The organism is Bradyrhizobium acaciae (assembly GCF_020889785.1).
GTDB lineage: Bacteria > Pseudomonadota > Alphaproteobacteria > Rhizobiales > Xanthobacteraceae > Bradyrhizobium > Bradyrhizobium acaciae.
Map to the genome: position 1 here is coordinate 1 of NZ_JACMYK010000010.1, position 55,474 is coordinate 55,474.

The 55,474-nt window shown below is 64.9% G+C and carries 56 protein-coding genes, 1 tRNA gene and 1 pseudogene (1 of these 58 cut by a window edge); 30 read left to right on the forward strand and 28 right to left on the reverse strand.

From position 1 onward, the window contains the following. From H8A92_RS06990 to panE, 4 genes are all read left to right on the forward strand, one after another. Positions 1 to 330: DUF2239 family protein (locus tag H8A92_RS06990; RefSeq protein ID WP_229195099.1), on the forward strand; the 330-nt coding region annotated here is incomplete at its 5' end. A gap of 216 nt (positions 331 to 546) precedes the next feature. Beyond that, entirely contained in the window at positions 547 to 1,902 is a 1,356-nt protein-coding gene (locus H8A92_RS06995) for an MATE family efflux transporter (RefSeq protein WP_420831296.1), read from the forward strand. 66 nt (positions 1,903 to 1,968) lie between these two features. Continuing rightward, a complete protein-coding gene (locus H8A92_RS07000; RefSeq protein WP_229195100.1) occupies positions 1,969 to 2,619 on the forward strand; it encodes a 2-hydroxychromene-2-carboxylate isomerase in 651 nt (216 codons plus the stop codon). Positions 2,620 to 2,737: 118 nt separating this feature from the next. Further along, entirely contained in the window at positions 2,738 to 3,658 is a 921-nt protein-coding gene (gene panE / locus H8A92_RS07005; RefSeq protein ID WP_229195101.1) for a 2-dehydropantoate 2-reductase, read from the forward strand. A 165-nt stretch (positions 3,659 to 3,823) separates the two neighbouring features. On the opposite strand, the gene H8A92_RS07010 is transcribed toward panE, so the two are convergent. From H8A92_RS07010 to H8A92_RS07030, 5 genes are all read right to left on the reverse strand, one after another. Then, entirely contained in the window at positions 3,824 to 4,402 is a 579-nt protein-coding gene (locus H8A92_RS07010) for a c-type cytochrome (protein WP_229195102.1), read from the reverse strand. Positions 4,403 to 4,592: 190 nt separating this feature from the next. Then, on the reverse strand, positions 4,593 to 5,870 hold the full coding sequence (locus H8A92_RS07015) for a PQQ-dependent sugar dehydrogenase (RefSeq protein WP_229195103.1): 1,278 nt from the start codon (positions 5,868 to 5,870) through the stop codon (positions 4,593 to 4,595). Positions 5,871 to 6,248: 378 nt separating this feature from the next. Then, positions 6,249 to 6,929: a DUF2865 domain-containing protein gene (locus H8A92_RS07020; RefSeq protein WP_229195104.1), complete on the reverse strand. Its 681-nt coding sequence runs from the start codon at positions 6,927 to 6,929 to the stop codon at positions 6,249 to 6,251. A gap of 230 nt (positions 6,930 to 7,159) precedes the next feature. Beyond that, a tRNA-Gly gene (locus H8A92_RS07025) sits at positions 7,160 to 7,234 on the reverse strand. A 160-nt stretch (positions 7,235 to 7,394) separates the two neighbouring features. Next, the gene (locus tag H8A92_RS07030; RefSeq protein WP_229195105.1) at positions 7,395 to 8,021 is read right to left on the reverse strand and encodes an SRPBCC family protein; all 627 of its coding nucleotides are present in this window, start codon (positions 8,019 to 8,021) and stop codon (positions 7,395 to 7,397) included. A gap of 92 nt (positions 8,022 to 8,113) precedes the next feature. On the opposite strand from H8A92_RS07030, the gene trxA reads away from it, so the two are divergent. Then, positions 8,114 to 9,034 (forward strand): thioredoxin, encoded by a 921-nt coding sequence (gene trxA / locus H8A92_RS07035; RefSeq protein ID WP_229195106.1) that lies wholly within the window; start codon positions 8,114 to 8,116, stop codon positions 9,032 to 9,034. Between the two features lie 30 nt (positions 9,035 to 9,064). Beyond that, complete coding sequence (locus tag H8A92_RS07040; protein ID WP_229195107.1) at positions 9,065 to 9,739, forward strand: LON peptidase substrate-binding domain-containing protein; 675 nt, start codon at positions 9,065 to 9,067, stop codon at positions 9,737 to 9,739. Between the two features lie 6 nt (positions 9,740 to 9,745). Here H8A92_RS07040 and H8A92_RS07045 read toward each other — a convergent pair whose 3' ends face one another. The 10 genes from H8A92_RS07045 to H8A92_RS07090 form a co-directional block, all read right to left on the reverse strand. Then, positions 9,746 to 10,111 carry a hypothetical protein gene (locus H8A92_RS07045; protein WP_229195108.1) on the reverse strand — a complete coding sequence of 122 codons (366 nt, stop codon included), beginning with the start codon at positions 10,109 to 10,111 and terminating at the stop codon, positions 9,746 to 9,748. A 43-nt stretch (positions 10,112 to 10,154) separates the two neighbouring features. Then, on the reverse strand, positions 10,155 to 11,063 hold the full coding sequence (locus H8A92_RS07050; protein ID WP_229195109.1) for an FAD:protein FMN transferase: 909 nt from the start codon (positions 11,061 to 11,063) through the stop codon (positions 10,155 to 10,157). Next, positions 11,044 to 11,514, reverse strand: a complete 471-nt coding sequence (locus H8A92_RS07055) for an FMN-binding protein (RefSeq protein ID WP_229195110.1) — start codon at positions 11,512 to 11,514, stop codon at positions 11,044 to 11,046. Before H8A92_RS07055 ends, H8A92_RS07050 begins: the two co-directional genes overlap by 20 nt. A gap of 64 nt (positions 11,515 to 11,578) precedes the next feature. Then, entirely contained in the window at positions 11,579 to 13,225 is a 1,647-nt protein-coding gene (locus H8A92_RS07060; protein ID WP_229195111.1) for a hypothetical protein, read from the reverse strand. Positions 13,226 to 13,435: 210 nt separating this feature from the next. Beyond that, a complete protein-coding gene (locus H8A92_RS07065) occupies positions 13,436 to 13,993 on the reverse strand; it encodes a cytochrome b/b6 domain-containing protein (protein WP_229195112.1) in 558 nt (185 codons plus the stop codon). 34 nt (positions 13,994 to 14,027) lie between these two features. Beyond that, a complete protein-coding gene (locus tag H8A92_RS07070) occupies positions 14,028 to 14,306 on the reverse strand; it encodes a PepSY domain-containing protein (RefSeq protein WP_229186757.1) in 279 nt (92 codons plus the stop codon). A 226-nt stretch (positions 14,307 to 14,532) separates the two neighbouring features. Beyond that, positions 14,533 to 17,067, reverse strand: a complete 2,535-nt coding sequence (locus H8A92_RS07075) for a bifunctional diguanylate cyclase/phosphodiesterase (protein ID WP_229195113.1) — start codon at positions 17,065 to 17,067, stop codon at positions 14,533 to 14,535. Positions 17,068 to 17,231: 164 nt separating this feature from the next. Continuing rightward, entirely contained in the window at positions 17,232 to 17,654 is a 423-nt protein-coding gene (locus H8A92_RS07080) for a PaaI family thioesterase (RefSeq protein ID WP_229195114.1), read from the reverse strand. Next, positions 17,651 to 18,457 carry a crotonase/enoyl-CoA hydratase family protein gene (locus H8A92_RS07085; RefSeq protein WP_229195115.1) on the reverse strand — a complete coding sequence of 269 codons (807 nt, stop codon included), beginning with the start codon at positions 18,455 to 18,457 and terminating at the stop codon, positions 17,651 to 17,653. Before H8A92_RS07085 ends, H8A92_RS07080 begins: the two co-directional genes overlap by 4 nt. 11 nt (positions 18,458 to 18,468) lie before the next feature. Then, positions 18,469 to 18,819: a hypothetical protein gene (locus H8A92_RS07090; protein WP_229195116.1), complete on the reverse strand. Its 351-nt coding sequence runs from the start codon at positions 18,817 to 18,819 to the stop codon at positions 18,469 to 18,471. Between the two features lie 96 nt (positions 18,820 to 18,915). Here H8A92_RS07090 and H8A92_RS07095 point away from each other — a divergent pair, with 96 nt between their 5' ends. The 3 genes from H8A92_RS07095 (at position 18,916) to H8A92_RS07105 (ending at position 20,674) form a co-directional block, all read left to right on the forward strand. Then, positions 18,916 to 19,452, forward strand: coding sequence for a TetR/AcrR family transcriptional regulator (locus H8A92_RS07095; protein WP_229195117.1), 537 nt, complete (start codon positions 18,916 to 18,918; stop codon positions 19,450 to 19,452). 46 nt (positions 19,453 to 19,498) lie between these two features. Beyond that, on the forward strand, positions 19,499 to 19,696 hold the full coding sequence (locus H8A92_RS07100) for a Trm112 family protein (RefSeq protein ID WP_163162999.1): 198 nt from the start codon (positions 19,499 to 19,501) through the stop codon (positions 19,694 to 19,696). Between the two features lie 63 nt (positions 19,697 to 19,759). Further along, positions 19,760 to 20,674 (forward strand): alpha/beta hydrolase family protein, encoded by a 915-nt coding sequence (locus H8A92_RS07105; protein WP_229195118.1) that lies wholly within the window; start codon positions 19,760 to 19,762, stop codon positions 20,672 to 20,674. Between the two features lie 23 nt (positions 20,675 to 20,697). Here the strand turns inward: H8A92_RS07105 and H8A92_RS07110 are convergent, their stop codons facing one another. Then, entirely contained in the window at positions 20,698 to 21,918 is a 1,221-nt protein-coding gene (locus H8A92_RS07110; protein ID WP_229195119.1) for a ubiquinone biosynthesis hydroxylase, read from the reverse strand. A 154-nt stretch (positions 21,919 to 22,072) separates the two neighbouring features. Between H8A92_RS07110 and tesB the strand changes: the two genes are divergently transcribed. Continuing rightward, positions 22,073 to 22,933: an acyl-CoA thioesterase II gene (tesB, locus tag H8A92_RS07115; protein ID WP_229195120.1), complete on the forward strand. Its 861-nt coding sequence runs from the start codon at positions 22,073 to 22,075 to the stop codon at positions 22,931 to 22,933. Positions 22,934 to 22,935: 2 nt separating this feature from the next. Here the strand turns inward: tesB and H8A92_RS07120 are convergent, their stop codons facing one another. Further along, positions 22,936 to 23,826, reverse strand: a complete 891-nt coding sequence (locus tag H8A92_RS07120; RefSeq protein ID WP_229195121.1) for a DUF4339 domain-containing protein — start codon at positions 23,824 to 23,826, stop codon at positions 22,936 to 22,938. 279 nt (positions 23,827 to 24,105) lie between these two features. Here H8A92_RS07120 and H8A92_RS07125 point away from each other — a divergent pair, with 279 nt between their 5' ends. The 8 genes from H8A92_RS07125 (at position 24,106) to H8A92_RS07160 (ending at position 30,059) form a co-directional block, all read left to right on the forward strand. Continuing rightward, positions 24,106 to 24,444 carry a P-II family nitrogen regulator gene (locus tag H8A92_RS07125; protein WP_229195122.1) on the forward strand — a complete coding sequence of 113 codons (339 nt, stop codon included), beginning with the start codon at positions 24,106 to 24,108 and terminating at the stop codon, positions 24,442 to 24,444. Positions 24,445 to 24,535: 91 nt separating this feature from the next. After that, complete coding sequence (locus H8A92_RS07130; RefSeq protein WP_229195123.1) at positions 24,536 to 25,855, forward strand: ammonium transporter; 1,320 nt, start codon at positions 24,536 to 24,538, stop codon at positions 25,853 to 25,855. A gap of 121 nt (positions 25,856 to 25,976) precedes the next feature. After that, positions 25,977 to 26,291: an ArsR/SmtB family transcription factor gene (locus tag H8A92_RS07135; RefSeq protein ID WP_229195195.1), complete on the forward strand. Its 315-nt coding sequence runs from the start codon at positions 25,977 to 25,979 to the stop codon at positions 26,289 to 26,291. Beyond that, entirely contained in the window at positions 26,288 to 26,641 is a 354-nt protein-coding gene (locus H8A92_RS07140) for an SRPBCC family protein (protein ID WP_229195124.1), read from the forward strand. Before H8A92_RS07135 ends, H8A92_RS07140 begins: the two co-directional genes overlap by 4 nt. Positions 26,642 to 26,696: 55 nt before the next feature. After that, a complete protein-coding gene (locus tag H8A92_RS07145) occupies positions 26,697 to 27,299 on the forward strand; it encodes an ATP-dependent Clp protease proteolytic subunit (protein WP_229195125.1) in 603 nt (200 codons plus the stop codon). A gap of 316 nt (positions 27,300 to 27,615) precedes the next feature. Continuing rightward, positions 27,616 to 27,954: a P-II family nitrogen regulator gene (locus H8A92_RS07150; RefSeq protein ID WP_024583097.1), complete on the forward strand. Its 339-nt coding sequence runs from the start codon at positions 27,616 to 27,618 to the stop codon at positions 27,952 to 27,954. Positions 27,955 to 27,993: 39 nt separating this feature from the next. After that, positions 27,994 to 29,442: an ammonium transporter gene (locus H8A92_RS07155; protein WP_163159910.1), complete on the forward strand. Its 1,449-nt coding sequence runs from the start codon at positions 27,994 to 27,996 to the stop codon at positions 29,440 to 29,442. A gap of 212 nt (positions 29,443 to 29,654) precedes the next feature. Further along, complete coding sequence (locus H8A92_RS07160) at positions 29,655 to 30,059, forward strand: GFA family protein (RefSeq protein WP_163159909.1); 405 nt, start codon at positions 29,655 to 29,657, stop codon at positions 30,057 to 30,059. 171 nt (positions 30,060 to 30,230) lie between these two features. Here the strand turns inward: H8A92_RS07160 and H8A92_RS07165 are convergent, their stop codons facing one another. Together H8A92_RS07165 and H8A92_RS07170 are read right to left on the reverse strand one after the other, a co-directional pair. Further along, positions 30,231 to 31,001, reverse strand: coding sequence for a GGDEF domain-containing protein (locus H8A92_RS07165; protein ID WP_229195126.1), 771 nt, complete (start codon positions 30,999 to 31,001; stop codon positions 30,231 to 30,233). A gap of 145 nt (positions 31,002 to 31,146) precedes the next feature. After that, positions 31,147 to 31,620 carry an NUDIX domain-containing protein gene (locus tag H8A92_RS07170; RefSeq protein WP_233285343.1) on the reverse strand — a complete coding sequence of 158 codons (474 nt, stop codon included), beginning with the start codon at positions 31,618 to 31,620 and terminating at the stop codon, positions 31,147 to 31,149. A gap of 187 nt (positions 31,621 to 31,807) precedes the next feature. Between H8A92_RS07170 and H8A92_RS07175 the strand changes: the two genes are divergently transcribed. From H8A92_RS07175 to H8A92_RS07190, 4 genes are all read left to right on the forward strand, one after another. Next, complete coding sequence (locus tag H8A92_RS07175) at positions 31,808 to 33,034, forward strand: aminotransferase class I/II-fold pyridoxal phosphate-dependent enzyme (RefSeq protein ID WP_229195128.1); 1,227 nt, start codon at positions 31,808 to 31,810, stop codon at positions 33,032 to 33,034. A gap of 16 nt (positions 33,035 to 33,050) precedes the next feature. Continuing rightward, the gene (locus H8A92_RS07180) at positions 33,051 to 35,528 is read left to right on the forward strand and encodes a DNA translocase FtsK (RefSeq protein ID WP_229195129.1); all 2,478 of its coding nucleotides are present in this window, start codon (positions 33,051 to 33,053) and stop codon (positions 35,526 to 35,528) included. A gap of 99 nt (positions 35,529 to 35,627) precedes the next feature. Further along, complete coding sequence (locus tag H8A92_RS07185; RefSeq protein ID WP_229195130.1) at positions 35,628 to 36,452, forward strand: outer membrane lipoprotein carrier protein LolA; 825 nt, start codon at positions 35,628 to 35,630, stop codon at positions 36,450 to 36,452. Between the two features lie 153 nt (positions 36,453 to 36,605). Beyond that, positions 36,606 to 37,421 (forward strand): exodeoxyribonuclease III, encoded by an 816-nt coding sequence (locus H8A92_RS07190; protein WP_229195131.1) that lies wholly within the window; start codon positions 36,606 to 36,608, stop codon positions 37,419 to 37,421. 153 nt (positions 37,422 to 37,574) lie between these two features. Here the strand turns inward: H8A92_RS07190 and H8A92_RS07195 are convergent, their stop codons facing one another. Continuing rightward, entirely contained in the window at positions 37,575 to 38,015 is a 441-nt protein-coding gene (locus tag H8A92_RS07195) for a Crp/Fnr family transcriptional regulator (protein ID WP_229187670.1), read from the reverse strand. A 57-nt stretch (positions 38,016 to 38,072) separates the two neighbouring features. Then, complete coding sequence (locus H8A92_RS07200; RefSeq protein WP_016841446.1) at positions 38,073 to 38,759, reverse strand: response regulator transcription factor; 687 nt, start codon at positions 38,757 to 38,759, stop codon at positions 38,073 to 38,075. A 242-nt stretch (positions 38,760 to 39,001) separates the two neighbouring features. On the opposite strand from H8A92_RS07200, the gene H8A92_RS07205 reads away from it, so the two are divergent. Then, entirely contained in the window at positions 39,002 to 39,541 is a 540-nt protein-coding gene (locus tag H8A92_RS07205; protein ID WP_229195132.1) for a L,D-transpeptidase family protein, read from the forward strand. A 94-nt stretch (positions 39,542 to 39,635) separates the two neighbouring features. Continuing rightward, a pseudogene (locus H8A92_RS07210) lies at positions 39,636 to 40,420 on the forward strand (2-keto-4-pentenoate hydratase). Positions 40,421 to 40,571: 151 nt separating this feature from the next. Here H8A92_RS07210 and H8A92_RS07215 read toward each other — a convergent pair. Beyond that, positions 40,572 to 41,288: a YggS family pyridoxal phosphate-dependent enzyme gene (locus H8A92_RS07215; RefSeq protein WP_229195134.1), complete on the reverse strand. Its 717-nt coding sequence runs from the start codon at positions 41,286 to 41,288 to the stop codon at positions 40,572 to 40,574. A gap of 108 nt (positions 41,289 to 41,396) precedes the next feature. Between H8A92_RS07215 and H8A92_RS07220 the strand changes: the two genes are divergently transcribed. Continuing rightward, the gene (locus H8A92_RS07220; protein WP_229195135.1) at positions 41,397 to 43,088 is read left to right on the forward strand and encodes a sensor domain-containing diguanylate cyclase; all 1,692 of its coding nucleotides are present in this window, start codon (positions 41,397 to 41,399) and stop codon (positions 43,086 to 43,088) included. A gap of 187 nt (positions 43,089 to 43,275) precedes the next feature. Here H8A92_RS07220 and H8A92_RS07225 read toward each other — a convergent pair whose 3' ends face one another. Next, the gene (locus H8A92_RS07225; protein ID WP_229195136.1) at positions 43,276 to 44,673 is read right to left on the reverse strand and encodes a flavin monoamine oxidase family protein; all 1,398 of its coding nucleotides are present in this window, start codon (positions 44,671 to 44,673) and stop codon (positions 43,276 to 43,278) included. A gap of 198 nt (positions 44,674 to 44,871) precedes the next feature. Between H8A92_RS07225 and H8A92_RS07230 the strand changes: the two genes are divergently transcribed. Beyond that, positions 44,872 to 45,747 (forward strand): YiiX/YebB-like N1pC/P60 family cysteine hydrolase, encoded by an 876-nt coding sequence (locus tag H8A92_RS07230; protein ID WP_229195137.1) that lies wholly within the window; start codon positions 44,872 to 44,874, stop codon positions 45,745 to 45,747. Between the two features lie 175 nt (positions 45,748 to 45,922). Continuing rightward, complete coding sequence (locus H8A92_RS07235; RefSeq protein ID WP_229195196.1) at positions 45,923 to 47,521, forward strand: glycosyltransferase family 39 protein; 1,599 nt, start codon at positions 45,923 to 45,925, stop codon at positions 47,519 to 47,521. Between the two features lie 40 nt (positions 47,522 to 47,561). Here H8A92_RS07235 and H8A92_RS07240 read toward each other — a convergent pair whose 3' ends face one another. Together H8A92_RS07240 and H8A92_RS07245 are read right to left on the reverse strand one after the other, a co-directional pair. Beyond that, positions 47,562 to 48,509: a beta/alpha barrel domain-containing protein gene (locus tag H8A92_RS07240; RefSeq protein ID WP_229195138.1), complete on the reverse strand. Its 948-nt coding sequence runs from the start codon at positions 48,507 to 48,509 to the stop codon at positions 47,562 to 47,564. Positions 48,510 to 48,516: 7 nt separating this feature from the next. After that, positions 48,517 to 49,689, reverse strand: coding sequence for a CaiB/BaiF CoA transferase family protein (locus H8A92_RS07245; protein WP_229195139.1), 1,173 nt, complete (start codon positions 49,687 to 49,689; stop codon positions 48,517 to 48,519). Positions 49,690 to 49,859: 170 nt separating this feature from the next. Here H8A92_RS07245 and H8A92_RS07250 point away from each other — a divergent pair, with 170 nt between their 5' ends. The 3 genes from H8A92_RS07250 to H8A92_RS07260 all read left to right on the forward strand — a co-directional run bounded on the left by H8A92_RS07250 (position 49,860) and on the right by H8A92_RS07260 (position 53,177). Next, entirely contained in the window at positions 49,860 to 50,783 is a 924-nt protein-coding gene (locus H8A92_RS07250; RefSeq protein WP_229195140.1) for a LysR family transcriptional regulator, read from the forward strand. A 125-nt stretch (positions 50,784 to 50,908) separates the two neighbouring features. Then, positions 50,909 to 52,321 (forward strand): MFS transporter, encoded by a 1,413-nt coding sequence (locus H8A92_RS07255; protein WP_229195141.1) that lies wholly within the window; start codon positions 50,909 to 50,911, stop codon positions 52,319 to 52,321. A 103-nt stretch (positions 52,322 to 52,424) separates the two neighbouring features. Next, positions 52,425 to 53,177 (forward strand): sulfate transporter family protein, encoded by a 753-nt coding sequence (locus H8A92_RS07260; RefSeq protein ID WP_229195142.1) that lies wholly within the window; start codon positions 52,425 to 52,427, stop codon positions 53,175 to 53,177. Here the strand turns inward: H8A92_RS07260 and H8A92_RS07265 are convergent. The 3 genes in view from H8A92_RS07265 to H8A92_RS07275 are tightly spaced (each overlapping or abutting the next) and all read right to left on the reverse strand, a layout consistent with a single transcriptional unit that may run on beyond the window. Further along, on the reverse strand, positions 53,169 to 54,743 hold the full coding sequence (locus tag H8A92_RS07265) for a DHA2 family efflux MFS transporter permease subunit (protein WP_229195143.1): 1,575 nt from the start codon (positions 54,741 to 54,743) through the stop codon (positions 53,169 to 53,171). The two genes, H8A92_RS07260 and H8A92_RS07265, sit on opposite strands and share 9 nt — an antisense overlap. Continuing rightward, positions 54,740 to 55,252, reverse strand: a complete 513-nt coding sequence (locus H8A92_RS07270; RefSeq protein ID WP_229195144.1) for an isoprenylcysteine carboxyl methyltransferase family protein — start codon at positions 55,250 to 55,252, stop codon at positions 54,740 to 54,742. The genes H8A92_RS07265 and H8A92_RS07270 overlap by 4 nt, the downstream gene beginning before the upstream one ends. Then, positions 55,249 to 55,474 carry the final stretch of a type III polyketide synthase gene (locus H8A92_RS07275; protein ID WP_229195145.1) on the reverse strand. Its footprint extends 836 nt past the window's final position, so only the last 226 of its 1,062 coding nucleotides appear in the window; its start codon lies off the right edge, out of view; it ends in the stop codon at positions 55,249 to 55,251. Before H8A92_RS07275 ends, H8A92_RS07270 begins: the two co-directional genes overlap by 4 nt.

Consider the following 55,474-nt stretch of genomic DNA (forward strand, 5'->3'; position numbering starts at 1 on the left):
CCGAAGCTCGGCGTCGTCGCGCGCGAGATCACGCTGTTGCCGCGACACTGGGACTGGCTCGCACAGCAAAAGGGCGGTGCATCGGTTGCGCTCCGCAAGCTGGTCGACGAGGCGCGGCGCTCCAGCGGCGACAAGGATCGGACGCGCGCTGCGCAGGATGCCGCCTATCGCTTCATGACCACGATGGCCGGCAACCGGCCGAACTACGAGGACGCGATCCGCGCGCTGTTCGCGCACGACCGGCGGCGCTTCGCGACGCTGATCGCAGACTGGCCGGCCGATATCCGCGATCACGCGATCGCGCTCGCCCATAGCGATCAAGCGGACTGATTCATTTTGAATAGTCTGGGTGAGTAACCTCAAACGGGATGTCGTCCCTGCGAAAGCAGGGACCCATAACCACTGAAGAGCATTGCAGCGCGTCGAACTAGCCGCGTGCCCTTAGCAAGGCCGCGGAGTATGGGTCCCTGCTTTCGCAGGGACGACAGCGGTACATGCTGCCTGACCTACTCACCAAACCGCACAAGCTCGGTACCACTTTGGAATTTGAACGTGTCCAAGCCCACGTCCCTACGCAAAGCCTTCCTGTTCTTCCTCGCGCCGATGTTGCTGAGCAACGTGCTGCAATCGCTGTTCGGCACCATCAACGGCGTCTATCTCGGCCAGATGATCGGAGTCGACGCGCTTGCCGCCGCGTCGGTGTTCTTCCCGGTGATGTTCTTCTTCATCTCCTTCGTGATCGGGCTGAGCGCCGGCGCCTCGGTCATGATCGGCCAAGCCTGGGGCGCCGGCGAGCCCGACCGGGTGAAGGCAGTTGCCGGCACGACCATGACCGTGACATTGCTGCTTGCTCTCGCGATCGCAATCCTTGGCGGCCTGTTCGCTCGGCCGCTGTTGATCGCGCTCGCCACGCCGCCTGACGTGCTCGACGCCGCGGTGTCCTATGCGCGGATCATGATGATCACGATGCCCGTCACGTTCGGCTTCCTGCTGCTCGCGGCGATGATGCGCGGCGTCGGCGACACCGTGACGCCGCTGCTGGCGCTGACGGTCTCGACCGTCGTCGGCCTCGTGGTGACGCCGGCGCTGATCCGCGGCTGGCTCGGGCTGCCGATGATGGGCGTCGCCAGTGCCGCAATCGCTTCCGCCGTCTCGGGCGTGGTCACGCTGCTCTGGCTGCATGTCCACATGCTCAGGCACAAGCATCCGCTCGCCTTCGACGCCGCGTTCCTGCGCGCGATGCGGCCGAACGGCGCCCTGCTGCGCATCGTATTGCGGCTCGGTATTCCCACAGCGATCGGCATGGTGGTCGTCTCGCTCGCCGAGCTGGTGCTGCTCGGCCTCGTCAACGGCTTCGGCTCGGACGCCACCGCCGCCTATGGCGCGGTCAACCAGGTGATCGGCTATGTGCAGTTTCCGGCGATCTCGATTGCCATCACCACCTCGATCTTCGGCGCGCAGGCGATCGGCCGCGGCGATTCCGGCCGGGTCGGCGCCATCGTGCGGACCGGGCTCGAGATGAACCTCGCACTGACCGGCGGACTGGTCGTGCTCGGCTATCTCTTCGCGCGGCCGCTGATGGGCTTCTTCATCGTCGACGGCGCGGTGCTCGCGCTGGCGCAGCAGCTTCTGTACATCGTGCTCTGGAGCATGGTGCTGTTCGGCATGGCGACGGTGTTTTCCGGCGCGATGCGCGCCGGCGGCACGGTGTGGATGCCATTGTTCATCTCGATCCTGGCGATGGCGCTGGTCGAGGTGCCGGTCGCGATCCTGCTCAGCCGCGCCATCGGCATCAGCGGCATCTGGATCGCCTATCCCGCCACCTTCGCCACCATGTTCGTGCTGCAGATGGCCTATTACACCCTGGTATGGCGCAAGCAGACTATCAAGCGACTGATTTGACATCGCGCGCCGCGGCTCACATGATGATTATCATATTCTATGGATGGCGCCTGCGGCAGCAGGCCCATGCTACAACGAGCCCAGACTAAACAAGCCGAGGGAGAGACCGCCGTGAGCCAAAATCCGCAATTCCTGTTCGATTTCGGCAGCCCCAACGCTTTCCTCAGCCACGAGGCGATCCCGGCGATCGAAAAGCGCACCGGCGTCAAATTCGAATATGTCCCGGTCCTGCTCGGCGGCATCTTCAAGGCCACCAACAATAAATCGCCGGCCGAGACGCTGGCGGGCGTCAAGAACAAGCCGGAGTTCATGAAGATCGAGACCGAGCGCTTCCTCAAGCGCTTCAACGTCAAGCCCTACACCTGGAACCCGTTCTTCCCGGTCAACACGCTGAACCTGATGCGCGCGGCGGTCGCCGCCCAGCTCGAAGGCGTGTTCGAGAAATATATCGATGCGGCCTTCCACCACATGTGGGTCGAGCCGAAGAAGATGGACGACCCGGAGGTCGCCGGCAAAGCCCTCGCCTCCTCCGGCCTCGATGCCGCAAAACTGTTCGCGCGGGCACAGGATGCCGACGTCAAGGGCAAGCTGATCGAATACACCCAGTCCGCCGTCGAGCGCGGCGCGTTCGGCTCGCCGACCTTCTTCGTCGGCAAGGAGATTTTCTTCGGCAAGGAGCAGCTGCGCGAAGTCGAGGAACTGGTGTCGGGAAAGTGAGATGAGCGGGCGGTAAATTGCGAGTAGCGAAGGCCGCACTGACATCCCACTCTATTCGTTACCCGCATTCGTTATTCCGCCCCGCCCTCCGGGCAACAACAAAGAAGGACAAATTCCCATGCGCGTTCTCGTGGTCGGCGCCGGTGCGATCGGCGGTTATTTCGGTGGCCGGATGCTTCAGGGCGGCCGCGACGTCACTTTCCTGGTGCGCCCTCGCCGCGCCTCCGAGCTCGCCTCGGCCGGGCTCGTGATCAAGAGCCCGAACGGCGATGTCACGCTGAACAACCCGCCGACCGTGCAGGCGGACAAGCTCTCGGACAAGTTCGACGTGGTGCTGCTGAGCTGCAAGGCATTCGATCTCGACGACGCGATCAAGTCCTTTGCGCCCGCGGTCGGCGACAAGACCGCGATCATCCCGCTGCTCAACGGCATGCTGCATCTCGATGCGCTGGACAAGAGGTTCGGCGCCCAGCATGTGCTCGGCGGCCTCTGCGCGATCGCAGCGACCCTGAACGAGAAGCGCGAGGTGGTGCAGCTGCAGCCGATGCAGTCGCTCAATTTCGGCGAGCGCGCCGGCGGCATGTCGGATCGGGTGCGCGCGATCGCCGACACGTTCTCCGTCGTCAACGGCGCGACCGCCAGCGATCACATCATGCAGGACATGTGGGAGAAGTGGGTGTTTTTGGCATCGCTCGCCGCTTCCACCAGCCTGATGCGGACCTCGGTCGGCAACATCCTGGCCGCGCCCGGCGGCAAGGATTTCCTGCTCGGCATTCTCGACGAATGCACCGCGATCGCCGCCGACGCCGGCCATGCGCCGGGCGGCCCGTTCTTCCAGCGCACGCGCGGGCTGCTGACCGCCGAGGGCTCGCCGATGACCGCATCGATGTTCCGCGACATCAAGGCGGGGCTGCCGGTCGAGGCCGATCACGTGATCGGCGACCTGATCGTGCGCGCCGACGCCGCCAAGATCCCGGTGCCGAAGCTGCGCACGGCGTACACGCATCTGAAGGCGTATGAGAAGCAGCGGGTTGGCTAACACACTATTGGCGTCGTCCCTGCGAAAGCAGGGACCCACAACCACCGGCTCCAATTGGGTGACGAGATAGCAACCGCATCTGCCTCAAATTGAGAGGTTGCGGCGTATGGGTCCCCGCTCCCGTGCGCAATTGCGCACTAGGCAGGGACGACGCCATCTTTGCGGCTACAAATGCGACAGATAATGCGCGAGCGCGGTGATCTCCTCGTCGCTCAGCGGGTAGGCCACATCGGCCATCGCGGCCTGCGCGCCGCCGGAGCGTTGCCCGGACTTGTAGTCGTGCAACGCCTTGACGAGATATTCCTCGCGCTGGCCGGCAATGCGGGCGACGGCCTTGGTGCCGGCAAAGCCATCGCCATGGCATGAGGCGCAGCGGCGGCCGGCGGCGGCCTGCTTGCCCTTTTCGGACAAGTCCGGATTGTCGTCCTTGCCGCCCTTGAACGGCGGAAGCTGCGCGAAATAGGCGCCGAGATTGCGGATGTCCTCGTTGCTGAGCTGCTCGACGATCGGCTGCATCTGCTCGTTCTTGCGCGCGCCGGCGCGGAAGAACACCAGCTGCCATTGGATGTACTGGTCGAGCTGACCGGCCAGCGAGGGAATGTTCTCGGTCTGCGAGATGCCGTTGTCGCCATGGCAACCGGCGCAGACCTCGGCCTTCTCCTTGACGGCGGCATTGTCGGCAGCCTGCGCGGACGACGCCAGCAGGATGGCCGCTGACAGGATTCCAAGCGACGCATGACGCATTGTCAGTTTCTCCGGCTGTCATTGCCGGGCTCGACCCGGCAATCCATCTGCTTGAAAGGGGTTTTTGTTTGGATGGATGCCCGGATCAAGTCCGGGCATGACTGATCTGTTCCGTGGACGGCTTGCCGTTCCACGTAAACGGGGCTGCGACTGCCTGATCGGCCCCCGCAGCCCCGCATTGGCTCAACCGTTACTTCTTGCTGTAGCTGATGCGATAGATCGCACCGGCCCAATCGTCGGCGACGAGGATGGAGCCATCCTTGTCGAGAAGGATGTCGGCGGGACGGCCGAGATAGCCCTGGTCACCCTCGATCCAGCCGGACGCGAAGACTTCCTGCTTGGCGTCCTTGCCGTCGGGGCTCGCGGTGATCTTCACGATGCGGCCGCCCTGGTACTTGTGCCGGTTCCAGGAGCCGTGCTCGGCGATCAGGATCGCGTTCTTGTAGTCGGCCGGGAATTGGCTGCCGGTATAGAACTTCATGCCGAGCGGAGCCACGTGCGCACCCAGATTGTACACCGGCGGGGTGAACTCCGAGCAATTGTGACCCATCGCGAACTTGGTGTCCGGCAGGTTGCCCTGGTGGCAATAGGGATAACCGAAATGCTCGCCGATCTTCGAGATCATGTTGAGCTTGTCGCTCGGCAGATCGTCGCTGATCCAGTCGCGGGCGTTTTCGGTGAACCAGTACTTGCCGGTGCGCGGATCGACGTCGCCACCGACCGAGTTGCGCACGCCGAGCGCCCAGATCTCCGCATTGCCGGTCTTCGGATCGACGCGGCGGATCTGCGAAACCGAGGTCGGCGGGATGCCGATGTTGAAGGGAGGTCCGAACGGAATGTAGAACCAGCCATCCTTGTCGACGGCGATGTATTTCCAGCCATGCGCCGCGTAGGACGGCATGTCGTCATACACCACCTTGCCTTGGCCGAGATTGTCGAGATTGGCTTCGGCATTGTCGTACTTGATCAGCTTGTCGACCGCGATCACGTAGAGCGCGCCGTCGCGGAAGGCGAGGCCGGTCGGCATGTTGAGGCCCTTGAGGATGGTCTTGACCTCCTTCTTGCCGTTGTTGTCCTTGATCGCATAGACGTTGCCGAGGCCGAACGAGCCGACGAACAGCGTGCCCTTGTCGCCCCAGGCCATCTGCCGCGCCGCGAGCACGTTCGAGGCATAGACCTCGATCTTGAAGCCCGGCGGCAGCTTGATCTTCTTCATCATCGCCGCGAGCTCGGAATCCGACGCGCCGGTCGGCGGACCGGACGGCGGGGCAAGGCCCTTCTGCGCCTCGGTCTCGTCGCCGAGGAACCAGTCATCCGGCGGATGGGTCCAGAATTCCTTCGTGCCCGATTCGTACTTCTTCAGCGCCCGGCTCTTGTCCGTTTGTTGCTGCGCATTGGCAAAGCTTGTCCCCGCCAGCAGCGCTATCGCCGCGAACGCAAGTATTGATCGATTGAAAGCGGACTTCATCGCGTCACTCCCCTACGCAAGCCGTTGCAGCTTGCCTGTTATTGATTTTGAACGCCGTGAGAGATGATGGTGGCGGTCTGTGAGGTAGGTCAGACGGCAAAATGGTAGCACATCCATCGACGCTGAAAAGCGCATGCAGCGGTGTGCGCTGCGTCAAAACAAGTTGAGGCGAAATTTGAGACGAAATTTGAGATCAAATTTTCCTGCACGAGCCTGCCTGATAACAAGGCATTCTGCACCGCAGCGTGATATTCGAATGAAGCTAACGCCGATGATCGCGCCAACTAAAGCGCGATGAGATCAGGTTGAAGCGTCATCGCGCTTTAGCTCCTTGTTTGAGCATGATCTTTTCGGAAAACCGCTTCGCACTTTTCCGGATCATGCTTTAGCGCGATGAGAGGCGGGCGAGGCCGAGCGCCTGCACTTTTGCTTTCGACAACGGCCTAACAACACGCTGCGCCGCTGCCCGCTGGAGATCGCCGCGATCTTGAAGCCGTCATCGGCGGCGATGATGTCACCGGTGCGAAGCGTCATGTCGTCCTCGATCGCAATCGGCGACAGGCCGGTGGAGGCGCCGGCGCTGCACGAGCATCGCGGCACGATCTCGCGCTGGAAGCGGAATGCATTGGCGAGCGTCTTGTAGGTCTCGCCGTCGTCGGTTCGGGCGCTGTCGATATCGGAGCCGGAATACAGCTTCACCTCGGCGGCGGGACAGGCCGCCTCGCATGTCCTGATATCCGCCGCCTCGCTCACACGCGACAGCGGGAAGAAGCGGCCATCGCAGGTTGTGACGCAGAAGTTCTGCCGGCCGCCCAGTTGCGATCGCGTCGTGATGTAGACCCGCGGCCGCAGCCGCTCCGCGGGATCAAGGCCGGGCGCCGGAACAAAGCCAGGTACGGGAAAGGAACCGGGCGCCGGCGCATACGCCGAGTCGCTCGGCAATTGCTGCGCTGAAGCCGGCGGATATGTCGAGATGCCGACGAGCACGACCAGCGCTGCAACGCATGCATGCGCCAAGCGCCGGTTCAACCCGGGATCTGGCTTCCAGCTGATCGACATCATTCACTTGCTTGCCGCGTCGAGGCGCGAGCGGCAGCCACTTCAACGCCGACACAGCACAGATATCTGTCAGTTTTGAGAAAGCACCGTTCTGGCGGCCAACCGGACCCGAAACGGCTATCGCCGGCCGCGGCATCCTGACCGCGCGATCGTGGTGCCGTCCGAACACCAAAAAGCCCGCACCAATGGGCGGGCCTTCATCAGACTGTCAGCTCGGTCAGCGAGATATTTGGAGCGGGCGAAGGGGCTCGAACCCTCGACCCCGACCTTGGCAAGGTCGTGCTCTACCACTGAGCTACACCCGCATCCGAAATGGCGGCGATCGCTCGCCGGCAACGGCAGACCTATGCCAAATGCTGTCTGTGAATGCAACACAAGAGCGCGGTCCGAGCCTCACGAAATCGCGCGGTTTCCTTAAAAATCGACCTCGAATCGGCCGAAATCGACCACGCCGCCGATTTCTTTTCACCTTTCCGCCGGAACGGGCCTCAAAGCCATCTCGTCCCGGAGCGATTCGAGCCAGGTCTCGAACCAGCCGGTCAGCGTCTGCGCCAGTTCGACGCGGCTGCCGGCGTCGCAATCGAACACCGCCCACCATTCGATAAAGGCCCGGTCGCCGTCGACCACCGGGGTCACCCGCAGGGTCGCGCTGAAATCCGTCACCGGCAGGGTCGGGCTGTCGGCAAATTCATAGGTCTGGAAGCGCTCCACATCGGATTGCGCAAGCAGCCGCTGCCGGATCCGACGCTCCCGGTACAGCACGTTGCGCACGGCACCGACGGTGTCACCGGATCTGCCGCCCTCGATCTCGCTCGTGGCAGCACCGTGGACCCAGACCGGGTAATTATTGAAATCGCGGATGATTTTCCAGACCTCGCCGGCCGGCTGCTCGAACACGGTGCTGTAATAGGCCTTTGCCATCGGCGATCCCCTGGGGCCATGAAGGACCGCCATCATCAGCCGTTCCGGGGCGCCGACCCACCCGATCTCCGATGGAACGGGACGGCCGGCAAGCGATTGAATTTTTCTGGCCGACCGCCATTTACTGGGCATGATCCCTCGGAAAACCGGTTCCCACTTTTCCGGGATCATGCTCTAGCCTGACAGAACGGCTGAACCGGCCGCGCGGAGCGTGCTAGAACGCCCCCATATTTATTGACCTCAGAAGACCAGGCGAGGACAACGTGACGATAATGGAGCAAGGCGGCCCCACGCCCCAGGCAGCGCCCGATCTGATCAAGGAGACGACGACCCAGACCTTCGTCAAGGACGTCATCGAGGAATCGCGCCGGCAGCCGGTGATGATCGACTTCTGGGCGCCGTGGTGCGGTCCCTGCCGCCAGCTCACGCCGATGCTGGAAAAGGCGGTCAACAACGCCAAGGGCCGGGTCAAGCTGGTCAAGATGAACATCGACGAGCATCCGCAGATCCCGGGCCAGATGGGCATCCAGTCGATCCCGGCCGTGATCGCCTTCGTCAACGGCCAGCCCGCTGACGGCTTCATGGGCGCGGTGCCGGAGAGCCAGGTCAACGCCTTCATCGAGAAGATCACCAAGGGCGTGCCCGCCGCCGGCGAGCCCAATCTGGCGGAGATCCTGGCCGAGGCCGACGCCGTGCTGGCCGAGGGCGACGCCGCCCAGGCCGCACAGATCTATGCCGAGGTGCTGGCCCACGATGCCACCAACATCGGGGCGCTCGCCGGCCTTGCCAAATGCTACGTCACTTCGGGTGCGGTCGAGCAGGCCAAGCAGACGCTGGCGATGGTTCCGGAATCGAAGCGCAACGACGCCGCGGTGAAGGCGGTGCAGGCGGCGATTGATCTCGCCGAACAGGCGCAGTCGGTCGGTCCGATCGCGGAGCTGGAACAGAAAGTCGCCGCAAACCCGCTCGATCATCAGGCGCGATTCGATCTCGCGACCGCGCTCAATGCCATGAACAAGCGCGCGGAGGCGACCGAGCAATTGCTCGCCATCGTCAAGCGCGACCGCAAGTGGAACGACGACGGCGCGCGCAAACAGCTGGTGCAGTTCTTCGAGGCGTGGGGCGGCACCGATGAGGCAACCGTCGAGGGGCGCCGGCGGTTGTCGACGATCCTGTTCTCGTAAAGCACGCCCGTCACAGCAGCGGGACCGTAGATGCCGATCAATGCCGAATATCGCGGGCCCGGCGAGCTCCCGGAGATCATCCCGGTGTTCCCGCTGCCGGGCGCGCTGCTGCTGCCGCGCGGCCAGATGCCGCTCAACATCTTCGAGCCGCGCTATCTCGCGATGATCGACGACGCGCTGCGCGACGGTCACCGCCTGATCGGCATGATCCAGCCCGATGCGGCGCATTCCCAGAAAGAGGCGAAGCCGGTGCTGTTCCGCATCGGCTGCGTCGGCCGCATCACCCAGCTCGCCGAATCCGGCGACGGCCGCTACATCCTCGAGCTGACCGGCGTCGCGCGCTTCAAGATCGTCGAGGAGCTGACGGTGCAGACGCCGTACCGGCAATGCAAGGTCGACTTCTTCTCGTTCACCGGCGACTTCACCGCACGCAAGGGCGAGGACGCCGTCGACCGCAAGGCGCTGCTCGAGGTGCTCGCCGATTTCCTGGAAGCCAACAATCTGAAGGTCGACTGGGAAGGAATCGAGTCCGCGCCCAACGAGGCGCTGGTCAATGCGCTGGCGATGATGTCGCCCTATGGTTCCGCCGAGAAGCAGGCGATGCTCGAAGCGCCCGACCTGAAGACCCGCGCCGAGATCCTGATCGCGGTCACCGAGATGGACCTCGCCAAGAAACGCACCAGCGGCGACCCGCCGGTGCAATAAGGGCCGTCACCGCAACTCTCGCCGACCAAACCAGATATGAAGCGGAAACATCAGCGACAGGGCAAACCCCACGCTGAGATGGATCCAGCTCATCCAGGGCCTGACCACCTCCGAACCGAGGTAGTAGAGCCCGAAGGCGGTCACGATCAGCGCGGCATTGAACGTCGCCATGATCGATCCCGAAATGCGATTCTTGCGGCTCCGCCACGCGCGCAGCAGATGCACGGGAACGAGCGCGCCGAGCAACAGCAGCGCCAGCATGGCGACACCGCCATGAATCATCAGCAGGTTGGCGGCAACCTGCTGCCATATCTCGGCACCGTCGGCGTTCTTTTGCCAATCGGCCACCAACCAGCCGGCGCCGGTCAGCAACAGCGCCGCAAACGCGGCGTACATCGCATAGCGAAATGAACGTTTAAGCCGCAAGGTGCACCGCCTCTGACCAGTCGGACGTGATCTGAATGTCCCCGTCTGCCGCGATCAGCAGGGCGCTGGCTCCGTAATGCTCGAGCAGGTCGCCGGCACCGGTCCCCGAGATCATCACGACCTTGGTCAGCGCATCGGCAATCATGCATGACGACGTACGGATCGTGGCGCCGATCATCGCAGCGGCCGGCTCCCCGGTTGCGGGATTGATGATCGCGGAAACGCCCAGAGACGAGCCCTCCATCAGATCAAATCGGCGCGCCGTCGACGCCAGCGCCTCTCCAGCCATCTCGATACGCGCAAGCAGGCGTAGCGGGTCGCGCGGATCGCGCAGATCGACCGCGTGCGGCGCTACTCCGAACACCCGAAGATCGCCGCCGGCATTCACCAGCCCTGCCGGAACGTCGAACTCGCGCAACACCTCGATGGCGCGGTCGACCGCAAAGCCCTTGGCGATTCCTCCGAGATCGATCCTGGTACCGGGCGCCTGAAGGCGCACGATGCGTTCGGGCAGCAACTCGATCGCATCGCCGACGCACGGTCCGGGCACGACGGCCCGCTCGTCGTCCGCTCCCGGCAGCAGGCCGACGGCTTGCAATGCCGGTGCAACGGTCGCATCGAAGATCCCCCCGGAGCGCCAGTGCATCTCGACCGCCGCCTCCAGCACCTCGAACGTCCAGGCGTGAACCCGCATCGGCCGAACGCCGGCCTCTCGATTGAGCCGGCTGACATCGCTGTCGCGCTCATGAAAGCTCATCAGCCGATGAACCTGCGCGACCGCATCGAATGCGGCGTCGATGGCGGCATTCGTTCTGGAGCCGGCGGCGGCGACCTCGATCTCGACAAAGGTGCCGAGCAGCGGGCGCGCGCGGCGAGTCCTATCGGAGGCGATTGGCATAGGCGGTCAGGATCCTCTTCACGCCCTCCGTGACATGCGTCGACGACAGCGTCGCGCCGGAGATGTTTCTGATGTCGCCATTGACCTTGAGCGCACTGGCGCTGGTCTTGCCGACAAATTGCGCAAGCCAGCTTGGGCTCCTGACCTCACCGCCGTAGGATTCCCTGTATTGCAGGATCTCGACGCTGTGCACCGCGCCGCCCGGCGTCAGCGCCACCGCATAGTCGATGAACAGGTGCTTGCCGATCACCCGGTCGAAGATGAGAAATCCCGCGACCTTGCCGCCGGCCTCGGCCTTCCAGACCCGGCCGGCCTGGACCTCGGTGAAATGCGTCGCCGACGGAAACGCCTGCTTCTGCGCCTCCTCGATCGACATATACTGAACCGCATAGGCCGGCGAAGCAGCCGACACGATCGCCGCAGCCGGCAGCGTATATCGAACCCAACTCATCTTACACTTCGCTCCTATCGTTTTCATCACGCTGCAGCGGCCTGTCCTGCGCGCCGTACCGATCTCAGAAGAAGAAGCCGACGCCACCGAGGAACGAATCCGACATCGCACTGGTGATGCTCTTGTCGATGACGTGCTGGTAGGTCGCCTTCAGCACGACCTTCGGCGACGGGAACAACGCGAAGCCGGCGGTGTGGTATTGTCGCTGGCCCGCACCGGTCGGCATGTTCGCATCCGTGCCGGCAAAGCCGCCGGTCTGGAGGTTCTGGTAGGTGTAGCGATAGAACGGCACCGCCTCCCACTCGCTGTTCAGGACGGTGCCGAGCTGCACGTGGTAGGCGATCTCGCCGGAATAGCCGTACATCGACTTGCCGACATTGTTGGTGGGATCCGAATCGTTGTTCGCGCGTAGATTCTCCGGATGGCTGAAATCCGCACGGACATACTCGCCGCGAAGCTCGAGGCCGGTCTGAGGCACGCGATAGCGGAACTCGGCGTCGAACATCGACAGACTCGAGTGACCGAGGAAATTGCCGAGATCGTCGTGAGCTCCGCGCGGCGTCGTGTTCGGCGAGAAATAGGCGCTGACGCTGCCGGCGAAGCCCTGGAGGAACGTCGGCGTGAAGTCCAGCCGGCCGGCGACCGCGACCGCGTTGTTGAGCTGCTGGAAATCACCGAGCGGGGGCCGCGAGAAAGCGAGCCCGTTCAGGCCGTCGATCCCCGCCGCGTACGCCGTACCCGGAAGCGGCACGGTCTTGGCCGCGGTGCGATTATCAAAGGAATCGCCGAAGTCCTCGTTACTGGTCGCAACCATCACCTGATACTTCAGATCTTCGGTGATCGTCCCGTAGACGCTGCTGGCCGGCACCTTCCAGGTCGACGGAATGAGCCCGAGATACAGCTCGGGCCGGTTCACGCTGTAGAACTGCGTCGGCTCGTGGTGCTGGTTGTAGTAGCCGATCGGCACAAGATCGATACCCGGCGCACGCCAGTTGAACTGATCGATGATCTTGAAGTCGATCCAGAGCTGCTCGATTTCGGCGGTACCGTGGAGCTTGTCGTCGTTGTCGAATCCGGAGCCGGCGTGCTCGAATTCGATCTCGGCGTTGAAGATGATGTTTGGCGTAATCGCGTAGGTCGGCAACAGGACGAAGCGCTGAGCATCGAAGCCCTTTTGCCACTGGCCGTTGGCAGCCGGATTTTGCGCGCTGCCAAACTTGATTTCGCCATAGGCGCCGATGCTGAGGCCAGGCACGGGTGAATCGACCAGTCCGAGAATGGGCTTGTCGCCTGCCGCAGGCAGCGGCGGGAGATTCAGCATCGGCTTGGCCGGCGCCTCTGCCGATTGGGCTTCGGGCTTGCCCTTGCTCTCCTTCGCTTCCTGCTTGGTATCCGTCGCCTCCTTCGCATCGGGGGGTGACGCCGTCGCGTTGACGCTGCGAATCGAGGCCGGCCGCGGCGAGGACTTGGCATCGACGCCAGCCGGAGGGCGACTTTCCTTTTCCTTCAGCTCGGCTTCGAGCGCTGCGATGCGCCGCTCCATCTTGTCGAGCTTTTTCAGCAATGCCTCGTTCGCGCTATCGTCTGCCGCGAGGGCGCCGCTGCCGGTGAAGACCGACAGCGCGGTCGCCGCGAGCAGCGCCGCGCGCCTCGATCTGGAGCCAAGCTCGAATTTCGAAGCACCGAAGCCCGTGCTGTGATGCGATGACATGCAGCTCCCCTGGATCGGCGGAAATGGAAAACCCGCGACATAAGGGCGCACCTAGCACTGTCTCGAATTGTTTCGAAATGCTTGGGAAGCCTCTCGAAGCGATTCGAGGTTAGAATCACTCCATTCTAGAATAGGACTAAAACTCAGCTGCGAGGGGTTTCCGGCGTCACGGGATTTGCTCGCTGGCCGGGCTGACGAATTCGACGTGGCTTACGGCCGACCGCGAATGGATTTCCGTCCGGTGAACATCGCTTGCACGAGATTCTGACGCTGCAGCAATCCCACCACGATGACGCCGAGCACGTGCAGGGCGACCAGGATGATGACCGCGTCGGAGGCATAGGCGTGGGTATCTTCGACCCACCAGACGCCGAAGAAGGTGACGGTGACCTCCATTGCACCTGTGATCGCCGAGACCGCGAGCGACAGCAGCAGTGCGACCAGCATCACGGTGCCCGCCGGGTTGAGCCCGATATAGCGCCCGGTGATGCCGCGGCGGAGATTCCAGATGTAGCGCGGCGCGGCGCGCAGGCGGACGCCGAGCTTGCCGAAACGCGCGTAGCGCGTGCCGGCAAAGCCCCAGATCAGCCGGAACGCCAGCAGGGCGATCACGGCATAGCCGGCCAGCCGGTGCAGCCGGTCGAAGACGTTCGGCGTCACCCAGGCCACCAGGACGAGGATGGCGAGCGCCCAGTGCCAGAGCCGCAGCGGCAGGTCCCAGACCTGCACGTTGGTCGCGCCGCGGGCGCCGGGCGCCGCCTCCTTCATCGCGCCTGCTTCACTTGGAGCTTCACTTAGTGCTTCACTTGGCGATCGTGTGCTTCAGGCTGAGATCCTCGGGGCTGTAGAACAGCTCGTAGAGCTTGCCTTCCTTGACGCCGTAGACTTCGTAGCACGAGCCTTCGACCTTCGAGCGGCGCACCTCGTAGCCGGCGGCCTTGGCCTTGGCTTCGGCATCGCTCGCCGGCTTCCACGACGCCTTGTCGAGCTTGGTGCAGGTCTTGTAGCCGTCGGCGAACGCCGCCGATCCAGTTAGCGCCAGAACACTCGCTGCCAGCACAGCGCTCAAAATCACTCTCACGCGTATCTCCCCTCCATTGACGATCCTGCCCACAACGCTGTCGCGCAGGGCACATTCGTGAACAATGCTGAGGTGATCGCCAAGTCAAGGAAGCGTGGCGGCGGCAGGCTTTAGAGAAATTCTAACGGCCGTGAAAACCGCTTTGCGCTCCGCGCGCAATTTGGTTTTGACCAGCCGCTGCGGCCTTACGCCTCATGCGCATCCATCCGTTGAGACAGGCCTTCGATCAGGACGCGGCACCGGCCATCGCGCGACGAACCGCCGGGCGTTCGGCCACCGCCGGGGTCCGCCCACCGATCATCTGCGCGACCTTCTCGCTATGAACCGGCGGGCTGAAGTGGAAGCCCTGCACTTCCACGCAGGCGTCGGCACGGAGGATGTCGAGCTGCTCCCTGGTTTCGACGCCTTCGGCCGTCGTTGTCTTGCCCAGGCTGACCGCAAAGCGAACGATCGCGCGCGCGATCCGGCGCGACTCGTCGGTTGCGCTTGAGAGCTCGGACACGAAGCTGCGGTCGATCTTGACCTTGTCGAACGGAAACTTCTGCAGGAAGCTCAGTGACGAGTAGCCGGTGCCGAAGTCGTCGAGCGCAATCCGCACGCCGAGATCGTGCAGCTGGCTGAGCGCCGCGAACACCGCTTCGCTGTCCTGAATGATGGCCGTTTCGGTCACTTCGAGCTCGAGCCTGTCGGGCGAAATTCCCGCGCTTGCCAGCGCGTGCACGATCACCGGGACCAGTTCCGGGCTCCTGAACTGCACCGGCGACAGGTTGATCGCGATCTTGAGGTCGTCGGGCCATTTTGCGGCCTCCGCGCACGCGGTACGCAGCACCCATTCGCCGAGCGGCACGATCAGGCCGGTCTCTTCCGCCAGTGGAATGAACTGCACCGGCGACACCATGCCGCGCTGCGGGTGATGCCACCGCAACAGCGCTTCGAAGCCGCAGGTCTCCCCGCTCGCGACGTTGATGAACGGCTGATAGTGCAACTCGAACTCGCCGTTGGCGAGCGCGTTGCGCATGTCGCGCTCGAGGCCGCGCCGGGCCTGCAGCAGCCGGTCGAGCTCCGGCTCGAAGAAGCGGAACGAGCCGCGCCCGCCGCTCTTGGCCGAGTAGAGCGCAAGATCGGCGCTTCTCAGAACCTCGTCCGAATCGGTACCGTCGCGCGGAGCGATCGCGATGCCGATGCTGGCCGTGGTGGTCACCCGGTGATGGCCAAGATCGATCGGCTCGCTGAGCGCCTTTCTGATCTTCTCGGCGAGCAAGCCCGCTTCCGGGACCGGATCGCGGACGTAGTCGATCACCGCGAACTCGTCGCCGCCGAGCCGCGCGACCAGCGTGGTTTCGCTGACGCACCTGCGCAACCGCGCGGCCACCGACTTCAGCAGCGCATCGCCTGCCGGATGCCCGAGCGTGTCGTTGACGTCCTTGAAGCGATCGAGATCGAGCATCAGTACCGCAAGGCTCGGCCCGCCGCACCTCGCGCCGGAGAGCGCCTGCTCCATCCACTCCCTGAGCAGCACGCGATTCGGCAGATCGGTCAGCGCGTCGTGTTGCGCCATGTAGGTGATCTTGGCCTCGGAGCGCCGCTGCTCGGTGACGTCGCGATGCGTCGCCACCCAGCCGCCGCCGGGCATCGGCTGCCGCGTCACGCAGATCAGCCGGCCGTCGGCGAGCTCGTCGACCCGGCTGCTGATCTCATCGGCCGGCAACGCATTCAATGTCGCGAGCACCTGCGTCGCGGCGCTGTCGCTGGTCTCGCCCTTGAGAATGCCGTTGGCGATCCGATGCGTGATGATCGCGCGATGCGCCGCGCCGGGCAGCAGCAGCTCGGGCGGCAGCCGGTACATCTTGGCATAGCGGTCATTGCACACGACGAGGCGTTTCTCCGCATCGAACATGCAGAGGCCCTCACCCATGTGGTTCATCGCCGTATCCAGCCGCAACCTCTGCTCTTCCAGCTCCTTCTGCGACGCCTCGACCTGCTGCTGCGCCAGCGAAAGCTGGCTGATGATTTCCTCGAAGCGGCGCGTGCGCAGCGCGAGGCGGCGGTCCGCGAGCACGCCGACCAGGCTCATGCCGAGCACCGAAAGCGCGACGCCCGCAATCACGATGGCGAGGAACGCGGGAGAGAGCGACAAAGCCGCCGGCGTCAGCAACGGATCCGGAACGATCTCGACCGCACCCATCGCGGTGAAATGGTGCGACACGATCGCCAGCGTCAGCAACAGCGCCGCAACGAGCGTCATCCAGCGATCCTGATGGCGGACCGCGATTGCCAGCGCGGCGTAGCCGAACAGCATGCCGAGCACGATGGAGGCAGCCACGAGGTCGAGCGACCAGACCACGTGGCCCGGCACTTCCAGCGCCCACATGCCGAGATAGTGCATGCTGGCAATGCCGGCTCCGATCACTGCGCCGCCGACCGGCGCGCGCCAGCTACCGGAGTCGCTGGCAGCAAGGCCGAGTCCGCCGGACGTCAACATCATCGCCACGGCGAGCGACAGCGCCGTTAGCACGATGCCGTAGCCGGTCGGCACGCCGGGCTCGTAGGCGAGCATGGCGATGAAATGCGTTGCCCAGATTCCGTAGCCGATCGCAGCGCCCGCGATCGCAATCCAGATCATCCGCGTCCTCGCTTGCGAGGCGATCGCGCGATGGAAGATGTTGACGGCGACAATGCTGGCGACAAAGCAGACCAGTCCGGCCAGCAAAACGAGCCGCCAGTCATGCTCACCTGAGAGACACGTCAAAACACGAAACATGCACCGGTCCATGGTTGTCCGCGAGGGCAAGCTAGGCCGATTGAATTGTCTTCTCGATAATTTTCTGCAACTTTCGGTGGCATGGTTATCCGCGCGTAAGCCGATTCAGCACGGAAATTGATGGCCCCATAAATTTTGCAAAGGCTCGGCAATCGGTCGCGTCTTCAACCCGCGAGCGGGACCAGAATGGTTTCCCCGGTTGCGACCAGCGACGCCTCGCCGTGCTCGTTCTCCGCGAATAATTCGGCGCGCGCAAAAATCTGTCTCCGCCCGACGCGCAGCGTGGTGCCTCTGGCGATGAAGCAGCGGCCCATCGCGGGCTTCAGGCAACTCATCGAGAAATGCGATGCGGTGACGGACCCCGCGATCGATGCCGCGGCAAAGCCACAGGCGGTGTCGAGCAGCGCCGCAATCATGCCCGCGTGCAGATGTCCCGCATATTGGGTGAAATCGTCACGCCACGGCATGCGCAGCTCCACTTCGCCCGCACCGGCGGAGACGATTTCGAAGCCGGCAAGCCGGTTGAAGGCCGCCGACGCATTGGTTGCAACGAGTCGTTCGAGATTGAAACCCTGGCCGGCACTCATGCAAAGCTCCATTGCGGAGGTCGTCGCTCGAGATTCGCCCTGACGGCCTCGATGTGATTGGGCGTGCCGAGCAGGCTCTTTTGTTCGGCGGTTTCGGCCGCGAGTCCGGTCGCCGCATCGCAATCGGCGGCAAGATTGATCAGCCGCTTGGCGGCGCGGATCGCATCTGGGCTGCGGTCGGCGATCGCGCGTGCCGTCTCCAGTGCGGCGGCGCGCGGGTCTTCGACGATCCGGGTGGCGAAGCCGTAACCGAGCGCCTCGTCGGCGGAGAAGACGCGGGCGGTGTAGGTCAGTTCGCGGACCACGTCTTCCCGCGCCAGATGGCGCATCAGCTGCGTGCCGGTCATGTCGGGCACCAATCCCCATTTGGCTTCGATGATGGCAAGGCGCGTGGCAGGCGCGAGATATCTGATGTCGGCACCGAGCATCAGTTGAAAGCCGCCGCCGAAGGCGATGCCGTGGACGGCGGCAATCACCGGCACCGGCAGCTCGCGCCAGAGCCACACCAGGTGCTGCGCGAGATTGGCAATGCCATGGGTGCGCTGACCAAGGTCGGCAAAGGGCAGGATGGATTCGCCTTCGGTCGTTGCGATCAGCCGCTCCATGTCGAGGCCGGCGCAGAAGGCCTGGCCTTCGCCCGACAACACCACGGCGCGGACCCTTCGGTCGTCCTTGAGCCGCGCGCCGACGTCGGCGATCGCCGTGAACATCGCCGGATCGAGCGCATTGAGCTTGTCCGGTCGATTGAGCCTGACGTCCGCCACGCCGTTGGGGATGCTCAAGCTGACACGATCATTCGTCATGGCAGTGCTCGCTAATAGCCGGCGGCCGCAAGCGCCACGACTGCGCTCATCGCCATCCAGCCGACATGGCGGAAGCGGGTCGCGATTGCATTCGCGAGCGCAGCGCAGCCGAACACGACCGCGAGCGTCGCCACGATCCAGTGCCGCGCCGCATCCGAGGCCATCGCCGGCGCGGCAACGAGCAGCACGCCGCCGCCGATCCAGGCGACGGTGCCGGCCTGATAGACCAGACGCAGCAAGAGGCGCAGCCGCGGCGGCTCGACGGTGGCGCGCGCGAAGATTTTGGTCTCGCCGAGAACGCCATGGATCAGGCTGACCAGGATGGCGATGAGCCCGGCGCCTTGCAGCAGAAGATCACGCATCGCGATGCCTCCATACAGTACTGTATTGATATGATCCCGACCGCTGGCGCCTGTCAATACACTTGTGTATGGTCGGGGGCGCGGGACGGGGGAACCATGACGGAACCGCTTTCGGTCAAGGATTGGCTCGATCAGGGCCTCAAGACGCTGGCGCGACGCGGCTTCACCGCGCTCAAGGCCGAGCCGCTGGCCAAGGCCATGGGCGTCTCGCGCGGCAGTTTCTACTGGCATTTCGCCGACATCGGCGCCTACCGAACCGCGATCCTCACCCATTGGCGTGAGGTCGCCGCCGAGCAGGTAATCGCCGAGCTGGAGACCATTCCGGAAGGCGGCGACGCGCTGGCGCTGCTGCTGCGCCGGACTTTCTCGGCGCGGCTGGCGCTGGAACGCGCGGTCCGCAGCTGGGCCACCGCCGATGCAGCGGCGCGCGCGGCCGTGCTCGAGGTCGACCAGCGCCGGATCGGCTACATCGAAACCCTGCTGCGGCAGGCCGGATTCCCGGACGACGTGGCGCGCGGCCGGGCGCAGATCTTCTATTGGGCGTTCATCGGCTACGCGCTGTCCGAGCAGACGCTGCCGAAGGCGCGGCAGCAGGCCGCAATCGATGAGCTGTTGCGCATCGCCAAGCGCTGACAGCTCACGCCGGGATGTGCTACAGGACAGCGAGCCGGAGATCACAATGAATTCCACGACGGATCATCTCGAAAGCACCGCCGACCCGAAGTTACTCGAAATCCTGGTGTGCCCGATCACCAAGGGGCCGCTGGAATTCGACGCCGCGCGGCAGGAGCTGATCTCGCGCTCCGCAAGGCTCGCTTATCCGATACGGGACGGCATCCCGATCATGCTGCCCGAAGAGGCCCGCAAGATCGACTAGAGCATGATCCGGAAAAGTGTGAAGCGGTTTTCCGAAACGATCATGCTCCAATAAGAGGACTCCATGCGCGCCCTCGTCACATGGCTGCTGCTGTTCGTCTCGCTGGCGAGTGCGGCAGCCGACGAGAGCAGACTGCGCATCGGCGCCATCGACGCGGTGCTGACGGTCCCGCCCGACATCGCAAGGCCGCCGGTGGCGCTGCTGATCGCCGGCTCCGGCTCGACCGATCATGACGGCAACGGGCCGCAGCTCAAGCCGGCGACGCTCAGGAAACTTTCCGAGCAGCTGGCCGCACGCGGCATCGCGACGTTGCGTTACGACAAGCGTGGCGCGGGCGAATGGAAGAAGGAGTTCGGCCGTCCCGAGGACTTTCGCTTCAAGGACTTCGTCGGCGACGCCGCGGCGTTGATCGGCTATCTGCGCGGCAGCGGCAGGTTTTCTCATGTCGCGGTGGTCGGCCACAGCGAAGGCGGCCTGGTCGCGATCCTCGCCGCGCAGCGCGTGCCGGTCGACCGGCTGGTGCTGCTCGCAACAGCGGCGCGCAAGCAGGGCGACCTGTTGAAGGCGCAGCTTGCAAAGCAGCTGCCGCCGGACAAATTCGCGCCGATCGGCAAAGCCATCGACGACATCATGGCCGGACAGATCGTCGATCCGCCGCCGGCCGGGCTTGCGATCGCGCCTGCGCTCCAGCCCGCCATCACATCCGCTTTCACCGAGGATCCGATCGAGCCGATGCGCAAGATCACCGGGCCGACCCTGATCATCGCAGGCGGCCGCGATCATCAACTGGCGCGGCTCGACTTCCTCGCGCTCACCACCGCCGACATCGCCGCCAAATCCTTGTGGCTGCCGGACATGAATCACGTGCTGGTCGACGTCACCGACGCGGCGGACGACGTGGCGAGCTACGATGAGCCGGAGCGGCCGCTCGACCCAGACCTGATCGATGCCGTCGCGGCTTTCATTGCACCGAAGTGAGGGGTTACGGCACCACGCGGGTCTTACAGCGCCTCGCCCTTCAACAGCCGCGGCACTTCGCCTGACAGTCCGGCGGCCTGGCGGATGAACATGCTCTTCAGCGGCGGCGCGCGATCGACGAGGCCCAGGCCGATGTCACGCACGGTGCGCAGCAGCGTCGATTCGTTGGAGAACAGGAAGTTCAGCGAGTTGGTGGCAACGCCCATCGCCATGGTGTCGAAGCGCCGCCAGCGCTGATAGCGCTCGAGCACGTCGGCCTGCCCGAGATCCATGCCGAGCCGGGCCGCATCGACCACGACCTCGGCCAATGCCGCGACATCCTTCAGGCCCATGTTGAGTCCCTGCCCCGCGATCGGATGGATCACATGCGCGGCGTCGCCGATCAGCGCCAGCCGTTCGGCGATGAAGGAACGCGCAACGAAATAGCCGAGCGGAAACGCGCGCGGCTTGTCGAGCGCCTTGATCTCGCCGAGATGCAAACCAAAGCGCTGCTCCAGCTCGGCGTGGAATTCCGCCTCGCTCAGCGCCGTGATGCGCGCGGCGTCCTTGCGCGTCTCGGTCCACACCAGCGAGGAGCGGTTGCCGGTCAGCGGCAGGATCGCGAACGGACCTGCGGGCAGGAAATGTTCCTCGGCGCGGCCCTGATGCTCGCGCTCATGCCCGACCGTGACAACGATGCCGGATTGATCGTAGTCCCAGCCATGGGTCGCAATCCCGGCGCGCTCGCGCAGCTTCGAGCGTGCGCCGTCGGCGGCGACCAAGAGACTCGCATCGATATCGGTGCCGTCAGCCAAGGTGACGGCGACGTCATCGGGGCGCGAGGCGAAGCTCGACACCGCAGTGGCGCGCAGCTCGACGCCCTCGGCTTCGGCGCGCGCGGCCAGCGCATCGATCAGATAGCGGTTCTCCACCATATGGGCGAACGGCTCGCCGGGTTCGACATTGCCGGCGAAGGTCAGGAACACCGGACGCGTGGCGTCTTCCAGCTTGGAGTCGGTCACGACCATGTCTGATATCGCCTGCGCGCTCGGCGCCACCTGCCCCCAGACGCCGAGGGTCTCGAACAGCCGCCGGCAGGCCGCCACGATGGCGGTGGCGCGGGGATCGCGGCTCGGGCGCTGGCTCAGCGCCGGATCGGCCACGACGACAGGGATGTCCGGCCCAAGCCCCTGGCGCAATGCGACGGCCAGCGCCAGACCCGCAAACGCGCCCCCGCATATCACGATACTTCGTTGTGCCGGCATGCCTTTTCCTTACGCGCCTGACGCCATGAGACTGTGCTTGCTACCTGATAATAGCTGGGCGAAACAGGGGCAGAAACAAGAGCGGCCAGCCCCATTCGTCATTCCGGGGCGCGCGCAGCGCGAGCCCCGGAATGATGAAAGAGAGCACTTTGCGATGTCCAAGAGCCTGATCGACCTGCTGTCCATCCTCGACCTCGAGCAGCTCGAGGTGAATCTATTCCGCGGCAACAGCCCGAAGACGAGCTGGCAGCGCGTGTTCGGCGGCCAGGTGATCGGTCAGGCGATGGTCGCGGCCTGCCGCACCGTCGACGGCCGCCTGCCGCACTCGATCCATTGCTATTTCATCCTGCCCGGCGATCCGCAGATCCCGATCATCTACCAGGTCGAGCGGCTGCGCGACGGCAAGAGCTATTCGACCCGCCGGGTCACCGCGATCCAGCACGGCAATGCGATCTTCTCCATCATGGTCTCGTTCCACGCCGATGAAGAGAGCAACTTCAATCACCAGGAGAAGATGCCCGACGTGCCGCCGCCGGAGAAGCTGACCGCGGAGGAAGTGTCGAAGCAGCCGATGTTCAAGGAGATGCCGGAGTTCATCCGCCGCTACTACGAGAGCGACCGGCCGATCGAGCTGCGTCCGGTCGAGCTCGGCCGCTATTTCGGCCAGAAGATCGACGACGGCCGCATCCATGTCTGGATCCGCACCGCGGCGAAATTGCCCGACGATCCGGCGCTGCATCTGTGCGCGCTGGCCTATGCGTCGGATTTCTCGCTGCTCGATGCCGTGATGGCGCGCTACGGCCGCACCCTGTTCGACAAGCGCATGATGCCGGCGAGCCTCGATCACGCGATGTGGTTTCACCGCCCGTTCCGCGCCGACGAGTGGCTGCTCTACGCGCAGGATTCGCCGAGCGCGCAGTCAGGCCGTGGCCTGACCCGCGGCCTGATCTTCAAGCCCGACGGCACGCTGGTGGCGTCCGTCGCGCAAGAAGGCTCGGTGCGCCAGCGCAAATAGGCTCAGCTATTCGCGTACGCGCCGCGCTCGGTCAGCGCGAATTGCGAGACGATCCAGTTGCCGTACCAGCGCAGCACCCACGGGATCGGGATCAGGAAGGCGCAGCCGACCGAGAACACGATGGTTCGCCACAGCACCTCGAGCCCGGATGCGTTGAAGGTGACCTCGCGGCGCGTGCCTTCGACGTTGCGGCAGATCCAGCGCATCCACGCGGTCAGCACCCAGGCCCAGCCGATGATGGTGATCGCCGAAATCACCATCGCCAGGTACCAGCCGATATAGGCGAGCGGGCTGCCCTTGAACTCGATCGGCAGATCCTGGCCGCTCGAGCTGAGATGGCTGAAGATCCAGCGCACGATCATCCAGCTCAGGAAGCCTTGCAACACCAGCGAGAGCAGGGTCACGATGTTGCTGTTGGCCGCGCCGGCATAGGTCAGCAGACCGAGCACGATGAAGACGTACCAGATGTCGAGCGGCTGCCCGGTGAAGGCGAGATGCGGTCGGCCCGGCACGCGGATATAGGGAATCGCAAAGCGATACAGGGCGGTCGCGGTCCACGGCGCGGGGATGACGAAGATCTCGCCGATGAACATCAGCAGGCTGCGTCCGAACAGGCCCCAGATCGGGAAGTCGGCCGACAGTGCGCCCCCGCTGTAGCTTCCGGATGCCGCCACCGGCGGCGGTCCGCCGGCCTGCGGGAACGCCGGCGGCGCGCCCGCGCTCGGTACCAGGCCGGGAATCTCCCCGGCCTTCTGCCAGCCGGCCATGCCCTCGGTCCACACCAGGGTATCGGCCCCCACCATGCCTCGGGTGATCAGGTCGCGGAGCTGGGCTTCAGGCAGGGGGCCCTTTTGCTGCCCTTCGGATGCATAAAACCAGTTTCGGTTCGACATTTCTTGGTTTCCTCGGGGCGCGGGTGCACGCGCTGTGGCGAGAACGAGCCAGCAGGGCGCTGGCCGGGGCGGGAAAGCCATATTCTGGCGGAGGGTTGTCGTCTCGTACAGTGACGGAGTTCACGCGCTGCGTACGTTTTCCCCTTCAACCTGCAAGTTTTTTGTGCCATTTGCCCAGAAAGCTGCCAGATTTGGCGGGCGCGAAATGCCGGGGACGGCAAATTGCCGCGCCGGGGGCAGGCGCACTCGGAAAACCTCAACGGAATGAAGGCCTGAACCATGAAACTCGTCGTCGCGATCATCAAACCGTTCAAGCTCGATGAGGTGCGCCAGGCCCTGACCGCGATCGGCGTCCACGGCATGACGGTGACCGAGGTGAAGGGCTATGGCCGCCAGAAGGGCCATACCGAGATTTATCGCGGCGCCGAATATGTCGTGAACTTCCTGCCCAAGCTCAGGATCGAGATCGCCGTCGATTCCAGCCTCGCCGAGCAGGCGGTCAGCGTCATCACCCAGCACGCCCGCACCGGCCAGATCGGCGACGGCAAGATCTTCGTGACGCCGATCGACCACGCCCGGCGCATCCGCACCGGCGAGACCGACAACGACGCGCTCTGAGATCTATCGAGGTCGCACCGGCAACGACGCCGGCGCACGTCAAATCCACTCCAAATCCACGCCAAGAAACCACGACCGCCGGGGAATGATGATGGGGGCACGAGCTCTTCGTGCAGCGATATTAGCTGCGCCGATCACTGCTGCAATCCTGCTCGCGTGGGCCACGCCGGCCTTCGCGCAGGATTCGGCGGCCAATCCCGGCATCAATCCGGCCGACACCGCCTGGATGATCGTCGCCACCGCGCTGGTGCTGATGATGACGATCCCGGGGCTCGCGCTGTTCTACTCGGGCATGGTGCGCAAGAAGAACGTGCTGGCGACGATGGCGCAGAGCCTCACCGCCGTTGCGATCATTTCGATTCTCTGGGTCATCTTCGGCTATTCGCTGACCTTCGTCGGCAACGGTCCCTGGCTCGGCTCGCTCGACAGCTGGTTCCTGGCCGGGATCACGATGGACAGCGTCAATCCGGCGGCAAAGACCATCCCCGAAGCGCTGTTCATGCTGTACCAGATGACGTTTGCGATCATCACGGTGGCGCTGGTCGCAGGCTCGGTCGCCGACCGCATGCGGTTCTCCGCCTATGTGCTGTTCTCGATCGGCTGGTTCATCTTCGCCTATGTGCCGCTGGCGCATTGGGTGTGGGGCGGCGGCTTCCTCGCCTCGATGGGCGTGATGGATTTCGCCGGCGGCCTCGTCGTGCATCTCTCCGCCGGCATCAGCGGCCTCGTCGCGGCCAAGGTGATGGGCAACCGGCACGGCTACGGCCATGACAATCTTTCGCCGTTCGATCTGTCGCTCGCCGTGGTCGGCACCGGCCTGCTCTGGGTCGGCTGGTTCGGCTTCAACGGCGGCTCGGCGCTGGCGGCCAATTCACGCGCGGTGATGGCGATCACCGCCACCCATCTTGCGGCCTGCGCCGGCGCGCTGACCTGGGGCGCGATCGAATGGGCGACGCGGCGCAAGCCGTCGGTGCTCGGCATGATCTCGGGTGCGGTCGCAGGGCTCGGCACCATCACCCCGGCATCGGGCTTCGTCGCGCCATGGCACGGCATCGTCATCGGCATCATCGCCGGCCTGGTGTGCTTCTGGGCCTGCACCTGGCTGAAGCATCGCTTCAAGTATGACGACTCGCTCGACGTGTTCGGCGTGCACGGCATCGGCGGCCTGACCGGCACGCTGCTCGCAGGCGTGTTCGCCACCGCCGCGATCGGCGGCACCTCCGGCCTGCTCGAAGGCAATCCGCAGCAGCTCCTGATCCAGCTCTACGGCGTCGTGGTGACGCTGGTCTGGTGCGGCGGCGTCACCTTCGTGCTGCTCAAGCTGGTCTCTGCCTTCGTGCCCTTGCGGGTCTCGATGCAGCAGGAACTGGAAGGCCTCGACATCTCGCAGCACGGCGAGGCATTGCAGTAGCAGCGAGGGCGAATTCGTAAAACAACCCCATGCAAAGGACCCGCGCACCGCGACGTCACGCAGTACGGCGCCCGGACAGTTGGTGCTTGCACGATACATAAGCATGTGCTTATGTATCGGCATGGTCGATACCTACATCTTCAAGGCACTGGCCGATCCGACCCGTCGCAAGGTCTTCGAGAAGCTCGCCGGCGGCAGCCTCAACGCCAGCGCCCTGCGCGACGGATTGGAGATCAGCCAGCCGGCGATGTCGCAGCATCTGGCGGTTCTGCGCGCCGCAGGACTGGTGCGCGAGCAGCGGCAAGGCCGCTTCGTGAATTATGAGGTCGACCCGGACGGCATCGCGAGCATCGGGACCTGGCTTGCCCGCTACCGCGCCTATTGGCCGAAGCGCATCGAAGCGCTCTCCGACCTGCTGAAGGACATGGATCAATGAGCGACACAGTCGAGCCTGATGCGGACCCCGCCCTGGTGATCGAATATGAGCTCGACGCGCCGCCGGAAAAAGTATGGCGCGCCGTGACCATTCCAGCGCTGCGCGAACGCTGGCTGCCGGATTCCGATCTCGCCGGCGCCGAGCCTGAATCAACGATCACAGGCGAAGAGGTGCGCTACCGGCTGCGCGAGGCCGAGCCGCCGTTTCGCGAAAGCCATGTCACCTTCCGGATCGAGCCGAACGAGGCCGGCGGCACGAGGTTTCGCATCATCCAGCAAACCTGCGATATCAGGGAAAAACAGCCGCAACCGGCCAACAGCAACCGCCGCTGCCTGATGCGCGCGGCCTGATCGCAGACTTCATCACCCACTGAAACGTCATCACCTGCAGAGATGGAGGTCGCCGATGCGCGACATGATGCAACTCGTTCCCATGGTCGTCGAGCAATCGGCCCGCGGCGAACGTTCCTTCGACATCTACTCAAGGCTCTTGCGCGAACGCATCATCTTCCTCAACGGCGAGGTCAATGACGCGATGTCCGGACTGGTCTGCGCCCAGCTGCTGTTTCTCGAGGCGGAGAATCCGCACAAGCCGATCAACCTCTACATCAACTCCTATGGCGGCGTGGTCACCAGCGGGCTTGCGATGTACGACACCATGCAGTTCATCAAGGCGCCGGTACACACGCTGTGCATGGGCACTGCGCGCTCCATGGGCTCGTTCCTGCTGATGGCCGGCGAACCCGGTCACCGCGCCGCGCTGCCGAATGCGAGCCTGCATGTGCATCAGCCGCTCGGCGGCTTCCAGGGCCAGGCGTCCGACATCCTGATCCACGCCACCGAGATGCAGGAGACCAAGCGGCGCATCATCCGGCTGTACGCGCAGCATTGCCGACGCTCCGAGGCGGACGTCGAACGGACCTTGGACCGCGATCATTTCATGTCTGCGCAGCAGGCGATCGAATGGGGATTGGTCGACAAGGTCTTTGCGGCGCGCGACTCCGCCTAATGCCCCTGCACTACCTTATTTAAATACCTGCAACTGCACCGTTGCTGAGCAGAATTGTGTCCGGACCCTGACCTGCTCACGAATTGAGCCATTCTGATTAGATTTTAGGCGCGACGGAATAGCGCAGGGGCGCCTCGCTCCCGCAATGCGGGAAAACATCCGGATTCATAATCCATTAGCGAACTCCGGCCGGTTGGCACGGCATTTGATTCTAAGGGTCCCGGCTGTGCCCGCGTAGTGGAAGTCCTCCGCGTGGTGAACCTCAGTCGAAACTCCCGGTGCTCGCTCGCACCGGGCCCAAGCGGGGATAGGACTCATGAAAATTGTTATGGCGATCATTAAGCCATTCAAGCTGGAAGAGGTCCGTGACGCCCTGACCGCCATTGGCGTTCACGGTCTCACGGTGACGGAAGTCAAAGGCTACGGCCGTCAGAAGGGGCACACGGAAATCTATCGCGGCGCCGAATATGCCGTGAGCTTCCTGCCCAAGATCAAGATCGAAGTCGCAGTCAACTCCGATCAGGTCGACAAGACCATCGATGCCATCACCTCCGCCGCCAAGACCGGACAGATCGGCGACGGCAAGATCTTCGTCATCAGCCTCGAGCACGCCGTGCGCATCCGCACCGGCGAGGCCGATGCCGCGGCCCTTTGATTTCGCGCTCAAACCTTAAGACCTCAGGAGTGAAATAACATGACGTTCAAGCGTCCCTATGGCGCGGGACTGGCGGCCCTTGCAGTCGGCCTCTTCGCCGCGACCGCCGCCTACGCCGAGCCAACCGTCAACAAGGGCGACAACGCCTGGATGCTGACCTCGACGGTGCTGGTGCTGTTGATGACCATCCCCGGCCTCGCGCTGTTCTATGGCGGTCTCGTCCGCTCCAAGAACATGCTCTCGGTGCTGGCGCAGGTGTTCTACACGGTCTGCCTGGTCACCGTGCTCTGGGCCCTCTACGGCTACAGCCTCGCCTTCACCGGCGGCTCCGACTTCATCGGCGGCTTCTCCAAGGCCTTCCTGATGGGCGTCACCCCGGACTCGAAGGCAGCGACCTTCTCGGTCGACGCCAACATCTCGGAGCTCATCTATATGTGCTTCCAGATGACCTTCGCGGCGATCACGCCGGCCCTCATCGTCGGTGCCTTCGCCGAGCGCATGAAGTTCGCGGCGATCGCGCTGTTCATCCCGCTCTGGGTGACCCTGATCTACTTCCCGATCGCGCACATGGTCTGGTACTGGCCGGGCCCGGACGCGATCCAGGATGCGGCCAAGGCGCTCGCCGCTGCGGCTGACGGTGCGGCGAAGACCGCAGCGCAGGCCAAGCTCGACGAGATCAACGCCGACGCCGGCTGGATCTTCAAGAAGGGTGCGATCGACTTCGCCGGCGGCACCGTCGTGCACATCAACGCAGGCATCGCCGGCCTGGTCGGCGCGCTGCTGATCGGCAAGCGCACCGGCTACGGCAAGGAGCTGATGGCTCCGCACTCGCTGACCATGACCATGATCGGCGCCTCGCTGCTCTGGGTCGGCTGGTTCGGCTTCAACGCCGGTTCGAACCTCGAAGCCAATGGTGGCGCTGCGCTCGCCATGACCAACTCCTTCGTGGCGACCGCCGCGGCGGCGCTGGCCTGGATGTTCGCGGAATGGATCATCAAGGGCCATCCCTCGCTGCTCGGCGCGCTCTCGGGCGCGGTCGCAGGCCTCGTCGCGGTGACCCCGGCGGCCGGCTATGCCGGTCCGATGGGCGCCATCGTGCTCGGCCTCGTGGTCGGCGTGGTCTGCCTGTTCTTCTGCACGGTCGTGAAGAACGCGCTCGGCTATGACGACTCGCTCGATGTGTTCGGCGTCCACTGCGTCGGCGGCATCATCGGCGCGCTCGGCACCGGCATCCTGGTCAACCCGGCGCTCGGTGGCGCTGGCATCATCGACTACACCGCGATCCCGCCGAAGGTCGCCGACTATGACTTCACGGCGCAGATGATCTCGCAAGCCTGGGGCGTCTGCACCACGCTGGTGTGGTCCGGCATCGGTTCGGCGATCCTCTACAAGATCGTCGACGTGATCGTCGGCCTGCGCGCCAACGTCGAGACCGAGCGTGAAGGCCTCGACATCACCGAGCACACGGAGCGCGCCTACAACATGTAAGAGTTCTCCCGGGGAGCGACCTCCCCAAGCGGTCGTTCCCAGAACTACGGTCCGGGCACATACCCGGCAATGTCCGGGCCGTCGAGGGGCTCCAGCGCAAGTTGGAGCCCCTTTCTTTTTTCTGCGCTTGAGAAAATAATGTCGGAATAGCCTGCCATTGTAGAATGACAGGCTAAAAACAACGAAGCCGACAACAAAAACGGGAGGACGTCATGAAGGTGCAAGGCAGGTGCTATTGCGGCAACGTGCGCTATGAGGCCGAGGGCGAACCGATGATGGCGGCGCAATGCCTGTGCCGCGAATGCCAGTACATCACCGGGGGCGGGCCGAACATGTTCATGGCGATGCCGACCACCGGCTTCAAATACACCGCAAGCCAGCCCAAGCAGTTCACCCGCAAGGATCTCGACCGTGCCGTCACGCGCGAGTTCTGCCCGGAATGCGGCACGCATCTGGTGACCAAGGTGCCGGGCCTGCCCGCCACGATCCTGAAGGTCGGGACGTTCGACGACCCCAGCGTGTTCACCCCGCAGATGACGATCTACACCTGCGACAAGCAGACCTTCCACCATCTGCCCGAGGGCAAGCCGTCATTCGAGAAGCTGCCGGCGCGGTAGACGGCATACATCGCGTGCGTAGCCTGTCTTCTCCTTCCCCCTGAAAGGGGGAAGGCCGGGATGGGGGTCAGCCACGGGCGGCGCTGCAAACGGAGAGAGCAGATCCCCACCCGCTTTGCTCTGCCGAGCAAAGCGACCTCCCCTTTTCAAGGGGAGGTTAGGACCCGACGGTCACGCCGCGTCGCGCGCGTGCTCGACGCGGTCGCGGCCGTGGCGCTTGGCGGCGTAGAGCGCCTGATCGGCGGTTCGCAGCAGGCTGCCGAGATCGAAGCCGGCTTCCTTCACGGTGAAGCCGATGCTGATGGTCACAGGCAGCTGGGTCACGCCGTCGAGGATCGTCCGGCCTGCGCAATCGCGACGGATTTCCTCGGCGCCGTGCGCAGCCTGTTCCTGGCTCAGGCCCGTGACGACGGCTGCAAACTCCTCGCCGCCGTAGCGAGCGACCAATGCGCCATGCCGGGTTGCGAACTGGCGCAGCACGTCTGCGATCTCGACCAGAACCTTGTCGCCGATCTCATGTCCGTAGCGATCGTTGATCGCCTTGAAGTGATCGATGTCGCACATCAACATCGCGACCGTTGCGCCATCCGCCTGCGCTTGATCGAGCGCGGCGGCGGCCTCGGCGTCGAAGCCGCGGCGGTTCAACAGGCCGGTCAGCTGGTCGGTCTGCGAGATCTGCGCCAGTTCGCGGCGGGTCTGCGCGAGCGCCAGCATCAACATGCCGGCTCGCCAGGACATCGCGCCGCTGAGCGTGATCGAAATGAAGACACCGGCGGTGAGCCCGAACAGCTGCATCTGTCCGACCGTGATCGGCGCGGCCAGGTCGCGGCCGAATACCAGCATGCCGATGGTGAAGGACATCACCGCGGTCATGCCGGCGGCAATGACCATGATCCTGCCGGTGCGGCGCAGAACATCGCCGCGTGTCTCGATCCCTGCCATTTTAGTCTGCACGCCCTCGCAATTCGCGGCATCATTCGGTCGTGCTGTGTTGCGAATTGCTGAAGGGATTCGTGACGCGCGCGCTGGCCTTAATGACGGGTAAAGCGGATCGGTCGAATGCGTGACGATGTTCGGCTGAGCGCGGTCAGTCGATCAGGACCTCCTCGTCCGGCAGCTCGCTCGGCGCGCCGTCGCGCAAATAGCTTTCGAGGATGCCGGCGAGCGACAGCGGCGTGAGGCGCTCTTCCGCACCGGGCAGATCGGCGATCGGCCACCAGCGGAAGCAATCCAGCACCTTCGCTTCCGCCTCATCGGCCATGACGGGCGCGAATCGATCGGCGTGAACGATCCGGTACTCTTCCTTCTGGGAGATTCGCTGGCCGCCCCAATTGAAGATGTGATGCCGCCGCCAGACGGCGGGGCCGGGCACGAAATCGACCAGCCCCAATTCCTCGGCCAGTTCCCGCCGCAAGGTCGCTTCAGGCGTCTCGTCGCCCTCGATGCCGCCGCCGGGCGCGATCCAAAAACAGTCGCCGCCGTACGGCGGCCGAATCCGGATCAGCAGCACTTCGCGTTCGGCCGTAATGATGAGCGCCCTGACGGCGCGGCGGTGAAGCATGTCTCGGAGCAATTTGGTGCAATTTTCGCGGTTTTTCCGGAGCCAGCGCTGATATCACGGGCCGGCCGATCGCGCGCGCCGCCGATGGTTAATCGCGTCTTAACCTCGCCCTATCTATGGTGATTTGATCGGTTTACGGTCGGCGCCCCACCCCTCCGACCGCAGTGAAAGTGCTGGCATTTCAATCATGGCAATGACCGCCTCATCCGGCTTGGCGCAGGGCGCCGCCGATGCCGCATCCGCCGGCCAGGCCGAGCGTTCCCCATTCGTGCGGACGACCGAGCTGCTGGCGCCCTACCAACCGGCTAAGCCATTGATTACGCTGTCGGTCGGCGAGCCGCAGCACCCCGTGCCTGATTTCGTCGGGCCGGTGCTGGCGAGGCACACCGCCGAGTTCGGCCGCTACCCGATGGCCAAGGGCATCGAGCCGTTCCGCCGCGCGGCCGCGACCTGGCTGGCAACCCGGTTCAAATTGCCGCGTCCGGTCGATCCGGAGAGCGAGGTGATGGTGCTGAACGGCAGCCGCGAGGGGCTGTTCTTCGCCGCGATCACGGCGGCACGCTACGTCTCGCCGCGCAAGGGCCGGCCGGCGGTCCTGATGCCGAATCCGTTCTATCCGGCCTATGGCGCCGGCGCCCGCGCGGCCGGCTGCGAGCAGATCCATCTGCCGACCACGCTCGCCAACGGCTTCCTGCCCGACCTCGATTCGATCGACGAGGCGACGCTGGCGCGCACCGTCGCCTTCTTCATCGCCTCGCCGGCCAATCCGCAAGGCTCGGTCGCCTCGCGTGCCTATTTCACGAGGTTGAAGCAGCTCGCCGACCGCCACGGTTTCATGATCCTGAGCGACGAGTGCTATTCGGAGATCTACACCCGCGAAGCGCCGGGCAGCATGCTCGAATGCGCCGGACCCGACTTCACCAATGTGGTCGCGTTCCAGTCGCTGTCGAAGCGCTCGAACCTGCCGGGCATGCGCGTCGGCTTCGCCGCCGGCGACCGGAAGTTCCTCGCCGCATTCCTCGAGCTGCGCAATGTCGCCGCACCTCAGGTGCCGGTGCCGCTGCAACATGTCGCGGTCGCCGCCTATGGCGACGAGGCGCATGTCGAGGAGAACCGCAGGCTCTATCGCATCAAGTTCGATTTCGCAGACCAGATCCTCGGCAACCGCTACGGCTACAAGCGTCCCGCCGGCGGCTTCTGCGTCTGGCTCGACGTCTCCGACCGCGGCGGCGACGAGGCTACGACGGTGAAGCTGTATCGCGACGCCGGCGTTCGCGTGATTCCCGGCAGCTATCTGGCGCGCGAGCAGAACGACGGTTCCAATCCGGGCGCGGGCTATATCCGCCTCGCGCTGGTCTCCGACAGTGAATCGACGGCCGAGGCGATGCATCGCCTGGTCGAAACCCTGGGTTAATCGCGAAGCGCGAAGATTGAGTATGCCAGCGATCGAACGTGTCATCCCCCTGGTCGGCCATCTGCCGCTCTCGTTGCGCGAGGCGCTGGCGCGACGGTTGCGCGAGCTCACCGGACTCGGCCTGATCGCGCTGTCGGGCGCCATCACGGCTGCGCTGATGACCTGGTCGGTGCAGGATCCGTCGCTCAGTCACGCCACCTCGCGCGCGATCCGCAACGTGCTCGGCTATCCCGGCGCGATCGGCGCCGACCTCCTGATGCAGATCCTCGGCCTCGGCGCGATCATGCTGCTGCTGCCGGTCGCGGTCTGGGGCTGGCGGATGCTGACGCACCGTCCGTTCGACCGCGAAGCGCTGCGGCTCGGCTGCTGGATCCTGTGCACGGTGATCGCGGCGGGTTTCGCCAGCTGCTGGCCGCACAACACCGCATGGCCGCTGCCGACCGGACTCGGCGGCGTGGTCGGCGATGCGCTGCTGCGCGCACCCGCCGTGGTGTTCGGCCCGCCCGGTTTCATCTACCGCGTCGTGCTCGGCCTGATTCTGTTCGTCGCAATGGCGGCATGCTTCCTGTTCGCCTGCGGCTGGGGCGCCAAGGAGCAGGACGAGGAACTGACGCCGATCTCCGACGACGACGAGCCGTTCGTCGAGGAGGATGAGGACCGCAGCTCGGTCTCGCTCGGCTGGCTGTTCCACGCGCTGATGAGCGCCAAGGCCCGGCTCGGCTGGCTGTTCACCACCGCCTACAAATCGCTGGTGTCGAGCGGAGCGCAGGGCCGCAGCGCCGCATTCGAGCGCCAGGAGCCCAATATCAGCGGCGGCCGCGCGGCGCCCTCGATCGCGCCCGCGCATGACGATCACGACGAGGACGAAGACGAGGCTGAGGCCTTCGACGAGGAAGAAGAGGACGAGGAGGAGGAAGCTCCCGTCGCGCGCGCGCCACGCAAGAAGGCCGAGCCGAAGCCGAAGAAGAAGAATTCCGACAAGTTCGAGCTGCCGTCGGTCTCCGTGCTCAGCGCACCGAAGGCGAGCGATCGCCAGCCGCTGAGCAAGGCCGAGCTGGAGGCCAATTCGCGCTCGCTCGAAGGCGTGCTGCAGGACTTCGGCGTGCGCGGCGAGATCGTCAAGGCCAATCCGGGCCCGGTGGTCACGCTGTACGAGCTCGAGCCCGCGCCCGGCATCAAATCGTCGCGCGTGATCGGACTGTCCGACGACATTGCGCGTTCGATGAGCGCGCTGTCGGCCCGCGTCGCCGTGGTCGCCGGCCGCAACGCGATCGGCATCGAGCTGCCGAACGCGCATCGCGAGAAGGTCTATCTGCGCGAGCTCCTGGTCGCCAAGGAGAGCACCGAGTCAGTGGCAAAGCTGCCGCTGTGCCTCGGCAAGACGATCGGCGGCGATCCCGTGATCATCGACCTCGCGCGCACGCCGCATATGCTGATCGCCGGTACCACCGGCTCCGGCAAATCGGTCGCGATCAACACCATGATCCTGAGCCTGGTCTACCGGCTGCGCCCGGATCAGTGCCGCCTGATCATGGTCGATCCGAAGATGCTCGAACTCTCCGTCTATGACGGCATCCCGCATCTGCTGACGCCTGTCGTCACCGACCCGAAGAAGGCGGTGGTGGCGCTGAAATGGGCCGTGCGCGAGATGGAAGAGCGCTACAAGCGGATGGCCAAGCTCGGCGTGCGCAACATCGACGGCTACAACCAACGCCTCGTCGAAGCCAAGGCCAAGGGCGAAGAGCTGACGCGCACCGTGCACACCGGTTTCGACAAGGAGACCGGCAAGGCGATCTACGAGGAAGAGAAGCTCGACCTCGAGCCGCTGCCCTACATCGTCATCATCGTCGACGAAATGGCGGACCTGATGATGGTCGCCGGCAAGGACATCGAAGGCGCGGTGCAGCGCCTCGCGCAGATGGCGCGCGCCGCCGGCCTGCATGTGATCCTCGCCACACAGCGTCCATCGGTCGACGTCATCACCGGCACAATCAAGGCGAACTTCCCGACCCGCATCGCCTTCCAGGTGACGTCGAAGATCGACAGCCGCACCATCCTGGGCGAGATGGGCGCCGAGCAGCTGCTCGGCCAGGGCGACATGCTCTACATGGCCGGCGGCGGCCGCATCAGCCGCGTCCATGGCCCGTTTGCCTCCGACGAGGAAGTCGAGAAGGTGGTGCGCCACCTCAAGACGCAGGGACAGCCGGAATATCTCGAAGCCGTCACCGCGGAAGAGCCGACCGACGAGGACGGCGCCGTGTTCGATGCCACCGGCATGGGTGGCGACGGCGGCGGCGATCTGTTCACGCAGGCGGTTGCGATCGTCAAGCGCGACCGCAAGGCTTCGACCTCCTACATCCAGCGCCGGCTGCAGATCGGCTACAACCGCGCCGCCTCGCTGATGGAGCGGATGGAACTGGAGGGCATCGTCGGCCCGGCGAATCACGCCGGAAAGCGCGAAATCCTGGTCGGGGAGGAAGAAGGCCAGTTCTGATCGGGGGCGATCATCACGGAAAAACCATATCTCCCTCGGAAGAGGCGGGATAAAATCCGGCCAAGCGGGACGAGCGTCGAACAGAGACCTGAATATCTGATGGCAAAACAACTTATTGACCGCGGCGCGCGCACTGCGCTGGCTCTTCTCGTCACCGCCGCGATCGCCGGCGGCGCGACTGCGCAGAATGCCCCGCCGCCGAAGCCCGCCGCCCCTAAGGCTGCGCCGAAGGCCAAGGACGCTGCGAAGGACGCCGGCGCTCAGAGCAATGCCGACAAGGGCCCGACCACCACAGGCGCCACCCAGGCACCGCCGAACCCGGTGATTCCCGATCCGCGCCGCAACGTCCCCGCCAACATCTTCCAGACCTTCGACGCCAACCAGAAGGCGCAGGCCGCCAAGGTCTCGGCCTATCTGTCGTCGCTGCAAACCCTGGTCGGGAATTTCGTTCAGGTCGGCCCCGACGGCACCAAGACCAAAGGCGATTTCTACATTCAGAAGCCGGGCAAGCTGCGCTTCGAATATGACGACCCGAGCACCATCGAAGTGATCGCCGACGGCTCGTCGGTCGCGGTGCGCGACCGCAGGCTCGCGACGCAAGACGTCTATCCGCTGTCGCAGACCCCGCTGCGCTATCTGCTGTCGGACCGCATCGACCTGATGAAGGACACCAACGTCATCAGCGTCACGGCCGACGACGTGTTCGTCAGCATCACGATCGAGGAGAAGCAGGCGCTGGTCGGCACCAGCCGCTTCCTGCTGATGATCGGCGCCAAGGACGGCAAGCTCAAGCAGTGGACCGTCACCGATCCGCAGGGCTACGACACGACGGTAGCCGTCTACAATCTCGACGCGACGCAGAAGCCCGACCCGGGGCTGTTCAAGATCGACTTCACGACCTATCCCGGCACCTCGCCGGGCTAAGCGAGATGCCGTAGGGCGGGTTAGCCGAAGGCGTAACCCGCCATTCCCTCCGCGCAAGCATGGCGGGTTACGCTGCGCTAACCCACCCTACGCACCGTTGCTTGTGGACAACGCGCCGATCCGCCGCGAGAACCGTGCTAAGAGGCGGTTCTCATGCGGTTCTCCGTCACCACCTGGAACATCAACTCGGTGCGCCTGCGCATCGACATCGTCGCCAAGTTCCTGAAGAGCGCGCGGCCGGATGTGCTGTGCCTGCAGGAAACCAAATGCATCGACGACGCGTTTCCGCTGAAGCGCTTCAAGCGGCTCGGCTATGAGCACGTCGCGCTGAACGGACAGAAGGGCTATCACGGCGTCGCCATCGTCTCGCGGCTGCCGTTCGAGACTACCGGCGTCAGGACGTTCTGCGACAAGATCGACTCGCGGCACATCTCGGTTTCGTTCGGCGAAAAGGCGCAGCTTTCAAAACCGCTGGTGCTGCATAATTTCTACGTGCCGGCCGGCGGCGACATTCCCGATCCCGCGCTCAACCCGAAGTTCGAGCACAAGCTGCAATTCCTCGACGAGATGAAGGCTTGCGAACCGCTGCATCCGCGCGGCGACGACCGCCACATCCTGGTCGGCGACCTCAACGTCGCGCCGCACGAGAACGACGTGTGGTCGCACAAGCAGCTGTTGAAGGTCGTCTCGCATACGCCGGTCGAGACCGAGAAGCTGCTCGCAGCGCAAGCGCATGGCGAATGGTTCGACATCGCGCGCGAGCGGATCCCGATGTCGGAAAAGGTCTACACCTGGTGGAGCTACCGCGCCGCGGACTGGACCGTCGGCGACCGCGGCCGCCGGCTCGATCACATCTGGGTCTCGCGCGCGCTGAAGGATCACGTCAGCGACTTCAAGATCACCCGCGACGCCCGCAGCTGGGAGCGCCCGTCGGATCACGTGCCGGTCACGGCGGTGATGGAGGTTTAATCTACGGCTAAAGACCAATGTGATCCGTCACCCTGAGGAGCGCGAAGCGCGTCTCGAAGGGTCGACGGCCACGAGCCCGGCCGTGCATCCTTCGAGGCTCGCTCCGCTCGCACCTCAGGCTGACGGATTACGGATGTGTCTCAGCGGCGAGAGCTACGTACTCAGCTTGCCGCCCGCCATCAGAATATCGCTCGCGAGCTGGCTGGTGCGCAGCGCGAGCTCGTCGCGCAGGCGGCGGGCTGCGGCCGGATCGCTTTCCAGCACGCGCTGGAACAGGCTGCGCGCGACGCGAATCACCGAACCGCGCTCCAGTGCGGTCGCGGTCGAGGGCCGCTTCATCGCGACGATCAATGCGAGTTCGCCGATCAGCGCGCCGGGGCCCGCGATGACCTCGGCGCCGCCTTCCTCGACGCGGAAGGTGCCGCGCTGCACGACATAGCCGGCGTCCGCAGTGTCGCCGGTCTTGAACAGCACCTCGCCTGCGTTGAAATCGCGTTGCTCGGAGCCGATCGCCAGCATGCGCAAGGAGCTGTCGCCCAACAGACGCATCGTCGGGACCCGCTCGAGCAGGGCTACGTCATCATCGATCGACATTCAGGGCCGGTAACCGCGGTGCGCCTCGATTTCACGAATCGTTGAGCGCGAAGCGTATCACGGCACCAGCTTGTAGCCACCGGCTTCCGTGACCAGGATTTCCGGGTTAGCGGCGTCCTTCTCGATCTTCTGGCGGAGGCGATAGATGTGGGTTTCCAACGTGTGGGTGGTGACGCCGGAATTGTAGCCCCAGACTTCCTGGAGCAGGGTCTCGCGCGACACCGGCATCTGGCCGGCGCGGTAGAGGAAGCGCAGGATCGCGGTTTCCTTTTCGGTCAGCCGCACCTTGCGGGCATTGGCGCCGGTGAGCATCTTGGAGCCGGGCCGGAACGAGTAGGGGCCGACCGAGAACACCGCGTCCTCGCTGGCCTCATGCTGGCGCAGCTGCGCCCGGATTCGGGCCAGCAGCACCGCGAAGCGGAACGGCTTGGCGACATAATCGTTGGCACCGCTTTCCAGGCCGAGGATCGTATCGGAATCGGTGTCGTGGCCGGTCAGCATGATGATCGGGGCCTTGAAGCCGCCCTTGCGAAGCGAGCGGACCACTTCGCGGCCGTCGGTGTCGGGCAGGCCGACGTCCATCAAGACCAGATCGGGGGAATTGGCTTTGGCGGCAGTGGCGCCCTTGGCGCCGGTATCGACTGCCGAGGCTTCGAATTCCTCGTGCAGGGACAGCTGCTCGACCAGCGTATCGCGCAGATCGGTATCGTCATCCACGATCAAGATCTTGCGGGCATTGGCCATAGGTACAATCCTTCGGGGGCGGGGCGGTCAGAAGCGGAGGGCGCTTATGGCCGTAGCATCGGCTAGATACGTCCTCAGGTAGGCCGTCGTTACCGATTCACAAGGCAACTCAGTCTACCTCAAATCCGGCGAGGCAGGACGTGAATGTCCTGTAATCCCGGGAGATAGAATGTTTGGGGCTTCAAAGGCAAGTTCAGTTTGGAACGATTCTTGAGGGAAGATCAGCTATTTCAATCACTTATATGACAGCCAAACGTGATCGCCCGCTTTCCTCGATCGAGGTCCGCAGCGCCGCCGGCGACCCGCGCCGGGGCTGGCTGACGGCCGACGGCTGGACGGTTCCCGTCGCACTCGGACGCGGCGGAATCCTCGCCAACAAGCGCGAGGGTGACGGCGGCACGCCGCGCGGCATCTTCCATCCGCGGCAACTCTGGTGGCGCGCCGACCGGCACCGGCGCCCGCCGACCTTGCTGCCGACCCGGCCGATCCGTCGCGAGGATGCCTGGTGCGAGGATCCCGCTGACCGCCATTACAACCAGCCGATCCGGCTCGACCGGGAGCAAGGCGGCGACCGCCTGACGCGCGAGGATCATCTCTACGACTTCATCGTCGAGATCGACCACAACGCCGCACCGCGCGTCGCCGGCCGCGGCAGCGCCGTGTTCCTGCATCTGGCGCGGCCGAATTTCGCGCCGACCGCAGGCTGCGTCTCGATGACCAAGGCATCGATGCTGCGGCTGTTGCGGCGGATGTCGCCGCAGACAAGGATCATCATTGAGTAGAGAACTGAGCATCGGTTTTCCCACGCGACAAGCGCGACGCGTTTGTGCTGAGATCGCGCGCAAGACAAAAACATTCCCGCGGGAGCGAACCGACATGCTCGACAACAACCAGATCGCGGCCGCGCAAAAGTTCTGCACGGGCATTGGCATGCCGGAACAAAGCTCGGCGCACTCGACGGCACAATGCGGCCACGCGATCGCGCCGAGGGCTATGCGGTGCAGGCTTGGCTGGAACAGACATCGCGCGAAAAACTGTTTGGCTGGAAGATCGCGGCAACCAGCGCGGCGGGCCAGAAGCACATCAATGTTGCCGGACCGCTCGCCGGGCGTATCCTTGCGGAGACGTTGATACCGGATGGCGGCACTGCGTCGATGACGGGCAACGAGATGCGCGTCGGCGAGCCCGAATACGCATTCCGCATGGCGCGTGATCTCACACCGCGCACCACGCCCTACAGCGCGCAGGAGGTGCTGGAGGTGGTCGACACACTGCATCCGGCGATCGAGATTCCGGATTCGCGTTTCACAGACTTCGTCGCCGCCGGCGAGGCGCAGCTGATCGCCGACAATGCCTGCGCGCATCTGTTCGTGCTCGGACGCGCAACGTCCGCAGACTGGCGCGCGATCGACCTGGTCGAGGAACGCCCGATCATCACGCTGCGCGGCGAGCGTTACATCGGCCACGGCAAGAACGTGCTCGGCGATCCCCGCGCAGCGCTCGCCTGGTGCGCCAACGAACTGCGCGCGCTCGGACTGACGTTGCGGGCGGGCGAGGTGGTCACCACAGGCACGTGCCACCCCCCGCTCCCGATCGCCGCCGGCGACGTGTTCGCGGCCGATTTCGGCGCGATCGGAAAGGTGTCGGTGAAGTTCGCGTAGGCTCGCCACACACGCTGCTGTCGTCCCTGCGAAAGCAGGGACCCATAACCACCGAGGTTAGTTGTTGCCCGCCGATCTGGCCGCGTGCCCCTTGCAGTGGCCGCGGCGTATGGGTCCCTGCTTTCGCAGGGACGACACTCGTTATGCGGCTTCAGTTATGCGGCTTCGTTCTCGTGCCGAAAATCGCCGACCCCACCCGCACATGGGTGGCGCCCATCGCGATCGCCACGGCGAAATCGGCGCTCATCCCCATCGACAGATTTGTCAGCCCATTGCGCGCAGCGATCTTGGCGCAGAGCGCAAAGTGCGGCGCCGGCGCCTGGTCGACCGGCGGGATGCACATCAGGCCAGCGATCTGCAGCCCGTATCTGTCGCGGCACGCCGCGATGAAGGTATCGGCGTCCTGCGGTGCGACGCCGGCCTTCTGCGGCTCCTCGCCGGTATTGATCTGGACGAACAGTTCCGGGTGCTTTTGCTGAGTTTTGATTTCCTTGGCTAACGCTTCGCAAATGCTCGCGCGGTCGACCGAATGGATCGCATCGAACAGCGCGACCGCCTCCTTGGCCTTGTTGGACTGCAACGGCCCGATCAGATGCAGCTTCAAGCCCGGGTTGGCCTGGATTAACTCCGGCCACTTGCCTTTGGCCTCCTGCACGCGGTTTTCGCCAAATACGCGCTGTCCGGCGTCGATAATCGGCAAAATTGCGTCGGCTGCGAAGGTCTTCGACACCGCGATCAGGGTCACCGAGGCGCGGTCGCGTCGCGCTTCCTTGCAGGCATGAGCGATCTCCTGCTCCACGACGGAGAGGCCAAAGGCAGGGTCATGTGGTGAATCGGCCGATAACGGCGTGGTCGGGCTTTGCGTCATGCTTGTGCCGTTCTCTGACAGGTGCGGGGGTTGGCTCGAATTTTACCAAATTCGGGAAAGGCTTTTTGAAGCCCTGCATTTTACCCTGCGCCCGGGCAAGGGAATAGAATGTCGGGCGTCACTTTCAACCGCAACCGGGTCAGACTCAAGAAGGTTCTGGGCATTCGTGCCCGGCTGGCCTTGCTTGCGCTGATGCTGGTCGCGCCCCTGATGCTCGATCGCGTCCGCACGCTGGAAGATTCCCGCAGCAAGCAGATCGCACAAGCCTCGGCAGGGTATGCCAGCCTCACCGCGCAGGCCGCCGAAACCCAGCGCGAGGTGGTCTCCTCGGTCGAGACCATGCTGAAGTCCGCCGCCTATATCCGCGCCTCCGGCGGCATTGCGCAGAGCTGCGAAGTGCTGCGCGCCAGCCTGCCGACGGTGCTGCCCTGGATCCGCAGCATCATGTTCGTCTCCAGGGACGGGCTCGTGCAGTGCTCCACGCTCAACAGCCAGGTCGGGCTCAATGTCGGCGACCGCGAATATTTCAAGAAGGCGCAGGACAACCGCGGCTTCGTGTTCAGCGACTATCTGCGCGGCAGGACCAACGGCCGGCCGATGATGATGGCCGCCTATCCGGTGGCCGCGATCAATCCGGAGCTGGATTCCGTCGTCGTCTCCGGCATCAACATCGACTGGCTGTCGCAGATCATGGCTAATCTCGGCGGCCAGCCCGGCATGTCGGCCGTGCTGGTCGACTCGACCGGCGTCGTGGTCGCGGCGCCCGCCGACCATGCGAGCCTGATCGGCCGCTCGCTCGACACCATCCCGCTGATGTCGGCGATTGCGGAGAAGGCGCTGAGCTACGACGAGCCGTCCGGCTCGGTGTCGTTCACCGCGTCCGACGGCGCGCAGCGCACGCTGAGCTTCGCCCGCATCGCCGGGACGCAGTCCCGGCTGATCGTCAGCATGGACGAGGCCAAGGTGACGGCGGCGATCAACCGCGAGATCCGCACCGCCTATCTGCAGCTCGGCTTCGTCTGCCTTTTCGTTTTGTTGGGTGCGCTCGTCGGCGCGGAGCGGCTCGTGATCCATCCGATCGAGCTGATGACCGGCATGGCGCGGCGGTTCGGCGAAGGCGACTGGTCGGCACGCGTCGCCAAGCACAAGCTGCCTTCGGAATTCGTGCCGCTGGCGCGCGCCTTCAACGCGATGGCGGCCCAGCTCAGCCAGCGCGAGCGCGAGCTGGTCGCCTCCAACGATCGTCTCACGGTGATGGCGTCGATCGACGCACTGTCCGGCCTCGCCAACCGCCGTGGTTTCCAGAGCCGGCTCGACTTCGAATGGATGCGGGCACAGCAGTATGAATGCGAGCTGTCGCTGATGATGATCGATGTCGATCACTTCAAGCTCTACAACGACACCTACGGCCATCCCGAAGGCGACGCCTGCCTTACCAGGATCGGCGAGGTGCTGTCCGGAATCGCCGCCGACACGATGGGCTTTGCCGGCCGCTATGGCGGCGAGGAGTTCTGCCTGTTGCTGCCGAACACCGATGCCGCGCATGCGCTCGCCATCGGCGAGACGGTGCGATCAGCGGTGCTCGGCCTCGCCGTGCCGCATGCGCCCTCGAGCTATTGCGTAGTGACCGTCAGCGTCGGCGTCGCCACGACCAAGCCGAACGACACCCAGCGCCCCGGCGACCTGATCGAAGCCGCCGATGCCGCCCTCTACGCCGCCAAGCGCCGCGGCCGGAATGCCGTGATCGAGCACGGCTTCCTGCAGACGCTGGACGAAGCCGGGATGGCCCTGGCGAGCTGAGGCGCTGCCTGTATCAGTGCGTTTTCGAGCGACGTGGACACCGGTTCGCGTGTCCGCGTTTATGCTGCGGCGTATGGGTCCCTGCTCTCTTCGCAGGGACGACGCCTATTGCGCGGCAGCACTTGCGACCACCGCACGCACCACGGCGGAGCCGGCCACGCTTCAGCCGTCACCTCCCCTGATCAATTCATCGGCCCGGCGGAGCGCGGCGCTTGTGTTTGGCGGCGGGCGCGGCCGGCTCCGGCGTTGCCTCCTTCACGCCACCGATCCTGCGCAACGCGGCGTCGGCGGCGCGTTCGCCGCTCTCCCAGGCGCCGTCGACCGTGCCCCACAGCGTCTCATGCGTGGCCTCGCCCGCGAGATACATCGCGCCGATCGGCTCGCTCAGGATCCTGCGCGAAAACTGTGCGCCGGGTGCTGCGGCCGACATCGCACCTTGAATGAAGGGCTGTGCATTCCAGCGCGTCGTGCTGGTCTTCTTCACGGCGGCACCGACCTCGCTGCCATAGAGCCTGGCCAGCCATTCCACCGCGAACGCAGCCATCGCCTGCTCGCCCTGCGCGGACAGGTCGCGGCCGAACGAACCCGCGACGTCGATCGTGCACAGCGAGGAGCCGGCGATATTGCCGTAGAGCAGCGCCGTCCTGGTCGAATTGCTCTGCTCGATGACGACGTCGTCACGCGACAGCCCGAGCGGATTGCCGGGGATCTGCAGCGCGATGCGGTCGTAGCTGCCGAGGGTCAGCTTGGCGGCGGCATCCAGCGCACGCTTCGGAAGCTCGGGTGCAAACTTGATATTGCCGCTGGCGAGCACATTGCTCGACACGGTGACGATGGCGGCGCGCGCCGTGATCTTGCCGGAGGGCGTCTCGACCATCACGTCGCGGTTGCTCCACAGGATGCGCTGTGCCGGCGTCGACAGCACCAGCGGCAGCCCCTCGCCGAGCTTTGCGATCAATGCGCCGAGCCCCTGGCGGCACGCGATCGCGGTGTTGCGATCCTGCGCGCGCACCTTGTCGGCGGCGGAGAGGTCCTTCAGATCCTTGCCGCTGAAATTGGCGCCGAGCAGGAATTCCGCGGTGCCGGCCCAATCGCCGAGATCCTTCGGCATCGCTGCGGCACAGGCGATATCGGCCTTGCGCGCCGCATCGTCGATGGCGCGATTGGCACGCACCAGCGCCGCCAAGAATTCCTCGGTCTCGCCGGGACGGGCGTTGCGCCGGCCGATGCGGATCTTCTGGCCCGCGGGCGCGGTGACGATGTCGAGGCCGGCGGAGCGCGCGAGCCGGATCATCGGATTGGTTTCAGGATTGTGCATCCAGCGCGCGCCACGGTCGAACGGGACGCCGAATGTCGACGCATCGGTCTGGCAGCGGCCGCCGACCTGGCTCGCAGCCTCGACCACGATCACCTTGCGGTTTGCGGCGGCGATCCGTCGCGCCGCGGCAATGCCTGCGGCGCCGGCGCCGATCACGACGATGTCGGCCTCGCGCGGCGGCGGCGCAGCGACAGCCCGGCCGCCCAGCGCAGGCACCAGCGCAAAACCTGCGGACGCCGACAGGAAATCGCGGCGGGTCACTGTCATGGCTTAGCTTCTGGCATGGTTTCCGGGGACTTGCAGGGAATGGGAACGCTTCGCGAACTGTGCCGCATCTCACCGACCGCAGCAACCATCATGGTAAATCAATCATGATTGATCCGCCGTTGGCATGAACTAAATTGCAACGGCTTGCGACCATGATTAAGTGAACACAAGCGGTCGTAGAACCGCTGGGGGGAATCCATGGGCGTAATGCTCGATACCGTCGGTAAATGGATCGCGGGATACCTGTCGAAGGAAGTCCCCGGTTACGAACCGTTCACGCCGAGTGACCCGGACCATCTGCGGAGCATCCTGCAGCCCGGCGATGTGCTGCTGGTCGAGGGCAACAACCGGATTTCCGGCATCATCAAATACCTGACGCAGTCGACCTGGTCGCACGCTGCGCTGTTCGTCGGCCCGATCGACGGCGCGTTCGAGCCGGACGGCGAACAGCATGTGCTGATCGAGGCCAATATCGGCGAAGGCGTGACCTCCGCGCCGCTGTCGAAATATCTGGCCTATCACACCCGCCTCTGCCGTCCGGTCGGACTGTCGTTCGAGGACCGCACCACGGTGTGCCGCTACGCCATCAACCGCATCGGCTTCGGCTACGACACCAAGAACATCGTCGATCTCGCGCGCTATCTGTTTCCGTTGCCGATCCCGCAGCGCTGGCGCCGCCGCATGATCGCATTCGGCTCCGGCGATCCGACCAAGATCATCTGCTCGGCGCTGATCGCGCAGGCGTTCGACGCCGTGCGCTATCCGATCCTGCCCAAGATCACGCGGGCGGCCAGCCGCAAGGCGCGCCGCGAGATCCTGCATATCCGCGATTCCTCGCTCTACATGCCGCGCGACTTCGACATCTCGCCCTACTTCGAGGTCGTCAAACCCACCATCGTGCACGGTTTCGACTACACGGCCCTGCACTGGGCCGACAAGCAGAAGCCGCTCCAGGAGGTAGCGGGCGAATTCGGTGTGTTTCCAGAATCGCCGCCGCTTGTTCCTGAAGCGACTGACGAAGAGGCGACGCTTCCGGCTGCGGAAGTGATCGCGGCGGAGACCGCGCCGGCGTGACGGGCGCCGATGTCAGGATCGGAGAAATCGCGTGTTGGCCGCGTCGACCAAGACCTTCGTCGCATCGCCCGGCTTCGTCGTTGAGTTCGCATTGCTGCATCACTAGGGTGCACGCGCTTCAGGCTTGGTTTCATTCGGTAGTTTTACGGTGCTTTCGATCATAGATTTCTCGGCGATGGCTGCGGCGTCGGAGAAGGACCCGGCGCGGTGGCGTCGTCCCTTCATCGCGTGGCTGGAGGGGATCGAGACCGGGTGGTCGATCCCGCTGCTGCTCACCCTCTTTGTCGCGATCTGGACTGCGTATCTCGTCATCGCCTATCTCGGCGCCGGCCTCCATCCCGACGTGCTCGAGACCTGGACGCTCGGCCGCCAGCTCGCTTGGGGATACCCCAAGCATCCGCCGTTGATGGGCTGGATCACGCGGGGATGGACCGCGCTCTTCCCGCTGACCGATTGGTCGCTGCAACTGATGGCGATGGTCAACGCCGGCGTGGCGCTGTGGGCGGTCGACCTGATCTCGCGCCGCTTCGTCCGCGGCGAGAAGCGGGTGATCATCCTGCTGCTGTCGATGCTGCTGCCGGTCTACCAATTCCACGCCCAGCGGTTCAACGCTAACACGGTGCTGCTGGCGGTCTGGCCGCTGGCGACCTACTGCTTCCTGCGCGCGTTCGAGGCGCCAAGGCAGCCCGGCTGGGCGATCGCAGCCGGCGCCGTCTGCGCGATCGCCATGCTCGGCAAATATTATTCGATCTTCCTGATCGCGAGCTTCGTCTTCGCGGCCGTGCTGCATCCGGATCGCTGGCGCTATCTGCTGTCGGCCTCGCCCTGGATCTCGACGCTGGCCGGCATGCTCGTGCTCGGCCCGCATCTGCACTGGCTCGCCACGACCGGCGCGACGACGTTCGACTATGCGCTGGCGCATGCCGGCACCGGTCATGTCGCCGCGCTATGGGAAGTCTCCTACTTCATCATGGGGCTGATCGCGGCGCTCTCGGTCGCGGCGGTCACCTGGGTGTTCATTGCCGGCCCGCGGCTGGCGCAGCTGCCGACGGATTTTCGCACGATCAACCCAAGGCTCCGTCTGCTGCTGCTGGTCGCGATCGGCACCATCGTGTTTCCGGCGATCGTCTCGCTTGCGGTCGGCACCGACCTGCCCTCGCTCTGGGCGGTGCAGGGTCTTTTCCTGTTCATCGTTCTGATCGTGTGCGCAACGAGCTACCCGATCGAACGCTTCTACACGGTCAACCTGACCGTCATGGTGGCGGGTTTCGCCATTCTCGCGGTCACTGTCGGCGCTCCGCTCCATGCCCTCTATCGCAATGTCTACGGCTATGAAGAGGGCCGCGGCTTCTATCATGCAATCGCGACCGAGCTGACCGCGCGATGGCGCGACGCCGCCGGAACGCCGCTCGTCGCCGTCAGCGGCGACGACGCGCTCGCCTTCGCTACGGCCTTCTACAGTCCGGATCATCCGTTCTATGCCCGGCCGTTTGCCTATCAGTACACCTGGGGCTTGCCGCGCAAGACCACGCTCGATCGCGGTTGGGCCGCGCTGTGCTTCGCCGATCAGCTGGATTGCCTGAGCTGGATGGAGCGCACGACATTGCGCGCAGCGGATGTCATTCGCTCCGAGTTCGACGCCCCGGCGACCTTGCTGGGCAGGCTCGGCCATACACGGCGGGTGGTGATGCTGCTCGTGCCGCCCACCCGCGAACCACCCGCCATGCACCCCGACGTCGAGGAGTTCAGCTCGAACCGCCGCCCGCGCATTTGATCAGAACGTGGCCCATGCGTGAGCGTGGCCAAGGGGTTCGCTACGCCGCCTTCGCCCTGGTGCCGCGCGGCAGGCCGGCGCGGGCGAGGCCGCCATAGAGCTGTTCGTTCGGCATCTCGGATTTCAGGATCGCACGCACCTCGACCAGGCGGTCGAGGTCGATGCCGGTCGGAAATCCCTTGCTCTCGCAGAGGAAGACGAGGTCCTCGAACACGACATTGCCGGTGGCGCCCGGCGCGAACGGGCAGCCACCGAGGCCACCGAGCGAGCCGTCGAGCACGCGGGCACCTTCATCGAGCGCCGCGGAGGCATTGGCGATGCCCATGCCGCGGGTGTCGTGCAGATGCACGCAGACCGGCTTCGATCCCGCGATCTTCACCGCGCCCCGCGTCAGCTCGCCGACCTGCTTCGGCCCGGCATAGCCGACGGTATCGGCGATCGCGACCATGTCGACGCCGACCTCGTAGAGCTTCTCGGTGAGGCGCAGCACCTCGTTCGGATCGACCGCACCCACGATCGAGCAGCCCAGCCCCATCGAGATCGCGGCATTGACCAGCGGCTTGTGCGCGCTGGCGTCGCGCAGCTCGCAGAGGCGCTTGATGTTATCGATCGCGGATTCGCGCGAGCGGTTGGCATTGGCCTGGCTGTGCTCCTCGGTCGCCGACACCACCGAGGCGATCTCGGCGACGCCGGACGCCAGCGCCTCGTTGACGCCGCGCTCGTTCAGCGCCAGCGCGACGCCATGCGCGCCGGGCAGCGCGGCGATGGTGGCGACGATCTCGCGGACATCGACGAATTGCGGGAAGGTCTTGGCCGGAAGGAACGAGCCGACCTCGAAATGCCGCACGCGCGCGGCATATTCGTCGCGAATCCAGCGCTGCTTCGCCGCGGTGGACGGGAACGTCTTCACCAGCTGCAGGCCGTCGCGCAGACCGACTTCGCGCAGGCTCACTCTGTCATTGGGATAGATATCGTGGACGCGGGTCATGTCAGCCTCACGCAGCGTTTCCGGTTGATGAAGTCTTCTGTTGTCGTGCGAGCTCGGCGCGCACCGCCTCGGTATCGGCGCCAAGCACCGGCACTTTCAGGCCTTCGCCGATATTGTGGCCGTTCCATTCGAGCGGCAGCGCGGGAACGCGGAACGGCCTGCCGTCGGCATTGACGTTGTGAACGAGGCCGCCGGGTCGCAGCACATGCGGATCCCTGAGCAGATCCTCCGGCCGGTTGATCGGCGAGAAGCAGATGTTGAGCGCGTCGAGCCTGGCCGAGAGGTCGGCCACGTTCCAGCCTTTGATCACCTCGGCGACGCGCGGGATGATCCGGTCGCGCGCCATGATGCGGTCCGTCGTCGAGCGCAACGTCGGATCGTCGGCGAATTCCGTCAGACCGAACTCGCGGCAGAAGCTCTGCCAATGGCCTTCGGTGACGACGCCGATGAAGATGCGATCGCCGCCGGCGGCATCGAAGATGTCGTAGATCGGCCAGGCATGCTCGCGCTCCGGCATCGAGCGCGGCTTGCGTCCGGTCATCTCGTACTCGACCATGTGCTGGGCGACCAGGAACAGGCAGTTCTCGAACAGGCCGATGCGGATCTCGGCGCCGGTCTGGTTGCCGCCGCGCTTCTGATAGAGCGCGGCGAGAATCGAGATCACCCCGAACATGCCGCCCATGATGTCGTTGGCGGAGGAGCCGACGCGTTGCGGCTTGTCGCGTGTGCCGGTCATCGCGGCGAGCCCCGACATCATCTGCACGACCTCGTCGAGCGCCGGGCGATGATCGTAGGGCCCGGAGAGGAAGCCCTTGTGGCCGGCGATGATCAGATGCGGATATTTCGCGCGCAGCTCGTCGGCGCCGAGCCCCTGCTTGTCGAGCTGGCCATCGCGAAAGTTCTCCAGAAACACGTCGGCACCGGCGAGCAGCCGATGCATCGTGTCGCGGTCCTCGGACTTGGCGAAATCCAGCACGACGCTGCGCTTGCCGCGGTTGAACAGCGGAAAGAACGAGACGCCCATGCCGCCGAGCGAGCGGGTCTTGTCGCCTGCGGGGGGTTCGACCTTGATCACCTCGGCGCCGAGTTGCGCCAGGATCATCCCGCAGGTCGGCCCCATCACCATGTGGGTCATCTCGACGACCCTCACGCCCTCCAGCGGCAGTCCGCTCCCGGTCATCGGTTTCTCCGTGCTCTACGCGCTCTTGTTCAGACGCGTTTTCTTCAAGCGAACCGGTACCCGCTTCGCTCGAAAACGCTTTGTGACTGGCGCAGGTTAGGCTTCCGCACGCTATCTGAAAAATATAATCTGTCGAATAGTGCATTCGTCGTTCTAGAACGCTGAACCCCATGGATTCGCGCCAGCTTCGCTATTTCATCGCGGTATACGAGCAGCGCAACCTGTCGCGGGCGGCGGATCAGGCCAATGTCGCGCAGTCCGCGCTGAGCCACCACATCGCCAATCTCGAAGCGGAGTTCGCCACGCCGCTGTTCGAGCGCAAGCCGCGCGGCATGGAACCGACCGCGGCGGGCGAGCGGCTCTATGAGCATGCCCGCATCATCCTGCGCGCGATGGCGGCGGCCGAACGCGAGATCAAGGAGGGCGGCAGCGAGATCGCCGGCGACATCTCGATCGGCATGGCCAATTCCGGCATGAAGGCGATCGGCGTGCCGCTGATGCGGACCGTGCTGACGAAATATCCGAACCTGAAGCTGTCGCTGACCGAGAGCCTGTCCGGCGCGACGCTGCTGCACCTGATGAGCTCCGAGGTCGATCTGGCGCTGGTCTACAATCCGCCGTCGGAAAAGGACCTGATCGCCGAACCGGTGCTGGAGGAGCAGATGTTCTGCGTCGGCACCGAGAAGCTTGTCGGCAAGAAAGCGCCGATCACCTTCGAGGAAGTGGCGCAGCTGCCGCTGATCCTGCTGCGGCACGGGCTATCGGCGCGTGCATTGCTGGATGACCCCGTGCCGCTGAAGCGGCTCGAGGCCAATGCCATCATGCATCTCAATTCGACCAGCGGCATGATCGGCGCGCTGACCGCGGGCCTCGGCTGCACGATCGCGACGACGCACTTCGTCAGTGAGCCGCTCAAAGCACGGCTGCTGGTCGCGCGCGAAGTGATCGAGCCCAAACTGACCCGCACGCTCTATCTTTGCCGCCTGCGCAACCGCCCGATGACCTACGTCATGGAGGAAATGTGCCGCCTGATCCGCGCCCTGATCGCAGACCAGGTCGGCCGCGGCGCCTGGGAGGCAACCCTTTTGATCTGAGATCGAAAATATCGAACGATTGCTTCGATATGTTCGTCTGGATTTCTGGCTTGCGGCTGCCAAACATGCACAACCGGCACGCCTTCGCAAGAAAGGCGGCCGTTGGACCACACGGGAGGACCATCATGAGCGCCGTCGAACTCGGCTCGGTTGCCGATCGCGTCAACACGACAAGCGGACCGGACCAGATTTCGCGACGGCTCGAGGTACTGCCGGCGTCCGGCTATGTCTGGCGGCTGGTGATCCTGCTCTCGCTCGGCGGCTGCTTCGAAATCTACGACCTGTTCTTCACCGGCTATATCGCGCCGGGCCTCGCCCGCAGCGGGCTGATGACCACGACGACGCAGGCGTTCTTCGGCTTCTCCGGCATCGGCGCTTTCGTCGCGGCGACCTTCGCCGGCCTGTTCATCGGCACCTTCTGCCTCGGCTTCCTCGCCGATCGCTACGGGCGCAAGGCCGTCTTCACCTGGTCGCTGCTGTTCTACAGCGCGGCGTCGGTGATCATGGCGTGCCAGACCACACCCGGCGGCCTGCTGCTGTGGCGCTTCATTGCCGGAATCGGGATCGGCATCGAGGTCATCACCATCGACGCCTACATCACCGAGCTGGTGCCGAGCTGGATGCGCGGCCGGGCCTTTGCGATCAACCAGGCCGTGATGCTGTCGGCGGTGCCGATCGTTGCCGCGCTGTCGTGGTGGCTGGTGCCGCTCACGCCTTACGGCATCGACGGCTGGCGCTGGGTGGTGCTGATCGGGGCCGCCGCGAGCATGATCATCTGGGTGCTTCGACTCTACGTGCCGGAAAGCCCGCTCTGGCTCGCCCGGCATGGCCGCGTCGCCCAGGCCGAGACAATCATGCGGACGCTCGAGGCCGCATCGGGTACGGCCGCATCGCGCCCTGCCCCGACTGCCACGATGGCACCGGCACGCGCACCGGTTGAAACCGGCTATGCCGACCTGTTCCGGCCGCCCTACGCCTCGCTCGTCGTGCTCTTCATGATCTTCAATCTGTGCCAGGCATTCGGCGTCTACGGCTTTTCCAACTGGGTCCCGGCGCTGCTGGTCGAGAAGGGCATCAACGTCACCAAGAGCCTGCAATATTCCTTCATCATCGCCTTCGCCTATCCGCTCGCGCCGCTGCTGGCCGCAACCTTCGCCGATCGCTTCGAGCGCAAATGGATCATCTGCGGCGCGGCGGTCGCGATCTCGGTGTTCGGCCTGGCCTTCTCGCAGCTTACGGAGCCGGTGCTGCTGATCTTGAGCGGCGTGCTGGTGACGGGCGCCAACATGACGCTGTCCTACGCCTATCACGCCTACCAGACCGAGGTGTTCCCGACCGCGATCCGGGCGCGCGCGGCCGGGCTGGTCTATTCGATGAGCCGGCTCAGCGCGACCTTCTCCGGTTTCATCGTGGCGTTCATGTTGCGAGAGGCCGGCGTCAGCGGCGTGTTCGGCCTGATCACCGCGGCGATGGTCGTCGTGATCATTGCTATCGGTGTCTGGGGACCTGAAGTCCGCGGCAAGCCGCTCGACGCCTAGAGCAGTCCGCTCGAAAACGCTCTCACCACGACACACGCGGCACTTGCCGAAGCCATATTGGGTGGCTACCTCTCGCACGTCAATTTGCAGAGGTAACCCGGTCATGTTGAACGCCGCCGTCAAGGCGCTTTCGCAAATCCTGTCGCCGCCGATGCGCACGATCCTGTGGCGCTCGATCGGGCTTGCGCTGGTCTTGATCACCGTGCTGGCGATCGGGCTGCAGCGGCTGCTCAGCTGGTTTGCCGACACCGGTGAGATCTGGGCCGAAGGCATGCTCGGCCCCAACTTCCATTCCACGCTGCACGTGCTGTCCTGGATCATCTCGATCTCGGCCGGCCTCGGCGTCGTGCTCGGCGGCATCTTCCTGATGCCCGCGATCACCTCGCTGATGGCGAGCCTGTTCGTCGACGACGTCGCCGACCATGTCGAGCGCGAGCACTATCCCGCCGACCATCCCGGCACGGCGCTGCCGGTCACGCTCGCGACCATCGAGGGCGTCAAGACGGCGCTGCTGACCATCCTGGTCTATGTGGTCGCGCTGCCGTTCGTGCTGTTCGCAGGTGCAGGCTTCATCATCTTCTTCATCGCGACCGCCTGGCTGCTCGGCCGCGAATATTTCGAGCTCGCGGCGATGCGGTTCCGCTCGCCTGATGATGCCAAGGCGATGCGCAAGGAGAACGCGGCGACCGTGTTCACGGCCGGCCTGTTCATCGCGGCCTTCGTCTCGATCCCGATCGTCAATCTGGCGACGCCGCTGTTCGGCATGGCCTTCATGGTGCACATGTACAAGCGGCTGTCGGGCCCGCGCCGCGAATTGATCGAGCCGGCGCGACGCAGCAACGTCTCCTCAATCTAGCTCGCATTCCCGCGGTACCTCGAGCGATGCCGGCACCCGGTCGCGTGCGAACGGCACCAGGAGCAATCCTGCGATCGCCACGCAGGCGAGCATCGCCCATGCCTCGTTGACGGTGAGTGCAAGCGACGCCCGCTCGACCAGCGGCCGGATGAACGCCACCGTGGCATCGTCCGGCGGACCCGGCGGCCGGTTGATCAGCAACATCGGATCGAGCCCGATCGCCTGCGCCGCGGTGATATCGCCTGCCAGCAGGCGTGCACGAAAATCCTCGCCATAGATCGGGCTTCGGCCGTAGAGGATGGTATCGATCAAGGCGATCCCGATCGCGCCACCCAGATTGCGCATCAGGTTGAACAGTCCGCTGGCGTCGGCAACCTCCGCCTCCGGCAAGTTGCCTAACGCAATGCGCGTCGGCGGCAGCAGGCAGAACATGATCGCGACGCCGCGCATGACCTGCGGCCCGAACATCTCGCCGAAATCCGCGGTGCGCGGTTGAAAGGCACTGAGGCCGAGACCGAACGCGAACAAGGCGAAGCCGGCCGCGGTCAGCAGACGCGCGCCGACGCGACTTTCGAGGATTGCCGCCAGCGGCGCGGCGACGAACTGGGCAACCCCGGTGACCAGCATGATGGTGCCGATCTCGAAGGCGTCATGGCGGCGGACGAAGCCGAGGAAGACCGGCATCAGATAGGTCGATCCATACAGGCCGATGCCGAGGCAAAAGCTCAAGCCACAACCGATCGCGAACGAACGCCGCCTGAACAGGGTCAATCGCGCGATCGGATGCGTCACGCGGAGCGTGCGCCGGATCAGCAGCGCCATCCCGACGATGCTTCCGACCAGCAAGCTCAGGCATAGCATCGAAAGCCAGCCGCGCTGCGGCGCTTCCTTCAGGCCGATCATGAAGCTTGCGAGCGCGGCCGCGAGCAGGACGAGCGAGCATTTGTCGAGTCTCGACAACGCGTGGAGATGCACGCCCTCTCTCGGCAGCAGCGACGGCGTGACCGTGGCCGCAATCGCCCCCGGGACCACATTGATCAGGAACAGCCACGGCCACGACCAGGTTTGCGTGATCCAGCCGCCGACCACGGGTCCGACGGTCGGTGCCAGCACCGCGACGACGCCGCCGATCGTGGTGGCCACCGCATGACGGCGCACCGGAAACAGCGTGAACACGGCAGAGAACACCGCGGGGATCAGGACGCCGCCGGAGAATCCCTGCAGCACGCGAAACACCAGCAGCACGGCAAAGCCGCCGCTGAAAGCGCAGCCGATCGACGCGATCGTGAACAGGCTCACGGCAACGACGAACAGCCATCGCAACGACAGCACATGCGTAAACAGTCCGGTCAGCGGGATCGCGATCACCTCCGCGATCAGATAGGCGGTCTGGATCCAGCTCATCGCCGAAGGCGAGATCGCCAGCGCATGCTGGATCGTCGGCAACGAGGTCGCAACCACCTGGATGTCGAGGATCGCCATGAACATGCCGAGGCACATCAGGAGGAAGCCGGCCCAGGTCGCGGCCGATGGACTGTCGGTTCGATGCTCCGCCCGGTCGCTCATGGCGTGCTGATGCGCGGCCAGGCGGAAACCGAGAGGGCACGGGTCTCGGCACGAATTCGGACTGCAAGCACCGCGAGATTCAGCACGGTGAAGATCAGCGCCAACGCCGGCAGATGCAGCGCGAGCGGCAGCAGCGCGATTTCACCGACGACGACGGCATAGTTCGGATGCGGGAAATATCGATATGGCCCGGATGCCACCAGCGGCGCGCCCGCCAGCACGATGATCCGCGTGGTCCATCGCGGCCCGAGCGCGGCCAAGATCCACAGCCGCAAGCCTTGCAGCACCAGAAAAGCCGCCAGCGCAGCCAGGTTGACGTCCTGGTCGCGGCCGAAGATCCACAGCGCGATCAGCCAGCCGGCGTGAACCAGCACAATGAGCGGGTAGTGATCGGCGCCGACCTCGATCGCGCCCTGCGCCAGGAGCCGCGCCGTGTTGCGGCGTGACAGCACGAGCTCGCCGAGACGTTGCAGCGTGACCAGCGCAAGGATGACCGAAGCGAAGCTCATGCCGCGTGCCTGAGCGCAACGCAGCTGAGCGTGAAGCCGGGCCCCAGCGCCGTGAGCAGCGAGCGCTGCGGCAAGCCCGTGGCGCAGGCCCGTTCGAGGACAAAGAGCACCGTCGGCGCCGACATGTTGCCGCAAGCCGCGATGACGTCGCGTTCGTGATCGAGCGTGCCCTGATCGAGCGCAAGCGCCCGCTCCAGCGCGGCGATGACCTTGGAGCCGCCG

Excerpts from the sequence above, each read along its gene's own strand:
- H8A92_RS07000 (WP_229195100.1), top strand. The coding sequence starts at position 1,969 with ATGCTACAACGAGCCCAGACTAAACAAGCCGAGGGAGAGACCGCCGTG.
- panE (WP_229195101.1), top strand. The coding sequence starts at position 2,738 with ATGCGCGTTCTCGTGGTCGGCGCCGGTGCGATCGGCGGTTATTTCGGT.
- H8A92_RS07010 (WP_229195102.1), bottom strand. The coding sequence starts at position 4,402 with ATGCGTCATGCGTCGCTTGGAATCCTGTCAGCGGCCATCCTGCTGGCG.
- H8A92_RS07015 (WP_229195103.1), bottom strand. The coding sequence starts at position 5,870 with ATGAAGTCCGCTTTCAATCGATCAATACTTGCGTTCGCGGCGATAGCG.
- H8A92_RS07020 (WP_229195104.1), bottom strand. The coding sequence starts at position 6,929 with ATGTCGATCAGCTGGAAGCCAGATCCCGGGTTGAACCGGCGCTTGGCG.
- H8A92_RS07030 (WP_229195105.1), bottom strand. The coding sequence starts at position 8,021 with ATGATCCCGGAAAAGTGGGAACCGGTTTTCCGAGGGATCATGCCCAGT.
- H8A92_RS07040 (WP_229195107.1), top strand. The coding sequence starts at position 9,065 with ATGCCGATCAATGCCGAATATCGCGGGCCCGGCGAGCTCCCGGAGATC.
- H8A92_RS07050 (WP_229195109.1), bottom strand. The coding sequence starts at position 11,063 with ATGCCAATCGCCTCCGATAGGACTCGCCGCGCGCGCCCGCTGCTCGGC.
- H8A92_RS07055 (WP_229195110.1), bottom strand. The coding sequence starts at position 11,514 with ATGAGTTGGGTTCGATATACGCTGCCGGCTGCGGCGATCGTGTCGGCT.
- H8A92_RS07060 (WP_229195111.1), bottom strand. The coding sequence starts at position 13,225 with ATGTCATCGCATCACAGCACGGGCTTCGGTGCTTCGAAATTCGAGCTT.
- H8A92_RS07065 (WP_229195112.1), bottom strand. The coding sequence starts at position 13,993 with ATGAAGGAGGCGGCGCCCGGCGCCCGCGGCGCGACCAACGTGCAGGTC.
- H8A92_RS07075 (WP_229195113.1), bottom strand. The coding sequence starts at position 17,067 with ATGTTTCGTGTTTTGACGTGTCTCTCAGGTGAGCATGACTGGCGGCTC.
- H8A92_RS07080 (WP_229195114.1), bottom strand. The coding sequence starts at position 17,654 with ATGAGTGCCGGCCAGGGTTTCAATCTCGAACGACTCGTTGCAACCAAT.
- H8A92_RS07085 (WP_229195115.1), bottom strand. The coding sequence starts at position 18,457 with ATGACGAATGATCGTGTCAGCTTGAGCATCCCCAACGGCGTGGCGGAC.
- H8A92_RS07090 (WP_229195116.1), bottom strand. The coding sequence starts at position 18,819 with ATGCGTGATCTTCTGCTGCAAGGCGCCGGGCTCATCGCCATCCTGGTC.
- H8A92_RS07095 (WP_229195117.1), top strand. The coding sequence starts at position 18,916 with ATGACGGAACCGCTTTCGGTCAAGGATTGGCTCGATCAGGGCCTCAAG.
- H8A92_RS07100 (WP_163162999.1), top strand. The coding sequence starts at position 19,499 with ATGAATTCCACGACGGATCATCTCGAAAGCACCGCCGACCCGAAGTTA.
- H8A92_RS07105 (WP_229195118.1), top strand. The coding sequence starts at position 19,760 with ATGCGCGCCCTCGTCACATGGCTGCTGCTGTTCGTCTCGCTGGCGAGT.
- H8A92_RS07110 (WP_229195119.1), bottom strand. The coding sequence starts at position 21,918 with ATGCCGGCACAACGAAGTATCGTGATATGCGGGGGCGCGTTTGCGGGT.
- tesB (WP_229195120.1), top strand. The coding sequence starts at position 22,073 with ATGTCCAAGAGCCTGATCGACCTGCTGTCCATCCTCGACCTCGAGCAG.
- H8A92_RS07120 (WP_229195121.1), bottom strand. The coding sequence starts at position 23,826 with ATGTCGAACCGAAACTGGTTTTATGCATCCGAAGGGCAGCAAAAGGGC.
- H8A92_RS07125 (WP_229195122.1), top strand. The coding sequence starts at position 24,106 with ATGAAACTCGTCGTCGCGATCATCAAACCGTTCAAGCTCGATGAGGTG.
- H8A92_RS07130 (WP_229195123.1), top strand. The coding sequence starts at position 24,536 with ATGGGGGCACGAGCTCTTCGTGCAGCGATATTAGCTGCGCCGATCACT.
- H8A92_RS07135 (WP_229195195.1), top strand. The coding sequence starts at position 25,977 with ATGGTCGATACCTACATCTTCAAGGCACTGGCCGATCCGACCCGTCGC.
- H8A92_RS07140 (WP_229195124.1), top strand. The coding sequence starts at position 26,288 with ATGAGCGACACAGTCGAGCCTGATGCGGACCCCGCCCTGGTGATCGAA.
- H8A92_RS07145 (WP_229195125.1), top strand. The coding sequence starts at position 26,697 with ATGCGCGACATGATGCAACTCGTTCCCATGGTCGTCGAGCAATCGGCC.
- H8A92_RS07150 (WP_024583097.1), top strand. The coding sequence starts at position 27,616 with ATGAAAATTGTTATGGCGATCATTAAGCCATTCAAGCTGGAAGAGGTC.
- H8A92_RS07155 (WP_163159910.1), top strand. The coding sequence starts at position 27,994 with ATGACGTTCAAGCGTCCCTATGGCGCGGGACTGGCGGCCCTTGCAGTC.
- H8A92_RS07160 (WP_163159909.1), top strand. The coding sequence starts at position 29,655 with ATGAAGGTGCAAGGCAGGTGCTATTGCGGCAACGTGCGCTATGAGGCC.
- H8A92_RS07165 (WP_229195126.1), bottom strand. The coding sequence starts at position 31,001 with ATGGCAGGGATCGAGACACGCGGCGATGTTCTGCGCCGCACCGGCAGG.
- H8A92_RS07170 (WP_233285343.1), bottom strand. The coding sequence starts at position 31,620 with ATGCTTCACCGCCGCGCCGTCAGGGCGCTCATCATTACGGCCGAACGC.
- H8A92_RS07175 (WP_229195128.1), top strand. The coding sequence starts at position 31,808 with ATGGCAATGACCGCCTCATCCGGCTTGGCGCAGGGCGCCGCCGATGCC.
- H8A92_RS07185 (WP_229195130.1), top strand. The coding sequence starts at position 35,628 with ATGGCAAAACAACTTATTGACCGCGGCGCGCGCACTGCGCTGGCTCTT.
- H8A92_RS07190 (WP_229195131.1), top strand. The coding sequence starts at position 36,606 with ATGCGGTTCTCCGTCACCACCTGGAACATCAACTCGGTGCGCCTGCGC.
- H8A92_RS07195 (WP_229187670.1), bottom strand. The coding sequence starts at position 38,015 with ATGTCGATCGATGATGACGTAGCCCTGCTCGAGCGGGTCCCGACGATG.
- H8A92_RS07200 (WP_016841446.1), bottom strand. The coding sequence starts at position 38,759 with ATGGCCAATGCCCGCAAGATCTTGATCGTGGATGACGATACCGATCTG.
- H8A92_RS07205 (WP_229195132.1), top strand. The coding sequence starts at position 39,002 with ATGACAGCCAAACGTGATCGCCCGCTTTCCTCGATCGAGGTCCGCAGC.
- H8A92_RS07215 (WP_229195134.1), bottom strand. The coding sequence starts at position 41,288 with ATGACGCAAAGCCCGACCACGCCGTTATCGGCCGATTCACCACATGAC.
- H8A92_RS07220 (WP_229195135.1), top strand. The coding sequence starts at position 41,397 with ATGTCGGGCGTCACTTTCAACCGCAACCGGGTCAGACTCAAGAAGGTT.
- H8A92_RS07225 (WP_229195136.1), bottom strand. The coding sequence starts at position 44,673 with ATGACAGTGACCCGCCGCGATTTCCTGTCGGCGTCCGCAGGTTTTGCG.
- H8A92_RS07230 (WP_229195137.1), top strand. The coding sequence starts at position 44,872 with ATGGGCGTAATGCTCGATACCGTCGGTAAATGGATCGCGGGATACCTG.
- H8A92_RS07235 (WP_229195196.1), top strand. The coding sequence starts at position 45,923 with ATGGCTGCGGCGTCGGAGAAGGACCCGGCGCGGTGGCGTCGTCCCTTC.
- H8A92_RS07240 (WP_229195138.1), bottom strand. The coding sequence starts at position 48,509 with ATGACCCGCGTCCACGATATCTATCCCAATGACAGAGTGAGCCTGCGC.
- H8A92_RS07245 (WP_229195139.1), bottom strand. The coding sequence starts at position 49,689 with ATGACCGGGAGCGGACTGCCGCTGGAGGGCGTGAGGGTCGTCGAGATG.
- H8A92_RS07250 (WP_229195140.1), top strand. The coding sequence starts at position 49,860 with ATGGATTCGCGCCAGCTTCGCTATTTCATCGCGGTATACGAGCAGCGC.
- H8A92_RS07255 (WP_229195141.1), top strand. The coding sequence starts at position 50,909 with ATGAGCGCCGTCGAACTCGGCTCGGTTGCCGATCGCGTCAACACGACA.
- H8A92_RS07260 (WP_229195142.1), top strand. The coding sequence starts at position 52,425 with ATGTTGAACGCCGCCGTCAAGGCGCTTTCGCAAATCCTGTCGCCGCCG.
- H8A92_RS07265 (WP_229195143.1), bottom strand. The coding sequence starts at position 54,743 with ATGAGCGACCGGGCGGAGCATCGAACCGACAGTCCATCGGCCGCGACC.
- H8A92_RS07270 (WP_229195144.1), bottom strand. The coding sequence starts at position 55,252 with ATGAGCTTCGCTTCGGTCATCCTTGCGCTGGTCACGCTGCAACGTCTC.